Origin of the sequence: Pseudomonas sp. FSL W5-0299 (assembly GCF_005930655.1) — a bacterium.
GTDB lineage: Bacteria > Pseudomonadota > Gammaproteobacteria > Pseudomonadales > Pseudomonadaceae > Aquipseudomonas > Aquipseudomonas mandelii.
In genome coordinates this window covers 57,672-111,849 of sequence record NZ_RXHX01000017.1, presented here as the reverse complement: position 1 = coordinate 111,849, position 54,178 = coordinate 57,672, and the positions used below count along the sequence as shown (strand labels likewise).

At 60.9% G+C, this 54,178-nt stretch carries 59 protein-coding genes and 1 pseudogene (2 of these 60 only partly in view); 36 read left to right on the top strand and 24 right to left on the bottom strand.

All coding sequences use genetic code 11. The features are described 5' to 3' along the window. Window positions 1–420: the 5' portion of an AraC family transcriptional regulator gene (locus FHL16_RS20275; protein WP_077749113.1), read on the bottom strand. It extends 411 nt beyond the left edge of the window; 420 of the gene's 831 nt are visible here — the first part of the coding sequence; the start codon lies at window positions 418–420; the stop codon falls past the left edge of the window. A gap of 136 nt (window positions 421–556) precedes the next feature. Between FHL16_RS20275 and FHL16_RS20270 the strand changes: the two genes are divergently transcribed. From FHL16_RS20270 to FHL16_RS20260, 3 genes are all read left to right on the top strand, one after another. After that, window positions 557–1,075 (top strand): carboxymuconolactone decarboxylase family protein, encoded by a 519-nt coding sequence (locus FHL16_RS20270; protein WP_077749112.1) that lies wholly within the window; start codon window positions 557–559, stop codon window positions 1,073–1,075. 30 nt (window positions 1,076–1,105) lie between these two features. Continuing rightward, window positions 1,106–1,357, top strand: a complete 252-nt coding sequence (gene grxC, locus FHL16_RS20265) for a glutaredoxin 3 (protein ID WP_077749111.1) — start codon at window positions 1,106–1,108, stop codon at window positions 1,355–1,357. A gap of 146 nt (window positions 1,358–1,503) precedes the next feature. Beyond that, window positions 1,504–1,935 (top strand): nuclear transport factor 2 family protein, encoded by a 432-nt coding sequence (locus FHL16_RS20260; protein ID WP_077749110.1) that lies wholly within the window; start codon window positions 1,504–1,506, stop codon window positions 1,933–1,935. 72 nt (window positions 1,936–2,007) lie between these two features. On the opposite strand, the gene FHL16_RS20255 is transcribed toward FHL16_RS20260, so the two are convergent. Continuing rightward, a complete protein-coding gene (locus FHL16_RS20255; RefSeq protein ID WP_077749109.1) occupies window positions 2,008–3,213 on the bottom strand; it encodes an NAD(P)/FAD-dependent oxidoreductase in 1,206 nt (401 codons plus the stop codon). A gap of 256 nt (window positions 3,214–3,469) precedes the next feature. On the opposite strand from FHL16_RS20255, the gene FHL16_RS20250 reads away from it, so the two are divergent. From FHL16_RS20250 to FHL16_RS20225, 6 genes are all read left to right on the top strand, one after another. Beyond that, a complete protein-coding gene (locus FHL16_RS20250) occupies window positions 3,470–4,039 on the top strand; it encodes an RrF2 family transcriptional regulator (RefSeq protein ID WP_010455470.1) in 570 nt (189 codons plus the stop codon). Between the two features lie 33 nt (window positions 4,040–4,072). Then, on the top strand, window positions 4,073–4,474 hold the full coding sequence (locus FHL16_RS20245; protein ID WP_077749108.1) for a hypothetical protein: 402 nt from the start codon (window positions 4,073–4,075) through the stop codon (window positions 4,472–4,474). A gap of 11 nt (window positions 4,475–4,485) precedes the next feature. Further along, window positions 4,486–5,025 (top strand): HD domain-containing protein, encoded by a 540-nt coding sequence (locus tag FHL16_RS20240; protein WP_077749107.1) that lies wholly within the window; start codon window positions 4,486–4,488, stop codon window positions 5,023–5,025. A gap of 208 nt (window positions 5,026–5,233) precedes the next feature. Continuing rightward, entirely contained in the window at window positions 5,234–6,850 is a 1,617-nt protein-coding gene (locus FHL16_RS20235) for an arylsulfatase (protein WP_077749106.1), read from the top strand. 68 nt (window positions 6,851–6,918) lie between these two features. After that, window positions 6,919–8,187: an OmpP1/FadL family transporter gene (locus FHL16_RS20230; protein WP_077749105.1), complete on the top strand. Its 1,269-nt coding sequence runs from the start codon at window positions 6,919–6,921 to the stop codon at window positions 8,185–8,187. Window positions 8,188–8,236: 49 nt separating this feature from the next. Beyond that, a complete protein-coding gene (locus tag FHL16_RS20225) occupies window positions 8,237–8,911 on the top strand; it encodes a DUF3313 domain-containing protein (RefSeq protein ID WP_010455479.1) in 675 nt (224 codons plus the stop codon). 33 nt (window positions 8,912–8,944) lie between these two features. Here FHL16_RS20225 and ligD read toward each other — a convergent pair whose 3' ends face one another. Genes ligD through FHL16_RS20210 form a run of 3 tightly spaced genes read right to left on the bottom strand, consistent with a single transcriptional unit; the run spans window position 8,945 to window position 13,929 of the window. After that, window positions 8,945–11,545: a DNA ligase D gene (gene ligD, locus FHL16_RS20220; protein WP_077749104.1), complete on the bottom strand. Its 2,601-nt coding sequence runs from the start codon at window positions 11,543–11,545 to the stop codon at window positions 8,945–8,947. Beyond that, window positions 11,542–12,534 carry a methyltransferase gene (locus FHL16_RS20215; protein WP_077749103.1) on the bottom strand — a complete coding sequence of 331 codons (993 nt, stop codon included), beginning with the start codon at window positions 12,532–12,534 and terminating at the stop codon, window positions 11,542–11,544. The genes ligD and FHL16_RS20215 overlap by 4 nt, the downstream gene beginning before the upstream one ends. Window positions 12,535–12,543: 9 nt before the next feature. After that, window positions 12,544–13,929 (bottom strand): iron-containing redox enzyme family protein, encoded by a 1,386-nt coding sequence (locus FHL16_RS20210; RefSeq protein WP_077749102.1) that lies wholly within the window; start codon window positions 13,927–13,929, stop codon window positions 12,544–12,546. 192 nt (window positions 13,930–14,121) lie between these two features. Between FHL16_RS20210 and FHL16_RS20205 the strand changes: the two genes are divergently transcribed. After that, complete coding sequence (locus tag FHL16_RS20205; RefSeq protein ID WP_077749101.1) at window positions 14,122–14,562, top strand: cupin domain-containing protein; 441 nt, start codon at window positions 14,122–14,124, stop codon at window positions 14,560–14,562. A gap of 123 nt (window positions 14,563–14,685) precedes the next feature. On the opposite strand, the gene FHL16_RS20200 is transcribed toward FHL16_RS20205, so the two are convergent. Continuing rightward, window positions 14,686–15,408 carry a tellurite resistance TerB family protein gene (locus FHL16_RS20200; RefSeq protein ID WP_077749100.1) on the bottom strand — a complete coding sequence of 241 codons (723 nt, stop codon included), beginning with the start codon at window positions 15,406–15,408 and terminating at the stop codon, window positions 14,686–14,688. Between the two features lie 402 nt (window positions 15,409–15,810). Between FHL16_RS20200 and pcsA the strand changes: the two genes are divergently transcribed. From pcsA to FHL16_RS20180, 4 genes are all read left to right on the top strand, one after another. After that, window positions 15,811–16,533 (top strand): phosphatidylcholine synthase, encoded by a 723-nt coding sequence (pcsA, locus tag FHL16_RS20195; RefSeq protein ID WP_010455490.1) that lies wholly within the window; start codon window positions 15,811–15,813, stop codon window positions 16,531–16,533. Window positions 16,534–16,539: 6 nt separating this feature from the next. Further along, window positions 16,540–16,926 carry a DUF488 domain-containing protein gene (locus FHL16_RS20190; RefSeq protein WP_010455492.1) on the top strand — a complete coding sequence of 129 codons (387 nt, stop codon included), beginning with the start codon at window positions 16,540–16,542 and terminating at the stop codon, window positions 16,924–16,926. A gap of 130 nt (window positions 16,927–17,056) precedes the next feature. After that, window positions 17,057–17,515, top strand: coding sequence for a GNAT family N-acetyltransferase (locus tag FHL16_RS20185; RefSeq protein ID WP_077749099.1), 459 nt, complete (start codon window positions 17,057–17,059; stop codon window positions 17,513–17,515). A gap of 91 nt (window positions 17,516–17,606) precedes the next feature. Further along, the gene (locus FHL16_RS20180; protein WP_010455496.1) at window positions 17,607–18,533 is read left to right on the top strand and encodes a universal stress protein; all 927 of its coding nucleotides are present in this window, start codon (window positions 17,607–17,609) and stop codon (window positions 18,531–18,533) included. A gap of 136 nt (window positions 18,534–18,669) precedes the next feature. Here FHL16_RS20180 and FHL16_RS20175 read toward each other — a convergent pair whose 3' ends face one another. After that, entirely contained in the window at window positions 18,670–19,482 is an 813-nt protein-coding gene (locus tag FHL16_RS20175) for a class I SAM-dependent methyltransferase (RefSeq protein WP_077749098.1), read from the bottom strand. A gap of 37 nt (window positions 19,483–19,519) precedes the next feature. Then, window positions 19,520–19,789, bottom strand: a complete 270-nt coding sequence (locus FHL16_RS20170; protein ID WP_077749097.1) for a DUF4242 domain-containing protein — start codon at window positions 19,787–19,789, stop codon at window positions 19,520–19,522. Between the two features lie 183 nt (window positions 19,790–19,972). Here FHL16_RS20170 and FHL16_RS20165 point away from each other — a divergent pair, with 183 nt between their 5' ends. Further along, window positions 19,973–20,965, top strand: coding sequence for an AraC family transcriptional regulator (locus tag FHL16_RS20165; RefSeq protein ID WP_010455501.1), 993 nt, complete (start codon window positions 19,973–19,975; stop codon window positions 20,963–20,965). 9 nt (window positions 20,966–20,974) lie between these two features. On the opposite strand, the gene FHL16_RS20160 is transcribed toward FHL16_RS20165, so the two are convergent. The 3 genes from FHL16_RS20160 to FHL16_RS20150 form a co-directional block, all read right to left on the bottom strand. Further along, on the bottom strand, window positions 20,975–22,183 hold the full coding sequence (locus FHL16_RS20160) for a cytochrome c biogenesis protein DipZ (protein WP_077749096.1): 1,209 nt from the start codon (window positions 22,181–22,183) through the stop codon (window positions 20,975–20,977). Window positions 22,184–22,354: 171 nt separating this feature from the next. Then, entirely contained in the window at window positions 22,355–22,567 is a 213-nt protein-coding gene (locus FHL16_RS20155) for a hypothetical protein (RefSeq protein ID WP_010455503.1), read from the bottom strand. Between the two features lie 48 nt (window positions 22,568–22,615). Continuing rightward, a complete protein-coding gene (locus FHL16_RS20150) occupies window positions 22,616–22,882 on the bottom strand; it encodes a DUF2790 domain-containing protein (protein WP_077749095.1) in 267 nt (88 codons plus the stop codon). A gap of 307 nt (window positions 22,883–23,189) precedes the next feature. Between FHL16_RS20150 and FHL16_RS20145 the strand changes: the two genes are divergently transcribed. From FHL16_RS20145 to FHL16_RS20125, 5 genes are all read left to right on the top strand, one after another. Continuing rightward, a complete protein-coding gene (locus FHL16_RS20145; protein WP_010455506.1) occupies window positions 23,190–23,930 on the top strand; it encodes a response regulator in 741 nt (246 codons plus the stop codon). Beyond that, window positions 23,927–25,237, top strand: a complete 1,311-nt coding sequence (locus FHL16_RS20140) for a sensor histidine kinase (protein ID WP_077749094.1) — start codon at window positions 23,927–23,929, stop codon at window positions 25,235–25,237. The genes FHL16_RS20145 and FHL16_RS20140 overlap by 4 nt, the downstream gene beginning before the upstream one ends. Window positions 25,238–25,342: 105 nt before the next feature. After that, complete coding sequence (locus FHL16_RS20135) at window positions 25,343–25,975, top strand: CDP-alcohol phosphatidyltransferase family protein (RefSeq protein ID WP_077749093.1); 633 nt, start codon at window positions 25,343–25,345, stop codon at window positions 25,973–25,975. After that, complete coding sequence (locus tag FHL16_RS20130; protein ID WP_077749092.1) at window positions 25,962–26,561, top strand: lysophospholipid acyltransferase family protein; 600 nt, start codon at window positions 25,962–25,964, stop codon at window positions 26,559–26,561. The genes FHL16_RS20135 and FHL16_RS20130 overlap by 14 nt, the downstream gene beginning before the upstream one ends. Beyond that, the gene (locus FHL16_RS20125) at window positions 26,558–27,505 is read left to right on the top strand and encodes a phosphatidate cytidylyltransferase (RefSeq protein ID WP_010455511.1); all 948 of its coding nucleotides are present in this window, start codon (window positions 26,558–26,560) and stop codon (window positions 27,503–27,505) included. Before FHL16_RS20130 ends, FHL16_RS20125 begins: the two co-directional genes overlap by 4 nt. A gap of 128 nt (window positions 27,506–27,633) precedes the next feature. On the opposite strand, the gene FHL16_RS20120 is transcribed toward FHL16_RS20125, so the two are convergent. The 3 genes from FHL16_RS20120 to FHL16_RS20110 all read right to left on the bottom strand — a co-directional run bounded on the left by FHL16_RS20120 (window position 27,634) and on the right by FHL16_RS20110 (window position 30,700). Beyond that, a complete protein-coding gene (locus FHL16_RS20120) occupies window positions 27,634–28,389 on the bottom strand; it encodes an HvfC family RiPP maturation protein (protein WP_077749091.1) in 756 nt (251 codons plus the stop codon). Continuing rightward, the gene (locus tag FHL16_RS20115; RefSeq protein WP_077749090.1) at window positions 28,382–29,221 is read right to left on the bottom strand and encodes an HvfB family MNIO-type RiPP peptide maturase; all 840 of its coding nucleotides are present in this window, start codon (window positions 29,219–29,221) and stop codon (window positions 28,382–28,384) included. The genes FHL16_RS20120 and FHL16_RS20115 overlap by 8 nt, the downstream gene beginning before the upstream one ends. Window positions 29,222–29,365: 144 nt before the next feature. Then, complete coding sequence (locus FHL16_RS20110; RefSeq protein ID WP_077749089.1) at window positions 29,366–30,700, bottom strand: acetamidase/formamidase family protein; 1,335 nt, start codon at window positions 30,698–30,700, stop codon at window positions 29,366–29,368. Window positions 30,701–31,187: 487 nt separating this feature from the next. Here FHL16_RS20110 and FHL16_RS20105 point away from each other — a divergent pair, with 487 nt between their 5' ends. Continuing rightward, window positions 31,188–32,234 (top strand): class I SAM-dependent methyltransferase, encoded by a 1,047-nt coding sequence (locus FHL16_RS20105; protein ID WP_010455519.1) that lies wholly within the window; start codon window positions 31,188–31,190, stop codon window positions 32,232–32,234. A 79-nt stretch (window positions 32,235–32,313) separates the two neighbouring features. After that, complete coding sequence (locus FHL16_RS20100; protein WP_010455520.1) at window positions 32,314–33,165, top strand: NAD-dependent protein deacetylase; 852 nt, start codon at window positions 32,314–32,316, stop codon at window positions 33,163–33,165. A gap of 108 nt (window positions 33,166–33,273) precedes the next feature. Here FHL16_RS20100 and FHL16_RS20095 read toward each other — a convergent pair whose 3' ends face one another. Further along, window positions 33,274–34,176, bottom strand: coding sequence for a LysR family transcriptional regulator (locus FHL16_RS20095; RefSeq protein WP_077749088.1), 903 nt, complete (start codon window positions 34,174–34,176; stop codon window positions 33,274–33,276). Between the two features lie 151 nt (window positions 34,177–34,327). Here FHL16_RS20095 and FHL16_RS20090 point away from each other — a divergent pair, with 151 nt between their 5' ends. From FHL16_RS20090 to FHL16_RS20080, 3 genes are read left to right on the top strand one after another with little or no spacing between them, the layout of a single operon-like run. Further along, complete coding sequence (locus tag FHL16_RS20090) at window positions 34,328–35,026, top strand: CoA transferase subunit A (RefSeq protein ID WP_010455522.1); 699 nt, start codon at window positions 34,328–34,330, stop codon at window positions 35,024–35,026. A 33-nt stretch (window positions 35,027–35,059) separates the two neighbouring features. Next, window positions 35,060–35,725: a CoA transferase subunit B gene (locus tag FHL16_RS20085; protein ID WP_010455523.1), complete on the top strand. Its 666-nt coding sequence runs from the start codon at window positions 35,060–35,062 to the stop codon at window positions 35,723–35,725. Between the two features lie 11 nt (window positions 35,726–35,736). Next, window positions 35,737–36,918 carry an acetyl-CoA C-acetyltransferase gene (locus FHL16_RS20080; RefSeq protein ID WP_077749087.1) on the top strand — a complete coding sequence of 394 codons (1,182 nt, stop codon included), beginning with the start codon at window positions 35,737–35,739 and terminating at the stop codon, window positions 36,916–36,918. Between the two features lie 404 nt (window positions 36,919–37,322). Here FHL16_RS20080 and FHL16_RS20075 read toward each other — a convergent pair whose 3' ends face one another. The 3 genes from FHL16_RS20075 to FHL16_RS20065 form a co-directional block, all read right to left on the bottom strand. Further along, a complete protein-coding gene (locus tag FHL16_RS20075) occupies window positions 37,323–38,642 on the bottom strand; it encodes an Nramp family divalent metal transporter (RefSeq protein ID WP_077749086.1) in 1,320 nt (439 codons plus the stop codon). Window positions 38,643–38,719: 77 nt separating this feature from the next. Then, entirely contained in the window at window positions 38,720–39,244 is a 525-nt protein-coding gene (locus FHL16_RS20070) for a DUF3833 domain-containing protein (RefSeq protein WP_010455527.1), read from the bottom strand. A gap of 10 nt (window positions 39,245–39,254) precedes the next feature. Next, window positions 39,255–39,788 carry a chalcone isomerase family protein gene (locus FHL16_RS20065; protein WP_077749085.1) on the bottom strand — a complete coding sequence of 178 codons (534 nt, stop codon included), beginning with the start codon at window positions 39,786–39,788 and terminating at the stop codon, window positions 39,255–39,257. 164 nt (window positions 39,789–39,952) lie between these two features. On the opposite strand from FHL16_RS20065, the gene FHL16_RS20060 reads away from it, so the two are divergent. From FHL16_RS20060 to FHL16_RS20045, 4 genes and pseudogenes are all read left to right on the top strand, one after another. Further along, on the top strand, window positions 39,953–40,747 hold the full coding sequence (locus tag FHL16_RS20060; protein ID WP_010455532.1) for a hypothetical protein: 795 nt from the start codon (window positions 39,953–39,955) through the stop codon (window positions 40,745–40,747). 56 nt (window positions 40,748–40,803) lie between these two features. Beyond that, the gene (gene yddG / locus FHL16_RS20055) at window positions 40,804–41,727 is read left to right on the top strand and encodes an aromatic amino acid exporter YddG (RefSeq protein WP_077749084.1); all 924 of its coding nucleotides are present in this window, start codon (window positions 40,804–40,806) and stop codon (window positions 41,725–41,727) included. A gap of 36 nt (window positions 41,728–41,763) precedes the next feature. After that, window positions 41,764–41,952, top strand: a pseudogene (locus tag FHL16_RS20050) (glutathione S-transferase family protein); the annotation flags it as partial. 91 nt (window positions 41,953–42,043) lie between these two features. Then, window positions 42,044–42,631 (top strand): hypothetical protein, encoded by a 588-nt coding sequence (locus FHL16_RS20045; protein WP_010455538.1) that lies wholly within the window; start codon window positions 42,044–42,046, stop codon window positions 42,629–42,631. A 3-nt stretch (window positions 42,632–42,634) separates the two neighbouring features. On the opposite strand, the gene FHL16_RS20040 is transcribed toward FHL16_RS20045, so the two are convergent. From FHL16_RS20040 to FHL16_RS20030, 3 genes are all read right to left on the bottom strand, one after another. Continuing rightward, entirely contained in the window at window positions 42,635–43,351 is a 717-nt protein-coding gene (locus tag FHL16_RS20040; RefSeq protein ID WP_077749083.1) for an alpha/beta hydrolase, read from the bottom strand. 184 nt (window positions 43,352–43,535) lie between these two features. Continuing rightward, on the bottom strand, window positions 43,536–44,648 hold the full coding sequence (locus FHL16_RS20035) for a succinylglutamate desuccinylase/aspartoacylase family protein (protein ID WP_077749082.1): 1,113 nt from the start codon (window positions 44,646–44,648) through the stop codon (window positions 43,536–43,538). A 202-nt stretch (window positions 44,649–44,850) separates the two neighbouring features. Further along, window positions 44,851–45,630, bottom strand: a complete 780-nt coding sequence (locus FHL16_RS20030) for an ABC transporter substrate-binding protein (RefSeq protein WP_077749081.1) — start codon at window positions 45,628–45,630, stop codon at window positions 44,851–44,853. A 245-nt stretch (window positions 45,631–45,875) separates the two neighbouring features. Here FHL16_RS20030 and FHL16_RS20025 point away from each other — a divergent pair, with 245 nt between their 5' ends. After that, complete coding sequence (locus FHL16_RS20025; RefSeq protein ID WP_077749080.1) at window positions 45,876–46,520, top strand: type 1 glutamine amidotransferase; 645 nt, start codon at window positions 45,876–45,878, stop codon at window positions 46,518–46,520. A 191-nt stretch (window positions 46,521–46,711) separates the two neighbouring features. Here FHL16_RS20025 and FHL16_RS20020 read toward each other — a convergent pair whose 3' ends face one another. Beyond that, window positions 46,712–47,146: a rhodanese-like domain-containing protein gene (locus FHL16_RS20020; protein ID WP_077749079.1), complete on the bottom strand. Its 435-nt coding sequence runs from the start codon at window positions 47,144–47,146 to the stop codon at window positions 46,712–46,714. A gap of 102 nt (window positions 47,147–47,248) precedes the next feature. Between FHL16_RS20020 and ftrA the strand changes: the two genes are divergently transcribed. Beyond that, entirely contained in the window at window positions 47,249–48,223 is a 975-nt protein-coding gene (gene ftrA, locus FHL16_RS20015) for a transcriptional regulator FtrA (RefSeq protein WP_010455550.1), read from the top strand. 109 nt (window positions 48,224–48,332) lie between these two features. On the opposite strand, the gene cobF is transcribed toward ftrA, so the two are convergent. Continuing rightward, window positions 48,333–49,088: a precorrin-6A synthase (deacetylating) gene (cobF, locus tag FHL16_RS20010; protein ID WP_077749078.1), complete on the bottom strand. Its 756-nt coding sequence runs from the start codon at window positions 49,086–49,088 to the stop codon at window positions 48,333–48,335. Next, a complete protein-coding gene (locus FHL16_RS20005) occupies window positions 49,088–49,648 on the bottom strand; it encodes a histidine phosphatase family protein (RefSeq protein ID WP_077749077.1) in 561 nt (186 codons plus the stop codon). Before FHL16_RS20005 ends, cobF begins: the two co-directional genes overlap by 1 nt. Window positions 49,649–49,989: 341 nt before the next feature. Here FHL16_RS20005 and FHL16_RS20000 point away from each other — a divergent pair, with 341 nt between their 5' ends. The 5 genes in view from FHL16_RS20000 to FHL16_RS19980 are tightly spaced (at most 56 nt apart) and all read left to right on the top strand, a layout consistent with a single transcriptional unit that may run on beyond the window. Further along, window positions 49,990–50,844 (top strand): MurR/RpiR family transcriptional regulator, encoded by an 855-nt coding sequence (locus FHL16_RS20000; RefSeq protein ID WP_077749076.1) that lies wholly within the window; start codon window positions 49,990–49,992, stop codon window positions 50,842–50,844. Between the two features lie 2 nt (window positions 50,845–50,846). After that, window positions 50,847–51,491 (top strand): isochorismatase family cysteine hydrolase, encoded by a 645-nt coding sequence (locus tag FHL16_RS19995; RefSeq protein WP_077749075.1) that lies wholly within the window; start codon window positions 50,847–50,849, stop codon window positions 51,489–51,491. Continuing rightward, on the top strand, window positions 51,488–52,819 hold the full coding sequence (locus FHL16_RS19990) for a glutamine synthetase family protein (RefSeq protein WP_077749074.1): 1,332 nt from the start codon (window positions 51,488–51,490) through the stop codon (window positions 52,817–52,819). The genes FHL16_RS19995 and FHL16_RS19990 overlap by 4 nt, the downstream gene beginning before the upstream one ends. Beyond that, a complete protein-coding gene (locus FHL16_RS19985; protein WP_077749073.1) occupies window positions 52,803–53,555 on the top strand; it encodes an N-formylglutamate amidohydrolase in 753 nt (250 codons plus the stop codon). The genes FHL16_RS19990 and FHL16_RS19985 overlap by 17 nt, the downstream gene beginning before the upstream one ends. Before the next feature lie 56 nt (window positions 53,556–53,611). Further along, window positions 53,612–54,178, top strand: the start of a protein-coding gene (locus tag FHL16_RS19980) for an APC family permease (RefSeq protein WP_077749072.1). It continues 783 nt past the right edge of the window; the window shows 567 of its 1,350 coding nt (coding positions 1–567); its start codon is at window positions 53,612–53,614; its stop codon lies beyond the right edge, outside the window.

The window sequence follows — 54,178 nt, the reverse complement described above, 5'->3', positions numbered from 1 at the left end:
ATCCATCATCGCTTCGCGACCACAAATGCCGCCAAACGCCTCGCTGAACAGCCAGTCCAGCGTGCCAGCCAGGGTCGGGATGCTGTCGAGTTTGAGCACCAGGTATTCAGGCAGCGCGGCCGCCAGGGCGTTGCCCGCCCCACCGTCGAACTCCAGAGAGGCGCACACCAATTGAGTGCCTGACGCTTCGCTGGCGAACAAGCGGTGACGATAAGGTCGCGGAAAAAAAATCAGCGTCGGTTCATTGAGCTGCAGGACTCGCTCATCAGCCAGTTTGAGCGTCAGTTCGCCAGCCTGAAGCAAATGCAGGTGCCCGGTGGCCTGTTCGCCATCGAAGGACGTGACGCCGCAAAAATCGCCACTGTGGAAAGTGCCGGCACTGACACCGAAATGCGTGAGCAAGGTGGACAAGCGATCCATGGAACGACTCCCCGGGGAACATATCTGGACGATCTGTCGCATATCCTCGACGATTTGCACCCTCAACGCCAGCGCAGATCCATAGCATGGACCCCGTACCCAGCGCATACCGCGCTTGAATCGACGGAGTCTCAACATGAGCCGCATCGCCCCCCTGAACCTTGAACACGCCACCGACACCACTCGCCCGCTGCTGGAAGGCGTGCAGAAAAAAATCGGCTTCTTGCCCAACGTCTTCAAGACGCTGGCCCATGCCCCCGCCGTCCTGTCGGCCTATCTGCAACAGTCGGTGGCCCTGGGCAAAACATCCCTGAGCGCCCCTGAAAAAGAAGCCATCTTCCTGGCCACTTCGCAGGTCAACGGTTGCGACTACTGCCTGGCGGCGCACACCGTGTTTGCCGGCAAGGCCGGGCTGTCCGCGCAAGACATCGTCAGTGCTCGACACGGCCAACTCAACGCATTTGCCACGCTGGCCCGGCAAATTACCGAAAGTCGCGGCCACCTGAGTAACGAGCAGATTGAAGCGGCGCGTGCAGCCGGCATCACCGATGCCAAGATCATCGAGGTGGTCGCCCACATTGCCTCGCAGACGCTGACCAATTACCTCAACAACCTGGCCCTGACCGACATCGACTTCCCTGCCATCGATGCTTGAGGCGGATGTCTGACCCGAGGAGTACACCCCATGAGCACTGTGACGCTTTACACCACCGACACCTGCCCTTATTGCCGCAATGCCAAGGCGCTGCTGGCCAGCAAAGGCATCGCCAGCCGGGAGATCAATGTTCAATCGGACCCCGGAAAATTCCAGGAAATGCTCACCCGCAGCGGTCGTCGCAGCGTGCCGCAGATATTCATCGGTGACACCCATGTCGGAGGCTTCGACGACCTGGCCAAACTGGACCGTCAAGGTGCCCTGCTATCGATGCTGGCCTGAAGCTGCAATCCAAACCCCCTCCCTTTAACCGGCAAGACTTCTATCAGCCCGTAGAAGTCTTGCCACGTCGTTTTGCCACTATTCATTAAATTTCCGCCAGGTTGTACGATGACCGATGAGTCATTCATAACAACAAGGAACTACCCATGAAAAAAGTGAAAGTGCTGATTGGTTTTCTGTGCCTCTTCAGTGGCTACGTGATAGCAGCCCCTGCTCCGGGCGAGAAGGATGTGGCGCAGGCGGTGGACCATCTGACGCAAGCCATGCTCAACAAGAACATCCCCGAACTGAAAGCGCTTACTGCTGAGAACCTGACCTACGGCCACTCGAGCGGCAAGGTCCAGGACAAGAAAGACTTCATCGCCGATATCGAAACGGGCAAGAGCGCTTTCAAAACCCTGGAAATGCAGAACCAGACCATCACCGTCTCGGGTGATGTAGCGCTGGTTCGTCATCATTTTTCGGCACAGGCGATCAAGGGCACCGAGGTGGTCCCGACTGAAATCGAAAACTTCCAGATCTGGCAAAAGAAGGCTGGCAAATGGTTGCTGGTAGGCCGGCAAGCCTTCCGCATCTGAATAAAAAAATCCCGCCCAAGGTGACTTGAGCGGGATTTTTCATACAGGCAGCCTTATCGAGACAGGTGCTTATCAGGCCACAACCGGAATCATCGGGTCCGCAGCCGCCAGCGCAGTTGCGCGATCAGCGGCCGGCGGATAGATCCACACCGTATTGATCTGGGTCTTCAGCGATTTGCCTTCCTCCTTGACCAGTTTGACCTGGCGATCCCAACCCTCGGTGTACACCGCGCCCCACGCACCCAGATCCAGACAGGTAACGTACTTGGGCTGGCTGTACACCTTCGGCGCCACGCCCAGGATTTGCGCAGCGACGTTGTTGCCGGCATGACGCCCTAGCGAGATCGCGTGCTGGCAGGTCATCATGGCGTAGTTGCCGATGTCATCCGCGGCGGCATAAGCCACATCACCGGTGGCAAAGATGTCGTCCTGACCGATGACTTTCAGGTGGGCGTCAACGTGCAGGCGACCGAGGTGGTCGCGTTCGGCCGGGATCTGCTCGGTCAGCGAGCTTGCCCGCACCCCAGTGGTCCAGACCACAGTCTTGGCGTCGATGCGTTGGCCATCGGCCAGGGTCACACCGTTTTCATCGACAGCAACGACCGACGACTTCAAGCGCCATTTCACGCCCAGCTCAGTGCTGGCTTCGGCGATCGACTGGCTGATTTCGCTGCCCATGGACGCCCCGACTTTTTCACCGCGATCGACAATGATCACTTCAATGTCAGCGTCCTCGCCGAGGATGGCCCGCAGACGCGCCGGCATTTCAGTCGCCGTTTCAATCCCGGTAAAGCCGCCACCGGCCACAACCACGGTGTTTCGAGCTGTGCTTTGCGGCAGGTTGGCCAGGGATTTCAGATGGTTTTCCAGGCGTATCGCCTGTTCAATCTGGTCCACGTCAAAGGCGTGTTGGGCCACGCCCGGAGTGTTGGGTAACGCGAGACCGCTGCCGGTGGCCAGAACGAGTTTGTCGTAGCTGCACACCTGTTCGGCACCCGATGCATCGGTGTAGCCGACTTGTTTTTGCTGCACGTCGATGGATTGCGCTGCGCCCTTGATGAACTTCACACCGACGGCATCGAACAGGTCGCCAAGAGGTGCTGCCAGTTGATGAGCATTCGGCTCGTAGAAGCGTGGACGCACCCGCAGCTCGGCCTGAGGCGCCAGTACCGTGACGTCTACGTGGTTGTGATCATGGATGTCCAACAGGCGCGTGGCGCTCAATGCCGTCCACATGCCACCGAAACCTGCGCCGATGACCAGAATGTGCTGTTTCATTGTTTTAACTCCGAAGAAGACCAAAGACTGAACTCGTCGCCGAGCTGACAACGGCGACTATAGTGATCCGAGTTACAAGACGCAACGACCTTCTATCGATGGTTATCATCACACATTCAGATACCTCGACAATCCAGACACAAGCTTCTATCCATATGCAGCGCAGGGCAGACAGGCGATCTAGGCATACCGATGCTTCGTTGCACCCCTGACAATCGGCTGGTAATATTGGCGACTCATTCAGTCGGAGATAACCATGTCTCTCTACAGCGCGGGCGTTGAGTACGGCATTCACTGCCTGCTTTTTCTGGTAGGCGATTACGGCGACAGCCGTGAGGCGAGCGTGCGCGACCTCGCTGAGCTGCAAGGCGTGCCGCTGGACTACCTGGCGAAAATTTTCACCAAACTGGCCAAGGCCAAACTGGTGGTCGCGACCGAGGGCGTGCGCGGCGGGTTCAAACTGGCGCGGCCGGCGGACGAAATCAGCGTGCTGGACATCGTTAACGCCATTGATGGCCAGAAGCTCATCTTCGATTGCCGTGATATCCGTGGGCGTTGCGCGTTGTTTGAAGGCTCCCCGCCGACGTGGGCAGTGGAAGGTCATTGCTCGGTTCACGCCGTCATGATGACCGCGCAGCAACGCATGGAAGACGCCCTCGCCCAGCAGACCATTCTCGACCTTGCCCGCAGGGTCGGACGTAAAGCCCCGGCCGAGTTCGGCGCCCAGGTGGACAACTGGATCAATGATCGTCGGGAAAGGAAAACCGTGACCGGCACTCAGCCCGACGGCGAACAGATCATCCCGGTGACCGATATTTCCGACTGACGATTCGTCTGGGGCGCTCTATGATTAAGGCCCATGACGACCTCTGCTCCGATCCGCTCACCCTGCCCGCCCGGCGCCTGCATCTGCGGGCGAGACCCGTTGCTGGAAACACCGGGCGCGGACGTGCGCATCCTGTTTCTGACCCGACAGGAAGAAAAGCGTCTGCTCGATCGTCTGGAAAACCTGCAAAGCCTGGCTGACCTCGAACGCTTGCAAAACCGCATGTACGCACAACTGGGCATCCGCGTGGACATCGTTCCCAGCTTCAACGAAGTGCGTACCATGCGCGGCATCGGCATCACCCTCGGCGAGTTGCCGGGCTTGTGCCGCAAGACCCGCCAGTCGATCCCCGCCGCGATTCGCCGCAGCCTGGAGAAACGCCCGGAGATCGCCTTCGAGATCCTCAACGCCAATGACCTGTTGCGCGACGCGTGAGATCCGTACCGATGAACCCCCTTCTCGAATTCCCCGTGACCGACGAAATACTGACGTCCTACGCCCTGGCGATCGGTGCCGATTTGTTGGGTTATCGCAATCACATTTACCGAGTGCTGAACTTCTACCGCGCGATCAGCGGCATTGAAGGCCTGCCCTCCGAAGCCGTGCAGATCGCCGGGGCGTTTCACGACCTGGGCATCTGGACCGATCAAACCATTGATTACCTGGAACCCTCGGTGCGCCTGGCCACCGACTACCTCGCCAATCGGCAACTGTCGCACTTGAGCGGCGAAGTGACGGCACTGATCCTGGAACACCACAAAGTGCGGTCCTATGCTGCCGACCATGCGCTCAGCGTCGAGCCCTTCCGACGCGCCGATATCATTGACGTGTCGCTCGGCCTGCTGACGTTCGGCCTGCCGCGGGCCTACATCAAAACGGTGAAGTCGGTACTGCCCAATCATGGTTTTCACGGGATGCTGCTCCGGCAAACCGCACGGCAATTCCTGCGCTCCCCGCTCAAACCGCTGCCAATGTTTCGCTGGTGATGGGGTCGACGGGCAGGGATTGGTGCGAAAAGATCAGTTGAATCCGGCCATCGCCGACAACGCTGTAAAGCTCATGAGACAGCTGCCCATCACTGTCAATTACTACTGGATATTTCCCAGTTCATACCTACGCTCTTTCGGGGGATACCCCATTTAAAAAAGGTCGGGGGGCCTGACTTCGGTACTTACCAGTACGCAGGAGCTGCTCATGAACCAGACACAATTAACCCGGTTGTTTGCTGTTTCAATGTTGTTGTCTGCAATGGTTCTACCCGGCATCACCCAAGCGGCCGACAAACCCGCCCCCAACATCGTGGTCATCATGGGAGACGATATTGGCTGGTCCAATATCGGCGTCTACAACCAGGGCATGATGGCCGGCCGGACCCCCAATCTCGACCAGCTCGCTGCAGAAGGCATGCGCTTTACCGACTACTACGCCGAAGCCAGTTGCACCGCCGGGCGTGCCAATTTCATTACCGGTGAACTGCCGATCCGTACCGGCATGACCACGGTCGGCCAGGCCGGCTCACCTGTCGGTATTCCCGCTGAAGCGGTCACCATTGCCACCGCGCTCAAGGCCATGGGTTACTCCACTGGCCAGTTTGGCAAAAACCATCTGGGCGACTTGAACGAATTTCTGCCCACCGCGCACGGGTTCGACGAGTTCTTCGGTTACCTCTATCACCTCGACGCCATGGAAGACCCGGCACACCCCAATTATCCGCAAGAACTTCTGGCCACCGTTGGCCCGCGCAACATGGTCCACAGCTGGGCGACCACCACCGACGATACGACGGTGATGCCGCGCTGGGGCAAGGTCGGCAAACAGAAAATCGAAGACGCCGGTACGCTCTATCCCGAGCGGATGAAAACCGTCGACGACGAAATCCGCGACAAGGCTTTCACCTTCATCGACAAGGCCAAGACCGATAACAAACCGTTCTTCCTGTGGCTGAACCCGACCCGCATGCACATCGTCACGCACCTGTCCGACAAGTACGAAGCGATGCGCAATGCGCAGAATGGCTGGTCGGAGCAGGAAGCCGGCATGGCGCAGCTCGATGACATCGTCGGCGACGTCATGGCCAAGCTGAAAAAAGACGGCATGGATGACAACACCATCGTGATTTTCACCACCGACAACGGCGCGGAAAACTTCACCTGGCCGGATGGCGGCACTACACCGTTTGCCATGGGCAAAGGCACCGTGATGGAAGGTGGCTTCAGGGTTCCGGCGATCGTTCGCTGGCCTGGCAACGTACCGGCCAACACCGTGGCCAATGGCATCATGTCCGGCCTGGACTGGTTCCCGACCCTCGTTGCCGCCGCCGGCAACCCGAACATCGCCACCGAGCTGCTCAAGGGCAAGCAACTGGGCGACAGAACGTACAAGGTCCACCTCGATGGCTATGACCAGACACCGATGATCACCGGTAAAGGTCCGTCGAACCGGCATGAAGTTTTCTACTTCGGCGAAAGTACGCTGGGTGCGATCCGTATCGATGACTTCAAGTACCGCTTCATCGATCAGCCCGGTGGCTGGCTGGGGGCTAAGGTCACGCTGGACATGCCGGTCCTGACCAACCTGCGGCTCGACCCGTTCGAACGCGCCGGGTGGCCGGAAAACATGGCAGCCAGTGGCTCACTGGAGTACTTCGAGTGGTTCAAGTTCCAGTTCTGGCGCTTTGTGTTTGTACAGCAGCAGGTGGTCAAACTGGCTGAAACGGCGGTTGAGTTCCCACCCATGCAAAAAGGCGCGAGCTTCAACCTGGAAGCGGTCAAAGCCAGGATCGAAGCGGCCCGGGCAGCCATGGCCAAGTAGACAGGCGAATGCACGGGTGGCGGCTGCCAGCCACCCGCGTTCATGACGGACATCCGCTGAGGTGATCCATGCAATTAAAAACAGCCGTCCTACCCGCCTTCACCCTGTTTGCGCTGTGCTGCCAGCAGGCCCAGGCCGGCGGCATCATGCTCTATGAAATCGGCACCGATAACGTGGGGCTTGCCAACGCCGGTGCCGCCGCCCGTGCACAAGGCCCTTCCACCATCGCCAGCAACCCGGCGGGCATGAGCTATCTGCCAGGTACGCAGATTACCGGCGGATTGCAGCTGCTCTACGGCGACCTGAGCTTTGATCGCGACTCAAACACCAACGGCACGGGCAGCGGCAGTGGCAATGCCTTCGACCCGATTCCCGGCGGCAGCTTTTTCATCAGCCATCAATTCGATGACCACTGGAGCGTCGGATTCGGCAATTACGGCGACTTCGGGTTGGCGGCCAACTACGACAACGACTGGTCCGGGCGCTATTTTGCGCAGAACGTCAGCCTCGCCGGTTTGTCGTTTGTGCCCAGCGTGGCGTATCGCTTCGATGATCAATGGTCGGTGGGCGTCGGTGTGAAAGCCATGTACGGCATGCTGCAAGCGCAAACCGCGATCGATCGTTCACCCTTTGGCTTCACCGACCGCAGCGACGGCCAATTCAAGTACAAAGACAACGATTGGGGTTTTGGGGCGAATGTGGGAGTGATCTACGCCCCGCAACCCGGCACCCGTATTGGCCTGGCCTACACCAGCAAGGTCGATCTGGACTTCGAAGATCGGCTGGATGTGAAAGGCGACGGCCGTTTGCTGGAGCGCGTCAACAACACCAATACCCAACTCGACATGACCGTGCCGCAAACCGCGACCCTGAGCCTGTTCCAGCAACTCGACCCGCGATGGGCCTTGCTCGCCTCCGTCAACTGGCAGGACTGGTCCGAGTTCGGCGATATCGCGGTGCAAGTCGACACCACCGCAGTCGGTTCACAATCGACCACCGTCGACGCCCATTTCAAAGACACCTGGCAACTGGCCCTGGGCGCGCAGTACCAGGCCACCCCGCAGCTGTTGTGGAATTTCGGCGTGGCTTACGACAGCAGCGCCGTTTCCGACGGCAACCGCACATTTACCGTGCCCATGGACGAATCCTGGCGCGTTGCGGCTGGGGCCACCTATGCTCTGAACAAGGTCACCGACATTAACGTCAGCTGGGCCATGGTCTGGCTTGGCGACATGCCGGTGGACCAGACCAAGTCCACGTCGGGCACTCGAACTTCCGGTCAATTCGACAATGCCTGGATTCAAGCGGTGACCGGAAACATGACCTGGCGTTTTTGATGCCTGCAATCGAAAAAAAAAAGACAACCCCCATGGAGCACACACCACAATGAACCTGTCCCGGAAATTATTCATCGGCGTCGCATTGACCAGTCTGCTACTCGGGGGCTGCACCTCGAAAGTCACCGAAAAAGACCAGTACTCGGGCTTCCTTACCGACTACAACAACTTGCAGCAAGTCACCACCACCAGCGGCGAAACCGCGATGCGCTGGGTGAGCCCGTCCTGGAATCCAAACGCCTACGACACCGTGGTCTTCAACAAACTGGAGCTCTATCCGGCGCCCAAGCCGACCGAGCGGGTCAATCGGCAAACCCTGGATGAACTGCAGAACTACATGACCAGCAAGGTCAAAGGTGTGTTGGGGCAGAAATACCGCGTGGTATCGAGCGAACAATCAGCGCCGGGCGGTTCAAAAAAACTGATCATGCGCGCGGCGATCACCGGGGTGAATGCCGAAAACGAAGGCATGAGATGGTATGAAGTGGTGCCTGTCGCGGCCGTTGTCGGTGGTGTTTCCGCTGCCAGCGGGCATCGAGATCAGGACTCCACGTTGTTCATCGAGGCCGAGTTTAAAGACGCCAGCACCAACCAGACCGTGGCCAAAGTCGTGCGCAAAGTCTTCGGCAGCACGCTGTCCAATGCCAGCCAGGAAATCACCGCCAAAGACTTCAAAGTGGCGATCGACAAACTGGCCAGCGATTTGCAGGCGTTTGTCCGGTAGCGGCAGCTGCAAAGAGCGCGACTAACCAAGACGCTATTTTTTCATTCCGACCCGCCGACGCATGTCGGCGGTGATGGTTTGCCGGGTTTTCTTCAAGTCCGCCCAAGGTTCATCACCCACTTCAGCCAGTCGTTCCTGCACGTTGTGGATATTCCACTGATTACCGCCCTTGAGCTCTGCCACCTCTTCCCGAAAAATCGGCACTGACACCGGCAACCCTTCGCGGGTGCGGGCGGCATAGGCGCAGATGGTAGTGGCACCCAGTCCATTGCGCAGGTAATCGATGAAGATCCGCCCGACGCGATTCTTCGGCCCTGACACCGCCGAAAAGCGCTCCGGCAGCAACTTCGCCATGTGGCTGACAATTGCGTGGCTGAAGTCCTTCACCTCGTCCCAACCGTGCTTGCGGGTCAGCGGCACCACCAGGTGAATCCCCTTGCCGCCGCTGGTCTTGAGGAAGGCCTTGAGCCCCAGTTCATCCAGCACCGACAGCGTCAGCTGAGTCGCCTCGACCATGCTTTTCCACGGCAGCGCCGGGTCCGGGTCGAGGTCGAGAACGAAGCGGTCAGGTTTGTCGAGATTCTCCGTGGTAGCGTTCCAGGTGTGCAGTTCCACAGTACTCATCTGCACGGCGCCAATCAGCGCTTCGGCGTTGTTGATGATCATCACCGGTTGGCCGGTGACGTCCTTGTCCAGCGTGGTGATGCCCGGAATGGCCAGGCGCTCGGCGTTTTTCTGAAAGAACAGCTCGCCCGCAATGCCATCCGGGGCGCGCACCAGCGCCACCGGCCGATCCTTGAGTTCGGGCAGAATCCATTCGGCGACGCTGGCGTAATACTCCGCCAGCTGCACTTTGGTGGTGCCGCTGCTCGCATCGATCACCCGGTCCGGGTGGGTGATGCGCACTTTGCCGTCGCCGAGGCCGACTTGTGAGGGCGCGGGCGCTGCCTTGGCCGGTTTCTTTTTCGTCGCGGTGGCCGGTTTGTCAGCGGCGGATTTCCTGCTGGTCTGGGCTTTCACGGCTTTCGCACGCTCCTCGGTGATGTCTTCGGCGGGCTTGTCATCGCGCAAGCCATGGAATACGGCATGGCGCACCGACCCGTCCTTGGTCATCTCGGCGAACGCGACTTCGGCGAGCAACACCGGTTTGAGCCAATGCACACCCTTGGCGTCGAAACCGGTCGGCGGATTGACCACCGCCGGTTTTTTCACCTGCAACGGTTTGAGCTGTTCATAAATGTGCTTGAGCGTGGTCTCGTTGAAACCGGTGCCGACCTTGCCAGCGTAGCGCAACTCGCCACTGTCCCGATCATGCAATCCCAACAGCAACGCGCCGAAGGCATTGCGCGCACCTTGGGGATCGGTGAACCCGACCACGACGAATTCCTGCCGATGTTTGCACTTGAGCTTGATCCAGTCACTGCTGCGCCGTGACACATAAGGCGACCCCAGGCGCTTGCCGATCAGCCCTTCCATCTGCATTTGGCAGGCACTGTTGAGCAAGGCTTCCGGCTCCTCGCCGAACGCGTCGGAGAAGCGCAGCAAAGGATCTTTATTGGGTTTGAGCACCGTTGCCAGCGCGACCCGCCGCTCCTCGACCGGCACCTCGCGCAGGTCCACGCCATTGAGGTAAGGCATGTCGAACAGGTAATAAAGGATGTTGCCGCTGCGATTGGATTCAAAGGCATTTTGCAGCGCCTGAAAGTCCGGCACACCCTGCTCGTTAGCCACCACCATCTCACCGTCGAGCCAGGCGGACTCCAGGCCCAGAGCGGCCAGCGCCTCGGCCTGTTTCGGCAATTTGTGGGTCCAGTCGTGGCCGTTGCGGGTGAAGAGTTTCACCTCGTCGTGGTCGATGCGCGCCATGATCCGGTAGCCGTCGAACTTGATCTCATAGCTCCACTCGCCCGGCGGGGCTTTTTCCACCAGCGTCGCCAATTCCGGTTTGAGCTGGTCGGGCAGCTTGGCCTTGTGAGCCCCGGTGAGTTGCGCCGACCGCTGTTTAGCCGCGACCTTGCGCGCCGGCTTCTTCACCGGTTTGGGCTTGGCGGCGGTCTTGGCCTTTTTAGGGACAATGGTGCGGTCACTGAGCACGCTGTCGGGCTCGGCGGCGACCACGTCGTAATCACTCTCGGGTTTCGCCGCGCTGTCCTGATGCTTGATCAGAAACCACTGCTCCTGCTTGCCCGGCATGTGCGTGCGGACCAGGTTCCACAAGCCGCCGAGTTTCTCGCCTTGCAGCTCGAACTTGAGCTTGCCTTTGGCATAGGCCTTGGCCGGATCTTCCTGGGGGATCCACACGCCCCGGTCCCAGACAATCACATCGCCGGCACCGTAATGCCCTTCCGGAATACTTCCCTCGAACGTGGCGTAATCGATCGGATGGTCTTCAACGTGGACTGCCAGGCGCTTGACCTTGGGGTCCAGCGAAGGGCCTTTCGGCACGGCCCAGCTTTTCAGTGCGCCATCGAGTTCCAGGCGAAAGTCATAGTGCAACCGCGAGGCATCGTGCTTCTGGATACAGAACTGCAAGGCATGGTCTTTCGCAGCTTTCTTGCCTGAACGTTTCGCGGCGGGCTCAGAGGTCGCCGAAAAATCGCGCATGCGGTTGTAATCATCCAGATTCTTGTTCATGGCGCACCTGTTGGCTCGACGCGTCCCCCAATGCCGGGGCCGATGCGCGTGACGATCAAGGCCACGACCGCAATCCGCTCCACCCGTTGATAGCCGGGCGTCAGCAACTCTTCACCGAACACATCGGGATCGAGTTCGCGATAGGTCCAGCCGAACATCGGCGATTCAAGGCGCGGGGTCAGTGCCTCAAGAAACGGATCCTGGCCATCGATCATTGCCACCCCGGTGTACAGCACCAAAGAGCCACCGGGCGCCAGTCGAAGCAATGCCTGCTCGACAATGCGCAACGATAACTGCGCACCGAGAGCGCCGCCACCATGCCGGTAAGCGCGCTCGGTGGGGTCGGCCATGTAGGGCGGATTGGCGACGATCAGGTCGAACTGGCCGTCGACGTCCTGCAGCACATCGCTGGCCTCGACCGTGACGTTAGCGACTTCCGCCAGGGCCGCGTTGACCGCCGTCAAACGCAGCGCCGCGGGATTGATATCGACGGCCAGCACCTCGGCTTCACGGCGTGCGCGGGCAATCACAATCGCCCCGACACCCGCGCCGCAACCAATGTCGACGGCGCGCCGGATCGGCGCGAAGGATTGTTGAAGATGAGCGTGGATCAGCTGCGCAAACCGGTAGCTGTCCGGTCCGAAAAACACCGCGTCCGCCGCGTCGGTGGGAAACCCCGAGTGCACGAACAACAAATCATCGAGGCTGGACCAGCGCACACGGCTTTTCAGTCGGCCGTTGCTTTCTTGCAGCACGCCCGCCTCCTGCAACTGCCGCTGTTCATCGGTCGACAGCAGGCCCGGTTCGAATGAGCGCGACCAGCCGAACACGTCGCGCAAGGTCCGGGCGTTTTGCCCAAAGGCACGGTCGTTGACCCGCTGGTGCGTGAGCGGCGTCGGGGTGATAAACCGGTAACCATCGGCCTGCAAACGGCGCCCCAGCTGCACCAGCGCCAGATCGGCAGCGCTCAGTTGTTCTTCCTGATTCATGCCGTGCTCCTATCGCAGGCTGGATTTGAGTTCGATGAACCGTCGCGTGGCCATCAGGCCGGCTGGATGGGAATGCCGATGGGCCGACAGCCACGGGATCAGCACCGGCATCTGCTCGTGTGCGGCAAGCCCCTCCAGCGAGGTTTGCAGGCTCTGGATATCCGGGTCGTTGTCGGGCACTGGCGGTTCTGTCGCGACACTCGTGCCCCGGCGAACTGCTGTGGCTGAGCGCTCAGGCGTCCAGTTGCCGGCAATCCAGTCATGCAGCAGCTGTTTTTCATAGGGGCTGAATACTCCGAACATGGCGGCACCATCCCCCTCGATCAACTGCCAGAAGCGACTGGCCTGAGGATCCTGTCCGCGCTTGATCCAGCCCTTTTTTTCCATGGCGGCAAGGAACCCTGGCAACTGCTCCGGCGCGGACAGCCATTGGTTGACGGTCTTGCCTTCAAAACGGCAGTAGTCGGAATGCATGTGCTGGCCGAACGGACGCTTGCGCTCAAGCATGTTGAGCAGCTCGGCGTCGAGGTCGAACGACTCGATGATCGCGCGACTGCCCTGCCCCAGATCATTGAGTCGATAACCCAGCGCGACCCGGCGCAGAAAGTCTTCGCGATCGCCTTCCACCGGCAGCAGTTGCAGCACCGACTGCACGGCTTTTTGCGCGTGGCCGGTGCTGGCGTTGTCGATGGTCACGTGCAGGGTGAAGTAATACGGATCGATGCCCAATTCGCTGAGTTCATAGGCGCTGACCAGCAGGTGCAACGGCAGCTGTTCGTAGCCCAGGTTGTAGCCGATCACCTCCGGCAAAAACTCATCGGCGGATTCGCCCAGCGCCAGTTGTATCGCGCCCTGCAGGTAATGCTCGTCGGCGATCACCCCAGGGTCTTGCAGACCATGCTCGGCGAGCAGCTTGCGGTAGATCACCACATGATTCTGCGCCGGGTTGCCGTCGCCGAGCTCTTCCAGATAGGTGCAGATCAGCCCTTCGAAACGCGGGTCGCGCCACTGACGCAACAGGCCGTACAACCAGGCGCCGTCGACCAGTTTGGTCGGGGCCACGGCTTGCAGGAAAAACAGCGCGTGGGCCTTGTTAGTGAAAAACTGCCGGGGCCCGCCTTCTTTGCGTTGTTGCAGGTAGTCGGCGTATTGGCGGGCAACGTCGACGCTGTGGTGTTCGACGAACGATTGCAGGGCCGACAGGTCCGTTGGCATTTCTTGAGGCAAGTGGGTGGCGTGTTCCAGCTGCACTTCGAGAAAGCTCCGCGCCAGAGCGCGCCGTTGCTCGGGGTCGACGCCCAGCAGCAGGTGTTCATAGGCTTGTTTAAGGCTCCCGGCGGCCGGTATCGGGTGTTCGTGGGCGGGCCGCGATTCAAGTCGTGTCAGGGCAGTCATGGGCGCATCTCTCGGTCTAAGGCCAGTGGCAGGACGTTGAATCAACACGTCTCTACATCAGCAGAGCGATTTGCCCGGAGAAAAATTCAATCGACGTTGAAATCGCCCTGACGGACGGACCTGTGCAGCACCGCCCGCCCGGTGCACGCGGCCTATAATCAGCGGGTGCGGGGTCATCTTCGGAGAGCAATCATGCGAACGGTGCACGTCATCGAGCAATCGCCGGCACCCGTAAATGTCGTGGGCGAGGCGATCACCATCCTCGCGGGCGGCGACCTCAGCAAGCCCTTTGAGATGCATATTCAGGAAGGCGTGCAAGGTGGAGGGCCGCCGCTGCACTTTCATCCGTGGGACGAGGCGTTCTATGTGGTCGACGGCCAGGTCGAAGTGACCGTGGCGGGCAAGTCCACCACCGTCTCGGCCGGGGGGTATGTGCATATCCCCGGGGGTTCGATCCATGCCTACAAGAACATCAGCCCTACCGCGAAGATGATCGGCGTGGTGTCGGATCCGCGGGGCGGGCAGTTTTTTGCGGCGGTGGATCAATTAAGGGTACCGGAGGATTTACCGCGGATACTGGAGATTGCCGAAGCGTACGGGGTTATTTTCCTGGTGCCCAAACCGGCAGTTTGACCGCGTTATCGTTCTTCGCTAGCAGGCTAGCGCCCACAGGGACCTTGCGCACACCGCAAATCCACTGTGGGAGCTGGCCTGCTAACGAAGGCGGCCTGAAAGACAACCCGGTTTAACGGGCCCCTAAACCGCACCACCCTTGGCCTGCTGCTCCAGATGCACTTGCAGCTCAGGGTCAATCTTCAGCGCCGCCGCCAGCTCATCCAGATAGTTGCGCTCGGCATCCTGCTGATCGTCCACCAGCATCACGCTGGCCAGGTACATCTCTGACGCCATGCCAGGATCCGTCGCCGACTGCGCCACATCGGCGGCATCCAGCGGCCGGGCCACTTCGTCATCCAGCCATTGCTGCAATTGCGGGTCGTCGGTGTGGCGGCCCAGTTCGGTACTGATCATCTGTTTCTCGGCGTCGTCGATCCGGCCATCGGCCTTCGCTGCAGCAATCAACGCCCGCAGCACAGCATGGCTGTGCTCCTCGACTTCCGGGCCGGACAAAAGGTCTACGGTGCGCGGTGCCTGTTGCGGCGCAGCCGCCTGACTGCGTTGCCATGCCTGATACGCCTGGAAGGCCATCATCCCGAGCGACGCCAGGGCCGCATAGTTGGTGCCGCCACTTGAGCGGGTCCGGGTCGAGCCGCCCAGCGGTGAGCCGCCGCCGAGCAGGCCACCGAGCAAACCACCCAATCCGCCCCCGCCCATGGCTGAACCACCGCCACCGCCCAACAAGCCGCCAAGCAACCCGCCCAGACCGCCGTCGATGCCGCCCTGGGCAGATGCGCCACCCTGTCGCTCCCTGGAGCCCTGGCCGGCCCGCAGGAGTTGTTCGAGCAAATCGCTGGTGTTCATGACGACGTCCTCATCGATGGGAGTGACCCGGTCAGGCAACAATAGTCCTCGCCGGCAAATGCGCCATTACCGTTTGGCCTGTGGCGAGGGAGCTTGCTCCCACTTGAGTGCATAGCACTCACAAAAACCGGCATTGCTGCCACATTTTTTTTTGGGGGCCGCTACGCAGCCCGGCGGGAGCAAGCTCCCTCGCCACAAAAACGGGTAAGCCTGTGTGCCAGTGTTCAGTGAACAGCACTGCAGATTAATCCAAAGTATTTTTTGCCGGCCCAGCTAAGATTTACTGGCGGTGAACCTTATTCCCGGATTTCCGGTCGATACCTGCAACCGAACCGGTTTGCCGCCGCCCTTGATAATGAGGGTGATGACTGGCTTGCTTCATCTTTCTGGAGAACGCCCCCCGTGATATCCACCCTACACATCGCCAGACTCAAAGCATGGGGCGCCCATGGTTTTACCGCCACCGGCGTGGTCACAGCCTTCCTCGCCACCCTCGCCTTGCTGGAAAATCAGGCCACCAACTGCCTGCTGTGGCTGGGCGTAGCCCTGATCGTCGATGGGCTGGACGGTGCCCTGGCACGCAAGGTCAATGTGCAGTCGGTGTTGCCGAGTTTCGATGGATCGATTCTCGATCTGGTGATCGACTACCTGACGTATGTGTTCATCCCCGCGCTGTTCATCTATCGCTACATCCCCTTGCCGGACTACACGCTGCTGCTGACCGTGTCGCTGATTCTGGTTTCGTCGCTGTTTTGCTTCTGCAACGTCAACATGAAAAGCAAAGACAATTACTTCCAGGGCTTCCCCGCCGCCTGGAACGTCGTGGCCCTGTGCCTGTACATCATTGCCCCGTCGCCGTGGATTACCTTCCTGACGATCATTGGCCTGGCCTTGCTGACCGTGACCCGCATGAAGTTCCTGCACCCGTTCCGCGTGCGCAAGTTCATGCCGATCAACATCGCCGTGACCGCCATCTGGCTGCTGTGCAGCTTGTCGCTGGTGGTCAATCACCCGGTCATCAACCCGATGGTCATGGGGCTTTGGCTGCTGATGTCGGCTTACTTCCTGGGGATCTGCATCTGGCGCACCGCTATGGAGTGGTTCGACGGATCGCGCCAAAAGTAACGCAGCATGGCCATCCATATCGTTCGACTCGGCTCGCCGCGCCTGCCTGATGAAGGGTTGCGGATCGGCACGGTACGCCGCCCCCCTCGTGGTGTACCGAAGGCCGAGTTCGCCCGTCGGGACTTTTATGATGTGTGGCAGCCACTGCTGTCGCCGAGTGCGGAACTGGTGGCCGAAGCCAAAGCGGCCACCGATGACAAAGCCTGGGAAGCCTTTCGGCGCAAGTTCAAGGCGGAAATGAACCACCCGGCGCCCAGTCAACTGCTGGATCTGCTGGCCGCCCTCTCCCATCAAACCGCGCTGGCGGTTGGGTGTTATTGCGAGGATGAAGCGCATTGCCATCGTTCTGTGTTGCGGGAGTTGCTGGCAGCACGCGGCGCACAGATTGCCTAGATCCCTGTGGGAGCTAGCCTGCTAGCGATGACTGCTTTCCAGCCGATGTAGATGTCGACTGACACTCAGCCATCGCGAGCAGGCTCGCCCCCACAGGGGAATTGGATGTTCAAAGGACTGAGGTAGCACCATGAAACCGCAAATACGGCCCGCCACCGCAGCTGACGCGTCCGCCATCAGCCAGGTCATCATCCAGTCGCTGCGCCAGTCCAATGCCCTGGACTACCCACCCGACATCATCGAGCAGGTGGAAAAGAGCTTTTCCACCGAGTCCATTCGCACGCTGCTGACCCAACGCCAGGTCTTCGTCGCAATGATCGACAGTCATATCGTGGCCACGGCCAGCCTTGATCGCGATGTGGTGCGCAGCGTCTTTGTCGACCCTACTCAACAAGGACGCGGCCTCGGGAGGCAATTGATGGCCACGATCGAGTCCATCGCCGCCGAAGCCAAAATCGAGGTCTTGCGCGTCCCCTCCTCCATCACCGCAGAAGCCTTCTACTTCAAGCTGGGCTTTCGAAAAGTCCGCGACGAATTCCACGAAGCCGAGCGCACGGTCATCATGGAACGGCGACTGACCTCCCTCTGACTGCCACGCCCACCCAACCTGCGCCGGTCTGACGGACGGGAGGTCGATCATGGTCAATACTTAGGGGATTGAACGACGCGGGAGGTTCGACATGTCTGGTCAATCACGCTTCATGCTGGTCGCCTCGCCACTGATGGAACACAGCCCCGCCTTCGACAGAGCCGCGGCGCTGGCCAAGGCTGAAGATGCGGCGTTGCACATCGTGGCGTTCGATTACCTGGAAGGCTTGGCCACCGCCAGCCTGGTCAACGAAAAGGCCTTGGAACAAATGCGTCTGGGCTACGTCGATCGACACCGCCAGTGGCTCGAAGAACAGGCCCGTCCCCTGCGTAAGATCGGCGTCCACGTCACCACCGAGGTGGCGTGGGTCGAACGCCCGCTGGAAGAAATCCTGATTCACCTCAAAGAGCAGCCGATGGACGTGCTGATCAAGGCGCTGGAGCACGAATCACTGCTGTCGCGGTTGTTGTTTACCCCGCTCGACGTGCATTTGCTGCGTGAATGCCCGGTGCCGCTGCATTTTGTCAGCCATGCCGTTCACGCCCTGCCACGCAAGGTTGTCGCGGCGGTCGATCCTTTTCATCGCGATGATCACTACAAAACGTTCAATGACCGGATCCTGCACGAAGCGTCGAAACTGGCGAGTGCCTGTAACGCCGAGCTGGACGTGGTCTACGCCTATGACCTTTCCTCGATCAGCGCAGACGAGTTCGGCTTTGACAACGGCTCGGCGTTTTTCAATTCCGGCAAGGCCAAGACCCTGTTCGACTACCAGGAGGACGCCTTCAATGAATTGGCCGAGCGCAACGGCATCGCGCCCGAGCAGCGGCACATGATCATGGGAAACCCGGCCAAGGTCCTGACCCGCTATGTCGACGCCTACGACGTCGACGTGATCGTCATGGGCCGGGTCGGCCATCGCGGTCTGGGCCGGTTGATCGGCAGCACAGTGGAACACCTGCTGTACAAAATGCCCTGCAGCGTGTGGGTGGTGTACACCGAGCGGGTGGATGAGTAACGCCCTCTACAAAACACCGCATCCCCTGTAGGAGCGAGGCTTGCCCGCGAAGACGGAGTATCAGTCGACAACGATGTTGCCTGACGCTCCGTCTTCGCGGGCAAGCCTCGCTCCTACAGGGGTTTGTGTTGTCTGGTTAACGTCGGGTGATGACGACCTCCAGGTATTCACTCGGCACCACCACCGATTTCTCTCCCGCTCTGTTCATCCGGTTGATCAGCTCAGTCAGGTCGCTTTCAAAGGCTTGGGCTCCCTCGGGAGACAGCGCCGCGAAGGCCTTGTGGACCGGGCCGTACCAGGTGCGAAACGTGTCGATGAAGTGCGCCGCCGAGCGATAACGGAAGTTGAAGGTGCGGCGCGTCACCTGGACCTGAAAGTCACGCTCATCGAAGTGCGAGTGCAACCAGGCTTCGGTTCCCCAGTTTGAAGGCGGTTGTGCGCCTGGCGGTGGCGGCAGGTGTTTGCCCAGGGTCTTGAACATCTGGCCGACAAAACCTTCAGGCGTCCAGTTGGCCAGGCCGATGCGACCGCCAGGACGGCAGACCCGCGCCAGTTCTGAAGCCGCTTTGGCCTGATCCGGCGTGAACATCACGCCGAAGGTCGAGAGCACCGCATCGAAGCTGGCGTCTTCGAACGGCAGCGCCTCGGCGTCGGCGACCTGGAAGGTCACCTCCAGGCGCTCGGCCCGGGCCCGGTCTTCGCCGCGCTCCAGCAGCGCCGCCACGTAGTCGGTCGAGGTGACGTTGCAGCCTCGGCGTGCGGCGGCGAGCGTCGCATTACCGTTGCCGGCGGCCACGTCCAGCACGCGTTCGTCGCAGAGCAAGTCACAGGCTTCAGCCAGTTGCTCGCCGACAATTTGCAGGGTGGTGCCGATCACGGCGTAGTCGCCGCTGGCCCAGGAGGCCATCTGGCGGTTTTTCAGGGCAGTGAGATCAAGGGGGGTACTCATTAAATCTGCTCCGTAAGGATTGGAACGCGGGCCCGGCTTACTCCGCCGTGGTCGGATCGATGATGTGAGTGACCTGGGAAATGCGGTTGGCCGGGAAACCGCTCTGCCTCGCGTGCTCCTGGATCAGCGCTTCGCTCGGCGAGATGTATACGCAGTACAACTTGTCACCCGTGACATAACTCTGAAGCCACTGCACCTGCGGCAAGTCGCGCAATGCCCGGCAGGACTTTTGCGAAGCGGCTTTCAAATCCCTTTCTGACAGTGTTCCAGCACCTGGAATCTCGCGTTCTATGACGAACTTTGGCATGGCAACCTCTCAGTCTTGTTATTGATGACAGGGTCGGCAGTGGCCCTGTAGGCAAACTATCGCTCCGGCGCGGGCCGGCGTCCTGCCCGATCGTCGGGCAACACTGCCCGATCGTCCGGAGAATTCACGTTACCCGGCAACGCGCTCACAATCAGAAAGCCCTTAGTCGCATGGGAAGTCACCATGGACGCCCTGTCCCAAACCCTGCGCGTCGTCCGCCTGGTCGGCGCGATTTTCATCAATGCCAGGTTCACGGCACCCTGGTGCTACCAGTCGCCCAGTGCCGACACGGCGGCCCCCTTTCTGGAGCCCGGTGCCGAGCGGGTGGTGATATTCCACCTGATCACCGAAGGCGAGTGCTATGTCGAGATGGGAAACGCTGCGCCGCTGCGCCTGACCGCCGGCGATGTGGTGGTGTTCCCTCAGGGCGATGCCCATCGCATGAGCTCGCAACCGGGGCTGACGCCGGTCACCGGCAAGCGGCTGGACGTGGTGCTGGCGCGCCGTCCCCGGCAACTGAGTTACGGCGGAGGCGGCGCGGTCACGCGGCTGGTGTGCGGTTATCTGGCCTGCGATACGCGGTTGGCGGGCATGTTGCTGACGGGATTGCCGGCGGTGGTCCGGGTCAATGTGCGCGGCTCCAATGCCGGAATCTGGCTGGAATCATCGGTGCGTTATGCGTTGGCCGAAGCACGCTCGCCCAGGCCCGGGGGCGAAGGTGTGTTGGCGAAACTGGCCGAGGTGTTGTTCATCGAGGTGTTGCGCCTGTACATGAACGAACGCGGTGAAGGCCGGACCGGCTGGCTGGCCGGTGTGGGTGACCGGATCGTCGGTGCCGCCCTGAATGCGCTGCACAAAAAACCCTGTCACGCCTGGACCCTGGATGAACTGGCGCGAACCGCCGGCACCTCAAGGTCGGTGTTGGCGGAACGCTTTGCGCAGTTGGTGGGGAGTTCGCCGATGCAGTACCTGACGCAGTGGCGGATGTTGCTGGCGGCGAACCTGTTACGCAGCAGTAACAGTTCGTTGATGCGGATTGCCGAAGAGGTGGGCTACCAGACCGACACGGCCTTCAGCCGTGCCTTTCGTCGAGAGTACGGTGCGCCACCCGCGGCGTGGCGGCGCAATCAGGAGAAAAAACCAATGGCCCGCGGCACGCAGCCTGTGAGCCATTGATGGCGAGGGTTACGCCGAAGGTGCCTTGGCCTCTTCCAGCAGTTGCTGAATCATCTTTTCCTGGGTTTCGTAGGCGCCTTCACCGAAGTGGGTGTAACGCACCTGACCCTTGGCGTCGATCAGGTAGTGAGCGGGCCAGTACTGGTTGTCGAAGGCGCGCCAGATCGCGTAGTTGTTGTCGATGGCCACCGGGTAGGTGATGCCGAGCTTTTTCACCTGGTCCTTGACGTTGTCGATGATGCGCTCGTAACCGTATTCAGGGGTGTGGACGCCGACGACCACCAGGCCATCCTTCTCGTATTTTTTCGCCCAGTCCTTCACATACGGCAGGGTGTGCTGGCAGTTGATGCAGTCGTAGGTCCAGAAGTCCACCAGCACCACTTTGCCTTTGAGCGAATCATTGCTCAGCGCTGGCGAGTTCAGCCACTGGACGGCACCGGACAGCGACGGCATGGCACCCTGGGCGTTGTCCATGGAGTCGGCCCTGACCTTGCTGACGAAGTAGTCGACGACTTTCGGCACGGTTTCCATCACGCCCTTCTCGAGGCTGCTGACGCCTTCGGACGAGGTGCCGGCCAACAGTGTCCGGTCGGCACCGGTGGAAATCACCGCCACGGTCGCCAGCACGGCAACACCGGCACCACGACGCAACCAACCAGTGACCGGGATCGACACTTTCAAGCGATTGACCAAACCGCGACCGGCGAAGATCAAGGTCCCCAGGGACAGTGCGCTGCCCAGGCCGTAGGCCAGCAGCAACAGGCTGGTCTGTGCGTTCGCACCCTGGAGCATGGCGCCGGTGAGAATCACCCCGAGGATCGGTCCGGCACACGGAGCCCAGAGCAGCCCTGTCGCCACACCGATCATGACCGAACCCAGCGGGCCGGACATTTTGCGGGTGTCGGGATCAAGGCGATTGCCCAGCGCCACGAACGGACGGGCCATCCAGTCACCGACACGGGCGGAAATCAGCGACAGAGCAAACAATCCCATCACGAAGAGCGCGACGTGACGACCGGTGTTGTTGGCTTGCACCACCCATTCGCTGCTGACCACGGCCAGGCTGGCGATCAGGGCAAAGGTCAGGACCATGCCGCCGAGGGTCAGCAGAATGGATGAACGGGTGCGTTTGACACCGGCGAACAGGAACGGCACCACCGGGAGGATACAGGGGCTGAGGACGGTCAATATGCCGCCCAGAAAAGCGATGAGAAACATGGTAATCACCTTGAAATAGAGAAGAACGACACACCACCTACCCCCTGTAGGAGTGAGCCTGCTCGCGATGGCGGTGTGTCAGATAACACTGATGTCGATTGACACTCCGCCATCGCGAGCAGGCTCGCTCCTACACTGGAATTGTGGTGTTCACAAAACAGGGTTCGGGCATCAGGCCTTCTGGTTTTCCTGTAGCTGACCTTGAGGCGTGCGGCTCGAGCCGTCCTGTGCAAGGAAGGCATGAGCGCCCTGCTCGGCCACCGGCGTCAGCTGGAAGCAGGTCGCACTGCCACAGCTTTTCTGTTCAACAGCGGCATTGGCATGGGCAGCCGCGCCGGCTGCGGAGAAAGCAACAGCGGTCAAAAAGCGGGTGACGTTGTTCATGGTGTTCTTCCTGTTTCAAAGGGGGTTGGCAATCGGTCCGCGAAGGACTCAGTTGTCCGCGTTGCAGCCGTCAGCAAATTTGCGGTAATCCAGCACCTGGGTTTTGTGCTGGGAATCGAGGTAGGTCAGCTGGGCATTCACAACCCCGCAGGAAGGCGCGGCGTCTTCTTTCAGCGACAGCACTTTCTTGATGTCAAGGTGGGTGCCGTAGGTGTAGGTTTTGGCGCTGACATCGGCGGCTTCGGCGCGGGCCGACAAGGTGCAGATGTTCAGGGCGGCAAACAGGCAAGCGGCGTAGATGGCTTTGGTGTTCATGGCGGTTTCCTCAAGGCTTCAATGGGTAGGTCGTTCGATTGAGCAGAGGCGGTGTGGGTTGCCTCGATGGAACCCATTAGAAGCTCGCGAGGTATCTCGTCTGTGTCGAAAACAGCCGTGTGTAAATCGGTACGTATCAAAGCCGGCCCCTGATACAGAGCGATACAAAACCCCTGGAAAACCGCATTTTTGCCTTTGCATGTATCCGTCGCTACGCCAGATACACTGCAATACAAAGGGCTGCGGGCGAGCGGGCCAAGGCCCGATAGACTGCGCAACATCCCCCATTGATAGAGGCTTGGCCCCCATGGAACACGTCGATCACATTCTCATCGTGGACGATGACCGCGAGATCCGGGAACTGGTAGGCAACTACCTCAAGAAGAACGGCCTGCGCACCACGGTCGTCGCCGATGGACGCCAGATGCGCAGCTTCCTTGAGTCCACGCCGGTGGACCTGATCGTGCTCGACATCATGATGCCGGGCGACGACGGCCTGATGCTCTGCCGCGAGTTGCGCGCCGGCAAACACAAGGCCACGCCGGTGCTGATGCTCACTGCCCGCAACGACGAAACCGACCGCATCATCGGCCTGGAAATGGGCGCCGACGATTACCTGGTCAAGCCGTTCGCCGCCCGTGAACTGCTCGCGCGAATCAACGCCGTACTGCGCCGCACGCGGATGCTGCCGCCAAACCTGGTGGTCACCGAAAGCGGTCGCCTGCTGGCGTTCGGGCGCTGGCGCCTGGACACCTCGGCCCGGCACTTGCTGGACGAAGACGGCACCATGGTCGCGCTCAGCGGTGCGGAATACCGATTGCTGCGGGTGTTCCTCGATCACCCGCAGCGGGTGCTCAATCGCGACCAGTTGCTCAATCTGACCCAGGGCCGCGACGCCGATCTGTTTGACCGTTCCATCGATTTGCTGGTCAGCCGCTTGCGCCAGCGCTTGCTGGACGATGCCCGCGAACCGGCCTACATCAAAACCGTGCGCAGTGAGGGCTATGTGTTTTCGCTGCCGGTGGAAGTGCTCGGTGCGCCGTCATGAACCTCACCCTTCGTTGGCCCCGCACCCTGGCCTCGCGCCTCTCGCTGATCTTTCTGATTGGCCTGATCCTGGCGCAGGCGCTGTCCTTTGGCGCGCAGTATTACGAGCGTTACGAAAGCGCAAAAAACACCATGCTTGGCAATCTGGAAACCGACGTCTCGACCTCCATCGCCATTCTTGACCGCTTGCCAGCCGAAGAACGCATGGGTTGGCTGCAACAACTGAACCGCCGCAACTACCGTTATTTGCTCGACGAAGGTTCGCCGGGCGTGGCCATGAGCGACACGCCCATCGCGATGACATCGATCAAGGACGCCATCGGCAAGGATTACCCGATGACCGTGACGGACATTCCCGGCGAACAGAAACACTTTCAGGTGCACCTGAAACTCGCGGACGGCAGCCCGGTGACCATCGACGTCAGGCCATCGATGGTGCCGTTGTCGCCGTGGTTGCCCATCGTTCTGCTGGGCCAGTTGGCGCTGATGATCCTCTGCACCTGGCTGGCGGTGAGAATCGCCATCCGCCCCCTCACCCGCCTTGCCGAGGCCGTGGACAACCTTGATCCCAACACCCACGCGGTGCACCTGGACGAAAAAGGCCCGACCGAAGTCGCCCATGCCGCCATCGCCTTCAATTCGATGCAGGCACGCATCGCCGCGTACTTGAAAGAGCGCATGCAACTGCTGGCGGCGATTTCCCACGACCTGCAAACCCCGATCACCCGCATGAAACTGCGCGCCGAATTCATGGACGACTGCAGCGAAAAAGACAAACTGTGGAGCGATCTCAGTGAGATGGAGCACCTGGTGCGCGAAGGCGTGGCCTATGCCCGCAGCGTTCACGGCGCCACCGAAGAAAGCCGCCGCACCGACCTCGATTCATTCCTCGACAGCCTGGTGTTCGACTACCAGGACGTGGGCAAAGACGTGACATTGGGTGGCAAAAGTGGCGCGGTGATCGACACCCGGCCCCATGCCTTGCGGCGGGTACTGGTAAACCTGACGGATAACGCTCTGAAGTTCGCCGGCGCCGCCGAGCTGTGGGTGGAAGCAAAAAACGGCGGCCTCTCGGTGAAGATCATGGATCGCGGACCGGGCATTGCCGAAGAGGAACTGACCCACGTGATGGAACCGTTTTATCGGGTTGAGAATTCGCGCAATCGCAGCACCGGCGGCACAGGGTTGGGGCTGGCGATCGCGCAGCAATTGGCGTTGGCGCTCGGGGGATCGTTGACGTTGAGCAATCGTGAGGGCGGCGGGTTGTGTGCGGAGTTGAAGTTACCGCTTCGACCTGGCAGTCAGTAAACAGACACAAAGGCCAAGGAAAGCCTTTATATTGTCGGACACCGTCGTGCAGCAGCCGACGGCGATGCCCTGATAGCAACCGACACCTATATGGATATTGGCAAAATGGATGACAACCGAAGGCCCATCAAGACGCGCTCTGCGGGCTGGGCGAAATACATCACCGACCTTCTGGTGAAACGAGACATCTCCCCCAATCAGATCTCCGTCGCCAGCATCGCCTTCGCGCTCGCCGGGGCGGTGGCATTGAATATTGATAACGGGCTCATCGGCTCGATCCTCTGCGCCGTCGGCATTCAATTGCGCCTGCTGTGCAACCTCTTCGACGGCATGGTGGCGATCGAGGGCGGCAAGAAATCCGACATCGGCAGCCTCTACAACGAATTCCCCGACCGCATTGCCGACAGCCTGCTGATCGTCGCGCTGGGGTATGCCATCGGCTACGCCGATCTCGGCTGGTTTGCGGCGCTGGCTGCGGCACTGACGGCGTATGTCAGGGTGTTTGGCGGCTCGATTGGCCTGAAGCAGAGTTTCATCGGCCCGATGGCCAAGCAGCATCGAATGGCCGTGATGACTGTGGCCCTTCTGTTGAATGCCGTCGAAGCCAGCGTTTATGGCACTCACTACGTGCTGTTGATCGCGCTGGTCGTCATCGCTGTCGGTTCAGCCGCGACCTGCGTCACGCGCACGCTGGCCATCTCGCGCCAGCTCAAGGGGAATGCTCATGTGGATCAGTAACGCGCTGATTTCTGTTCTTCGCTTCCTGATCGGCGTCACCGCCCGATGGGAAAGCCCGCCGGACCTGACACGCCAGCGCATCTATTTCGCCAATCACTCCAGCCACATGGACACCCTGGCAATCATCGCGGCGCTGCCCCCGGAAGCCCGGGTGAACGTGAAACCGGTCGCCGCTGCGGATTACTGGGGAAAGAACAAATTTCTGTCGTACATCTCGCAAAAAGGCCTGAACGCAGTGCTGATCGAGCGAAATCCGGCGCCCGGCGTTAACGTGCTGGAGCCGATTTTCGACGTGGTGCGGGCCGGCCATTCGATCATCATCTTTCCGGAAGGCACCCGAGGCAGCGAGGCGTTGCCCGGTCCTTTCAAATCAGGGCTGTACCGTTTGGCCGAGACATTCCCCGAGGTGGATCTGGTGCCCATCTACCTGGAAAACCTGCATCGCTCCATGCCGAAAGGCAAACACGTCCCGCTGCCCATCATCTGCACGATCCGTATTGGCGACCCGCTGCCACGGATCAGTGGCGAGGAAAAACAGGTGTTTCTGGATCGGGCGCGTGAAGCGATTGTGAGGTTGTCGGAATGAATCTTGACGAAAAGTTCTTGTGGTTCTTCGGCGCCATTGCCGTCCTGCTGGCAATCGCTTCGGTCATCGGCCGGATTCTGGCGAAGCGCGCCAAAACAGAAAGCTCGATGTCGACCATCGAGAACCTCAACCAGCGGGTGAATGCCTGGTGGGGCATGGTCATCATCTTCTTCGTGTCCTACCTGCTGGGCGGGAACGCGACGGTTATTCTGTTCGGCTTCATTTCGCTGTTCGCGCTCCGGGAGTTCATTACCCTGACGCCGACCCGGCTGGGCGACCATAACGCGCTGTTTTCGGCGTTCTTCATTCTGATCCCGCTGCAATACGTGCTGATCGGCACGCACTGGTATTCGCTGTTCACCCTGTTGATTCCGGTGTACGCGTTCCTGCTGTTGCCGGCGATTGCGGTGCTGAGCCAGGACACCGACGCTTTTCTGGAACGGGCGGCCAAGATTCAGTGGGGGGTGATGATTTGCGTCTACTGCATCAGCCACGCGCCGGCCCTGTTGCTGCTGGACCTGGAAGGTTTCAAGGGGCAGAACGCGCTGCTGCTGTTCTATCTCGTGTTCGTCGTGCAACTGAGTGACGTGTTGCAGTACGTGTTCGGCAAACTATTGGGCAAGCACAAAGTTGCGCCGCTGGTGAGTCCGTCGAAAACGGTGGAAGGCTTGGTCGGTGGCGGTCTGTCGGCCACGTTGATTGGCGGGTGCATGTTCTGGATGACCCCGTTCAGTTTCTGGCAGTCGCTGCTGATGTCGCTGGTGATCGTGGTGATGGGTTTTCTGGGTGGGCTGGTCATGTCCGCCATCAAGCGCAGCCTGAGCGCGAAGGATTGGGGAACCATGATCAAAGGGCATGGCGGCATGCTGGATCGGATGGATTCGATCTGCTTCGCGGCGCCGATTTTCTTTCACCTGACGCGGTATTTCTTTTCCGCCCCATAAAATAGACACCACCCCCTGTCAGTGATCGTTCCCACGCTCTGCGTGGGAATGCAGCCCGGGACGCCCCGCGTCCCTGAAGCGGACGCGGAGCGACCGGTGAGGCATTCCCACGCAGAGCATGGGAACGATCATGCAAACCCAATCACCCCTTCGCCATGCATCTGCCGCAACAATGCCGTGCCACTCGCCATAAACTCCGGCGATCCAACGGCCCCCGCCTCCACTGCCAGCCCTTCCAACTGCGCCTGCCCGTCCAGCTCGGGAAATTCCTCGATCCGCTGCAACAACCGCCACGCCAGCGGGCTCAGCTCGGAAAATTTCACACTCCAGTCTTCAGCCCGACGCACCAGCAGCAAAGTCGGTTGAACCGGTGGCGCTTCCGGTTGATGATCCGGCCCCACCAACTGCACCGGCCAGGCATAAGCCAACGGCCACGCCAGCGGTGAAACTTGCAACGGTCGCTCCAGAATCAACGCCACATCACTCGGCGGCAACGGCTCCGCTTCGGACTGTTGCAACGCCATTTCGACCCACTCGTAATGCGCCAACTCCACCATGAACGGGGGCCACACACCTTCGCTCAATGCACTCGGTTCCGAGGCCAGGAACTCGACAAACTCCTGGGCGATTTCGCCGAATTTCGGGGTACGCGCACGACAGTCCCGCAGGAAGATCCGTACCAGCGAACGCCAGCGCTCATCACCGAGAATCTTGATCAGCACCGGAAAGGTCCCGCTAAGCAACAACGACAGGTTGGAAAAAATCAGGTCGCGGTAAACCCGTGCCCGCGCCACATCCATCCCGGCTGGCGGCGCGCAATGGTCCGGGTCACGCAGGTACAGACCCAATGTGTTTTGCTGGTCAAACAGGCCTGGCTTATCCAAGGTTCACCCCCTCGGCCTGCAAGCGACGAATAGTCTGCAATTCAGTCACCAGTTCAGAGAACGCGGGGAAGTTGAAATCCCGCTCCAGCAATGTCGGCTGTGCGCCAAACCGGGCGTAGGCCTGGGCCAGCAACGACCAGACCACCGGTTTCACCGACGCGCCATGGGTGTCGATTTTCAACGTGTCGGACTCATCGAAGTGCCCGGCCACGTGCATCGCCACCACCCGGCCCGAATCGATGCCGGCCAGAAAGGTCTGCGGATCGAAGCCATGGTTGATCGAGTTGACGTAGACATTGTTGACGTCCAGCAACAGGTCGCAATCGGCTTCACGCAACACCGCGTTGGTGAACGTCACTTCGTCCATATCCTGCTGCGGCGCGGCGTAGTAGGAGACGTTTTCCACCGCCAGGCGCCGGCCGAGAATGTCCTGGGCCTGGCGAATTCGCGCGGACACGTGGTGCACCGCTTCTTCGGTAAACGGCAACGGCAACAGGTCGTAAAGGTGACCGTCATCGCTGCAATAACTCAAGTGCTCGCTGTACAGCGGCACGTTGTAGTGATCGAGGAACACCCGCACTTCCTGCAAAAACCCGACGTCCAGCGGTGCCGGCCCACCCAGCGACAGCGACAAGCCGTGGCAAGACAACCGAAAACGCTCGGCCAGGGCCCGCAGCGCATGGCCATGGGCGCCGCCGATGCCGATCCAGTTTTCCGGCGCGACTTCCAGGAAATCGAAATCGCCGGTACGGGCGGCCTGGAGGTCCTTCATTAATCCGCGACGCAAGCCAAGCCCGACGGTCGCTTTCGCTGAGGTGATGGGGGTCTGCATGGTGTCGATCTCAAGGGTTGCCAGTACGGAGTCACAGTTAACCGAAGCGATGTATCGGGGCTGTGTTCCGGTCCGGCAGAACATCGTGGCGGTTGTATCGCCGACGGGCCTGTACACACTCCGGTACAGCCCCTTCGGCAGGCGTTACGCCAGGTCGTATTTCTCGCGTACCAGATGGCCGATGCCGATGCGATCGAGCACGTTCATCGGGCACAGGAAGGTCACGCGCACGGTGCCCGGCAGGCGGCTGATATCGATCGAGCCGGTGATGGTCGCGCGGTTGAGCACTTCGTCATACGGCAAACCGGTGACCGAAGCGGCACGTTTCAAGCCGTTCTCGACGGCGACGTTGAGGTTCTCGCCGCTGCCGATAAAGGTGATCGGCCCGCTCTGCTCGATTTCATGCTGACCCCAGCGCTCGCCCAGTTCGCGGACTTTCTGCCGTTGTCGGGCATTCATGGGCCGGGCCATCGGCGGCAGATCGTCGAGGTTTTGCAGGAGGATCGGCCCGTCCAGGGTCAGGTTCTTCACCACTTGCACCACCACTTCGGTTTCCCCGGAGCAGTCGGTGGCGTGCCCTGCGATCTCGCCGTTGCCTTGCTGGGCATGCATGTCGCCCATGTACACACCGGCCCCCGGCACTTTCACCGGGCAGATCAACACGCAGCCTTCGCGGATCGAGTTGGTGTCCATGTGGCCGTCGGTCTTGGCCGCGTGCAGCTCTTCGCGGGTCATGCCGAAACGGTGTGGGGCGTTGATCAGGTATTGGCCGAAATCGGCGCAGTTGTGCGAATCGGGCAAGTCACGGGACGGCGTGGTGCCGATGTTGCCGAGGAACGGGCGCATGTGCGCGGCAACCCCGGGGATGTCGGCACGGGCCAGAGACAGGATCGAATGCTGGGCGGCGAATTCCGGCAGCGCCGACATTTCAGAGGCATTGCCGGCCAGTCGGTTGGCGACGTCCTGGTTGACGGTCAGGCTGACCTGATTCTGTGCATCGAACACGATCACGTAGCCATGGCTGAAGCGAAACGCACTGACCTCGGCGCCGCAGTTGTTACAGCGAATCGACTCCTCGCCAATGCCTTCGACATGACTGGCCGGGTGGTCGGTGCCGCACTTGGAGCAAAATTTGGCGACAAACGGGTCGCCGTTGTAGCGCCCCTCAACGAAGCTCATGACCCCGGACGACGTCGCCAGCGAGGTGACGCGCATGCTCTTGATCTTGATCGCCACGGCGTCGCCGATTTCCGCGCCAGCGATGGCTACCGGTTGCGTCACTTCGTGGCCGCCCTCGAAGGCGGGCGTGATCATCGGGCCCCAGCAACCCGGCGGTGTGCCGGTGATCAGGGTGCCGCCGTCGGCGAGTGGGCCGAGCATCGGCTGGCTGGGGCCAATGAGGCCGTTGGTGTACTGATCGACGCGCAGATGGTTGACGGGAGCGGATTTCAGGTCGGTTTCAGGCACGAGCGTGGTCATTATTGTTCCCTTCACGGAGTCACGAGCAAAGACGGCCGTCTGTTGCGACGACCCTGAAAAGTGCCTCGACAGCCCCGGATTTCGGGTGTTGGGCAGCCTTTACAGTTCATCGCAGGTTTGTATCTGGTCTGTGTTCGGTGGGAGCCGCGAATGAAGTGGAATGTATCGGGACGGCGGCTGGATACAGTGCGATACACATCGCAAATCCTTGTAGGAGCGAGGCTTGCCCGCGAAGACGGAGTGTCAGGCAATACTTTTGTCGACTGACACTCCGACTTCGCGGGCAAGCCTCGCTCCTACAGGGATTTGTGTCGGCCTGGGGAATGGCGCTTTCGTCGCTTCAGGCCGCCGCGCACGGGGCTCGGACTAAACTTACTGCACGCGGGACGTGCACAGCGTCCTGTTCATTCCCACGACCACCGCCCAGAGGTGTACGCCTCGATAAACAAGGCCTCTGGACCGTGATCCTGCTGAAGGAGCACATGTGATGGACGAGGCCAGACTCAATGACTTCATGGGCAAACTGGTGAACGACATGGGCGGCGCGGCGATGCTTGCCAACGTCATCCTCGGCGAAGAGCTCGGCCTGTACCGGGCCATGGCCGACAGTCAGCCGATCACCCCTGAAGCACTCGCCGACAAGACCGGCTGCAACCCCCGCCTGCTGCGCGAATGGCTCAGCGCCCACGCCGCGTCCGGTTACATGGAACACGAGGGCGGCCAGTTCCGCCTGCCCGAAGAGCAAGCCCTGGCGCTGGCGATCGAAGATTCGCCGGTCTATATCGCCGGCGGTATCGGGGTGGTCGCGTCGTTTTTCCATGACAAGGACAAACTGGTCAACGCCATGCGCGGCAACGGCGCCCTGGCCTGGGGCGATCACCATCCGTGCATGTTCAGCGGCACGGAGCGGTTCTTCCGCCCAGGGTACAAAGCGCACCTGATCGCCGAGTGGCTGCCGGCCCTGGAAGGCGTGGTCGCCAAATTACAGGCGGGCGCCAAAGTCGCCGACATCGGCTGCGGACACGGCGCCTCCACGGTGATCATGGCCCAGGCGTTCCCGGACTCGCGGTTCGTCGGCTTCGACTACCACGCACCGTCCGTCACCGTCGCGACCCAGCGCGCCGAAGAAGGCGGCGTGTCCGGGCGTGCGCGGTTCTTTCAGGGCACGGCGAAAAGCTTCCCCGGCGACGACTATGACCTGATCTGCTATTTCGACTGCCTGCACGACATGGGCGACCCGGTGGGCGCGGCGAAACACGCCTATGACGCTCTGAAACCGGACGGCACGGTGCTGCTGGTGGAACCGTTCGCCAACGATTCGCTCGACGACAACGTCACCCCGGTTGGCCGGCTGTTCTACGCCGCCTCGACCTTCATTTGCACGCCGAACTCGCTGTCCCAGGAAGTCGGCCTTGGGCTCGGCGCTCAGGCGGGTGAAGCGCGGTTGCGCAAGGTCTTCACCGAAGCGGGGTTCAAGACTTTCCGGCGGGCCACGGAAACGCCGTTCAACCTGATTCTGGAGGCGCGAAAATAACCACGCCGCTCACGGGCTCGCATTCGGCAGGTTGGCAAGTGCTACGCTGCAAACACTCAAGAGACCCGGAGTGTTGAACATGCTTGACCGCCGCATCCGCGAACAACTCGACCGGCTCCAGCAGCTGATGGCCGAGCAGCCGTTCATGGTCCTGACCGGCGCCGGCATCAGCACCCCGTCGGGCATTCCAGACTACCGCGACAACGAGGGCGTTCGGCGTGGCCGGCAACCGATGATGTATCAGGAGTTCCTGTCGGCCCCGGAATCACGGCGCCGCTATTGGGCGCGGGCAATGCTCGGCTGGCCGCGCGTGCGCCAGGCTCAACCGAACGTGGCCCACGAAGCCCTGGCCAGTCTGCAAAGCAGCCGGCAGATCAGCGGGCTGATCACTCAGAACGTCGACACCTTGCACGATCAGGCCGGCAGCCATGATGTGATCGAACTTCACGGCAGCTTGCACCGGGTGCTGTGCCTGGACTGCGGACAGCGCAGCGAGCGGGATTCGATCCAGCACCTGATGGAGGCGCAGAATCCCTATCTGACCGGGGTCGATGCGGTGCAGGCGCCGGATGGCGACACGTTGCTGGATCCGGCGTTCGAGGCGCGGTTCCAGGTGCCGCACTGCCCGCATTGCGCGGGTGAGCGGATGAAGCCGGACGTGGTGTTTTTTGGCGAGAACGTCGCGCAGGTGACGGCGGCCAAGGCCATGGCGGCGGTGGAACAGGCGGCGGGATTGTTGGTGGTGGGCTCTTCGTTGATGGCGTATTCGGCGTTTCGCTTGTGCCGGGTGGTGGTGGATCAGGGCAAGCCGTTGATGGCGATCAATCTGGGCAAGACCCGGGCAGATGACCTCCTGGATATGAAGATTGAGGCCTCGTGCGAACAGCTGTTGCCCTTGCTGGCACAGCACCTCTCCCCCTCATCACCCTAAACCTCTGTAGGAGCGAAGCTTGCTCGCGAAGGCGTCGTGTCAGTCGACTTCAATGTTGAAGGCGCCGGCCTTTTCGCGGGCAATCCTCGCGCCTACAGGGGATTGTGATCAGGGCATGGACACTCGCTCGCCCAGATTCTCGGCTTTGAGGATATCGAACAACGCCTGCGCCGCCGCCGACAGTTCCACTCCTGGCTTGGTCAGCACCCCGATCGCCCGCTCCACCACCGGGTCGCGCAAGGTAATGCACCGTGCGCCCAACTCGCGCATCTGCCCGGCGCACAGGGCTGGCACGGCGCTGACGCCCAATCCGCTGGCCACCATCCTTCCCACTGTCGCCAACTGATGGCTTTCAAACTCCACCGGCAATTTCATCCCCCGGGCCTGCAAGTGTTCTTCCAGCATCACCCGTACCGTCGACGGACGCTGCAAGGTAATGAACGGTTCCTTGAGCAACGTCTGCCAATCAATGTCATGCCGTTGCGCCAAGGGAGAGTCGTCCGGCACCACCGCAACGAAACGGTCCATATACAACGGCGTGAATGCCAGCGATGAACTCTGCGACGGCTCAAACGCCACCCCCAGCTCCACCTGCCGGTCGCGCACCATTTCCAGCACTTGCTCGTTGATCACGTCGTTCACCGTGACGTTGACCTTGGGATAACGGGCGCGAAAAGTCTTGAGGATCGGCGGCAGCAGATTGCCGGCAAACGACGGCATTGCCGCCAGGGTCACGCGCCCGCGCTGGAGGGTGAAACGCTGGCGCAGTTCATCCTCGGCGTTGTCCCAATCCGCAATCAACCGGCGAGCCAGGGGCACCAGGGATTCGCCTTCCGCCGTCAACGCCACATTACGTGTGTTGCGGGTGAATAGCCGGCCGCCCAGCCCCTCCTCCAGCGCTTTGATGGTCAGGCTCAAGGCCGATTGCGACAGGTGCAACCGCTCGCAGGCCACGGCGAAACTCAGGCTCTGGGCCACGGCCAGGAATGCGCGGATCTGCTTGACTGTCATGGGCGCGGGCTCCAACGTATTAAAGATAAGTGATTGGTGAGTTTTATCTATCAATCAACCTTAAAAATCAACTTAACAAATAAATCATCCAGCGAGACACTCCTACCCCATACGGCTAGCCAGCCGCCCACAAAGAATAAAAGAGGTGCATATGGCAGGTTTCGACAAGCGCGTGAGTTCCTATGAGGAAGCTCTGGCAGGTCTTGAAGACGGCATGACTGTGATCGCCGGCGGCTTCGGCCTGTGCGGGATCCCGGAAAACCTGATCGCCGAGATCAAGCGCAAGGGCACCCGTGACCTCACCGTGGTTTCCAACAATTGCGGCGTCGATGGTTTCGGCCTCGGCGTGTTGCTGGAAGACCGGCAGATTCGAAAAGTGGTGGCCTCCTACGTCGGTGAGAACAAACTGTTCGAAGACCAACTGCTCAAAGGCGAAATCGAAGTCGTCCTGACCCCGCAAGGCACCCTCGCCGAAAAAATGCGCGCTGGCGGTGCCGGCATCCCCGCTTTCTTCACCGCCACCGGCGTTGGCACTCCGGTTGCCGATGGCAAGGAAGTGCGCGAATTCCATGGCCGCAAGTACCTGATGGAAGAATCCATCACCGGTGACTTCGCCATCGTCAAAGGCTGGAAAGCCGACCACTTCGGCAACGTGATCTATCGCCACACCGCCCAGAACTTCAACCCGCTGGCCGCCACTGCCGGCAAGATCACCGTGGTCGAAGTCGAAGAAATCGTCGAACCCGGCGAGCTGGAACCGTCGCAGATCCATACCCCTGGCATCTACGTCGACCGAGTCATTTGCGGCACGTTCGAGAAGCGCATCGAACAGCGCACCGTGCGTAAGTGATCCCCAGCCCCCGGACCTGAAGGAAAAATAACAATGGCACTTTCCCGCGAACAAATGGCTCAACGCGTCGCCCGCGAAATGCAGGACGGCTTTTACGTGAACCTGGGCATCGGCATTCCGACCCTCGTTGCCAACTACATCCCTGAAGGCATGGAAGTCATGCTGCAGTCGGAAAACGGCCTGCTCGGCATGGGCCCCTTTCCTACTGAAGAAACCATCGATGCCGACATGATCAACGCCGGCAAACAAACGGTGACCGCGCGTATCGGCGCGTCGATCTTCTCATCGGCCGAGTCCTTCGCGATGATTCGCGGGGGTCATGTCGACCTGACCGTGCTGGGCGCCTTTGAAGTCGACGTGCAAGGCAACATCGCCTCGTGGATGATCCCCGGCAAACTGGTCAAGGGCATGGGCGGCGCCATGGACCTGGTGGCCGGCGCGGACAACATCATCGTCATCATGACCCACGCGTCCAAGGACGGTGAGTCCAAGCTTCTGTCCAAATGCAGCCTGCCGCTGACCGGCGCCGGGTGCATCAAGCGTGTGCTGACCGACCTGGCTTACCTTGAAATCGAAAATGGCGCGTTCATTCTCAAAGAACGTGCGCCGGGCGTCAGCGTCGAAGAGATTGTCGCCAAGACCGCCGGTAAACTGATCGTGCCGGATCACGTTCCGGAAATGCAGTTCGCTGCCCAGTGAGGAATTCTTCCATGCAAGACGTCGTTATTGTTGCCGCCACCCGAACCGCCATCGGCAGTTTCCAGGGCTCGCTGGCCAATGTGTCCGCCGTTGACCTCGGTGCCGCGGTGATCCGTCAGCTGCTGGCGCAAACCGGCCTGGACGTTGCTGAAGTCGATGAAGTGATCATGGGCCAGGTGTTGACCGCCGGTGCCGGGCAGAACCCGGCGCGCCAGTCCGCGATCAAGGCCGGCCTGCCGTTTACCGTGCCGGCGATGACCCTGAACAAGGTCTGCGGCTCGGGTTTGAAAGCCTTGCACTTGGCCACTCAAGCGATCCGCTGCGGCGACGCCGAGGTGATCATTGCCGGCGGCCAGGAAAACATGAGCCTGTCCAACTACGTCATGCCCGGAGCCCGCACTGGCCTGCGCATGGGTCACGCGCAAATCGTCGACACCATGATCAGCGACGGCCTGTGGGATGCGTTCAACGATTACCACATGGGCATCACCGCCGAGAACCTGGCGGACAAGTACAACCTGACCCGCGAGCAACAGGACGCCTTCGCCGCGGCCTCGCAGCAGAAAGCCACGGCTGCCATCGAAGCCGGGCGTTTTGTCGATGAGATCACACCGATCCTGATCCCGCAGCGCAAGGGCGATCCGCTGTCCTTTGCCACCGATGAGCAACCGCGTGCCGGCACCACCGCTGAAGCGCTGGGCAAACTGAAACCGGCCTTCAAGAAGGACGGTTCGGTGACTGCCGGTAACGCCTCGTCCCTGAACGACGGTGCTGCCGCCGTGATCCTGATGAGCGCCGACAAAGCCAAGGCCTTGGGTCTTCCAGTGCTGGCGAAAATTGCCGCTTACGCCAACGCGGGCGTCGACCCGGCAATCATGGGCATCGGCCCGGTCTCGGCCACGCGCCGTTGCCTGAGCAAGGCTGGCTGGTCCATCGACCAATTGGACCTGATCGAGGCCAACGAAGCCTTCGCCGCGCAATCCCTGGCGGTAGCCAAGGACCTGGAATGGGACTTGAACAAGGTCAACGTCAACGGCGGCGCCATCGCCCTCGGTCACCCGATCGGTGCGTCGGGCTGCCGGGTGCTGGTGACCCTGCTGCACGAAATGATCAAGCGCGACGCCAAGAAAGGCCTCGCCACCTTGTGCATTGGTGGTGGTCAGGGCGTGGCTTTGGCGATCGAACGGGCGTAAAGCGTTCAACAGACTGCGCGGGGACCCACGAAGAACCGCGCGGTCTGGTAACACCCCCGGTGTTCCTGCGTTGCAGGCTTTTGTGGCGCGGGAGCTTGCTCCCGCTGGGTTGCGAAACAGCCCCAAAATCCCGGCAATTGTCGAAGATTTTGCGAACGCTTCGCGCTCGAGCGGGAGCAAGCTCCCTCGCCACAGTCAGTATCTATATGGGCTGACAGTCATCAGAAGCACCGGGTTCTTTTTTGCCCCTGCCTTCAGGCAAATTTCACCAGGTTCAGCGTGGGCAACGGGCCGCCCGGAAAACCGAGTTATCGTTCATCGCGAGCAGACTCGCTCCCACAGGGTTTTGTGTTCACCTCAGATCCACTGTGGGAGCGAGCCTGCTCGCGATGAGGCCAGCCCAGTCACCCCAAAAATTGCAAGATCAACCAGCTATTCGCCCCACTGATCACCCCAAACAACCCCCACGCCAACACCCGCGTCGGCCAGCGATTCACAAACGGTCCCATCAATTTGTGATCGTTGGTCATGCGAATCAGCGGGTACAACGCAAACGGCAACTGCAGACTCAACACCACCTGACTCAACACCAGCAACTTGCCGATCGCATTGTCACCCATCAGCCAGACGCCGATGAACGCCGGGATCAACGCCAGCCCCCGGGTAATCAGCCGTCGTTGCCAGCACGGGATCCGCAGGTTCAGATAACCCTCCATGATCACCTGCCCCGCGATGGTCCCGGTAAACGTCGAACTCTGCCCGGACGCCAGCAAGGCCACCCCGAACAACACACTGGCCAAGGCGCCGCCCACCAGCGGGTCGAGCAAGTGATAGGCGTCCTGGATGTCCACCACATCGGTATGCCCGCTCTGATGAAAGGCCGCCGCGGCGAGGATCAGGATCGCCGCATTGACCAGCAGCGCCAACGCCAGAGAGCCAATGGTATCGATCCGCGCCAGTTTGACCGCGTCCCGCTTGCTGGCCAGGTCCTTGCCGATCATTCGGGTCTGTACGATCGAGGTGTGCAGGTACAAGTTATGCGGCATCACCGTGGCCCCGAGGATGCCAATGGCCAGGTACAGCGGCGCGGCATCGCCAATGGCTGAAAGGGACGGCGTAAACCCACGGGCGACGTCCGGCCAGTACGGCTTGATCAGCAGCAACTCGACGAAGAAGCACACGCCGATGGTGCTCACCAGCACCAGCATGATCGCTTCCAGGCGGCGGAAACCACGGTTTTGCAGGGCCAGTACCAGCAGCGTGTCAAACGCGGTGAGCGCGATGCCGACAGTCAGCGAACAGCCCAGCAGCAAGTGAAAGGCCAGCGCGCAACCGAGCACTTCCGCCAGATCGGTGGCGATGATCGAGATTTCCGCCAGCACCCATTGAGTCCGCGCGGTCCGTGTGCTGTAGCGCTCCCGGGACAGCTGCGCCAGATCGCGGCCGGTGGCGATGCCCAGGCGCGAACACAGACACTGCACCACCATCCCTGCCAGACTCGCCAGCAGCACCACGAACAACAGGCTGTAACCAAAACGCGAACCGGCCTCGATGGCGGTCGCCCAGTTGCCCGGGTCCATGTAGCCGATGGACACCAGCAAGCCAGGACCGGCAAAGCGCAGCATGCGTTTGAAAAATGAAGCGTTGGGATCAACTGCAACGCTGCCCGCCACTTCCGGCGGGCAAAATGGCGCAGTGCCAACCTTGGGCAAACTGAATTTCACGGACACATCCGTCGACAGTTGGAAAAGCGCAGCTTAGACGTTTCAGCCCCTGCGCCCAAGGGGCAAATGCCCGGGTATCAGGCGCCGTGGCGGCGGAAGAACAAGGTCACCTGGCCCAATTCAACACCGAACTTGGTCATGGCGGAGCGATTGGCCATGGTGTTTTCGTCCAGCAAGTACATCCAGTCGTCGAAATGCACCTGGTAGACCTTGTCGTCCACCGGCAGGCTCAGTTCATAGCGCCAGTGCAGCGCGTTGCCGGCGACCTCACCGCGAGACTCGCCGACCACATCACCGGCCGTACCGCGCCAACGGCCAGGGCCGTCCGGGTACAACGTCCAGACACGGGTCTGCTTCGTGCCGTCGCTGTAGGTAAAGGCTTCATGCATGATCAGGTTCTGACCGTCCATTCGGCTGTTGATCAGCACATGAAAGCGTTTGACCACCTCGCCCGAGCGCTTCTGGAACATTCCCCAGCCATCCACTCGGCCGACGAAGAACCCGGGTAGATCGAGCTTGGGGTTTTGCTCGCTGTAATGCTGCACGTCGACGCTGCAACCCGCCAGGCAGACGCACAACACAAGCAGCAGATTTTTCAACATGTCATGCACCTCAAGGCTTGGCGCTGCCCAGCAACTGCTGGCGCAACTCCGGATTACGTGTACGTGGGTCGAGCCAGATATCGAAAAAGGCCCGGGCGAATTGCGGGTCTTTCACTTCGTGTTGCGGCTGCTGGCCGACAAAGAACCGCGCGCCCTGCCCCGGCAAATAAACGCCGGTAATGCGCATGCCGGCTTTTACGTCGACGAACGACTGTTCCATCTGCACCTTCCAGCGCTCGAGTTGCTCGGTGCTGACCGAGGCGCCGGACAATCGCTTGATTTCATCGACACTGGCCTGCACCAAATCATCGCGGGAAATGCTGCGCTGATAGATCAGCTCCAGGGCAAACGGCTGGTCTGGCGCCAAAGGCCGGGCCGCACTCCAGAGCCGAGCGTTGTAGACATCGAATCCGAACACCCGAAACTCGCCGGCGCCGATGATCTGCGCGCTGGGCAATGCCTCCTGCCAATTGGCCAAGGCCTGGGTGCATGACAATCCCAGCAACAACACACCGTGATACAGGCGCAACCGGAGTCTGTTCATCGCGTTTTTCTCACCATGGGCATCTGTTAAAAACTTATACGCAAAGCTACGTTTTGTACAATTATTTGAGTTGCAAGTTTTGTATACAAAACCCCCTCATTCCTAGAGCAATCCTGCGTCCGCAGTGCTAACGTTGGCGCCTCACTCAGGTCGGAGACGTGTGCGTGCTGATGCTCAAGCTGCTGGTGATTCCAGGCTTCCTCTTGTTGATTTCCCTGGCTGGCAAACGCTGGGGCCCCAGCGTGGCCGGTTGGCTGTCGGGATTGCCGGTGGTGGTCGGGCCGATTCTGTTCTTCCTTGCCATCGAACAAGGCCAGGTGTTCGCCGCTCAATCAGCGACGGCGGCGTTGTCGGCGATGTCCGCGATGATTGCCTTCTGCGTGACCTACGCCCAGGTCGCTCAACGGGCAGGATGGCCATGGGCGTTGACCATTTCACTGCTGGTATGGGCCGCCGTGGCCGTGGTGCTCTCGCTGATACCCCCCTCGCTGATGTTCTCGGTGATCGCGGCCGCCACCGCGCTGCTGGCGGCGCCGTACCTGTTTCCCAGTGTGCAACCCATCGTTACAGGCCCGGCGCCGAAGTCCGACAGACTGCTGCTGCGCATGATGGCCGGCGCCCTGCTCACCCTCGCCGTGACCTTACTCGCCAGCACCGTCGGCGAAGGCTGGAGCGGTTTGCTCGCGGTGTTCCCGGTACTCGGCAGCGTGATGGCGGTGTTTTCCCAGCAAACCCGCGGCCCGGCGTTTACGGCAGCATTGCTGCGGGCGACGGCGACCGGCATGTATTCGTTCGCGGCGTTTTGCCTGGTGTTGGCGCTGGCGTTGCCCGACATGGGCATGAGCGCCTTTGCCCTCGGTGTTGCGGTGTCCGTGGGGATGTTGGGCATAACCAGGCGCTTGCTGGCGCGACCGATCAACTCGACGACCGAGACTGGACGATCAGCGATCAAACGCTAAGCTCCTTCACATCCAGAGGGCCAGGATGTCGCCCGCTACGTGCTGAAGGAACAGACATGAGTCTCGCATCGTCCCTCGTCCGTCCCCCCCACTCAGCCACCGCCGTTGGCGTGATCGCGATAGTTCTCTGGTCCTGCCTCGCGCTGTTGACCACCCTCACCGAAGGCATTCCGCCCTTTGAACTGCTGACACTGAGCTTCGGCATAGCGTTTGTGGCGAGCCTGGTGATTCTGGGTCGGCGCGGGCTCGCCGGCTTCAGTAGCTGGCGACAGCCCTGGGCGGTATGGGTGACCGGGTTCGTGGGCATTTTCGTTTATCACGCGCTGTATTTTTTCGCGCTCAAAGTAGCCCCGGCGGCCGAAGCCAGTCTGATCAACTACCTGTGGCCGCTGTTGCTGGTGCTGCTCTCGGCGTTCTCGGCCGGGGAAAAGCTGCACAAACGGCAAATGCTCGGCGCGCTGCTGGGGCTGGCCGGCACCGCGTTCATCATGCAACAACACGGCCCGGAGGCTGGCGCATCGATGCCCATCGCCGGTTATCTCGCGGCCTTCGGCTGTGCGGTGATCTGGGCCGGTTACTCGGTGATCAACCGACGGTTCAACAACGTGCCCAGCAGCATCATCGGCGGGATCTGCGGTATGTCGGCCGTGTCCGGTCTGATTTGCCATCTGGCCTTCGAAACCACGGTACTGCCTGATCCCGGCCAATGGACCGCGATTGTGGTGCTTGGCCTCGGGCCGGTCGGGCTGGCATTTCTTGCCTGGGACCACGCCACCAAACACGGCAGTCTGGCGACGCTGGGGGCGCTTTCCTATCTGGCACCGTTGATATCGACGTTATTGCTGCTTGCCGTGGGACGCAGCCAGGCCGGTCCGATCCTGATCGTGCCTGCCGTGTTGATCATCGCGGGGGCGGTGATCGCCACGTCGAGCGCAAGCGATAGAGCGCCCGCAACACGTTCAATTGTTCCGAACGAGTAAAGCTGCCTAACCCGATGAACGTTGCCCTGCTACTCGTCTGGCTACGCGCATTACATCCTCGGGGAGAACGGCCTGGCGGCCGACCCGAACGTCAAGCGTCTGTTCGATGAAATCAGCGCCCGCCCGGGCGCCCAGCGTGCGCAGGGTCTCAGGGAGAAATGGGTGCTCAAGGCCGAGTTCAACGAAGAAACCCGTCATAACCTGTTAGCGCAAAATCAGGCCTGAGACTGTGGTGAGGATGGTTTTCGGCAGCTGCTACAAATCGTGTTCCATGGGATGATTGCGGCGAATGCGCGATCATCCCTGGAGTTTCCGAATGTCATTGTTGAGTAAAAAAGCCGTTGTCCTGTTACTGACGGCGGCCGCCAGCCTGGGGGCGTTGAATGCCTCTGCCGCCAAGGCCACCGCCAGCGATAAAGCGCCCGCGCAAGTGGTCTCGATGCTCGGCGGCAAGTTCAAGTTCACCCTGCCCAAGGGCTTCATCGCCAACCCGCTCCCGGCCGGCGACGCGGCTACCGGTACAGCCGGGGCAACGGGCACCATGTACACCAACCAGACCACCAAAACCGTCGTAATCGCCGCTGAAAACACCATCCCCGGTGGCGCCAACGTCAAGGATAACGACGGTCCGTTCCTCGACTCCGCAGCGGCCGACTTCGCCTCAGAACAAGCCAAGGCGCTGCCGGACTTCACCAAACTCAGCGAAAAAAGCCTGACGCAGAAAGGCACCGGTCTGGGCTTGCGGCAGATCGACAGCACCGCCACCCAGGGCGGCGGCAAAACCCTCGACACCACAGTGATGGCCGCGTCCAACACGCGCATGGCGATCGTTCAGGTGATTTCCCGCCTCAGCGACAACGGCGGCCACGAGACGCTGGTCAAGCAGATCGTCAGCGGCAAATAAGCTTCAGGGGTTGAGGCGCTGCAACCAGGCGCTCAAATCCTGCATTTCGGTGGCACTGATGCTGTGACCGACACCGGGGTAGGCATGAAACTCAGGCTTGAGAGACAGGCTCTGTAACAGGTTGTTGGCCTCGGTGCCGTCGATGTACGGCAAGCGTTTGTCTGCCGTGCCATGACCGATGAAGATCGCCAGCTTCTGGCGTTTTTCATCCGGTTTGAGTTCGGATTTCAGCACCGGCAGAATCCGCCCGCTCAGCGCCGCAATCCCGCCGACGGCTTCGGGATGACGCAGCGCCACCTCGTAGGACATGATCGCGCCCTGGCTGAAACCCACAAGGAATACCTTGTCGGGTTCGGTGTGATACTTCTTCGCCGCCTGTGCAATGAAGTCCAGCAGCACCTGGCCGCTGGCCTTCAGATCATCGGTCTCACCGTTGTAGGCAGCGTTGCCCTTCTCGCGAAACCACTTGTAACTGCCCTCCTCCATCACCATCGGTGCCCGCACTGACAGGAAGGTGTATTGCGCAGGCAATTGATCCTTGATATCGAACAGGTCCTGCTCGTTACTGCCGTAACCGTGGAGGAAAATCACCAGGGGCTGGTGGCGGGACTCGGGATGCGCCTGCTCAAGATATTTGAGCGGCAGATCAGTGTGCAGCGGGGGTTCAGCGTGGACGGTGGCCGAGGCCAGCAGCGTCAGCAGAGCGAGAAACTTCAACATAAACCTTCCTTCACAAGTGCAGGATTCGGGGGGAGCCTAACACTGTGCGCACAGCAAGGGGATTTGTGGCGCTGTTGATGCCGTCTTCGCGAGCAGGCTCGCTCCCACAGTGGATGTGTGTCGCACATCAAACCTGTGGGAGCGAGCCTGCTCGCGAAGAGGCCTTTGGCAATGGCGACAACCCTCAGTCGTTAACCAGTTTCCCCACCCGAATCACCTCACGCCCCGCCACCTTCGCCTGCCACGTCCCCGGCTGCGTATACCGCCCGCGATCAATCGCAAACAACACACCGCTGGTCCCGGCGCGCACGGTTGTCACGCGGTCGCTCAGCGGATCAACCACCTCAAACAGCGCATCGCCCTTCTCCACCCACTCACCCGAATCACGCAGAAAACTGACGACACCGTGATGCGGTGCAAACAGGTATTCGGTGCCCTCGAACGGCATGCCTTCACAGCACTCGCTGGGTGCCGCAGGCCAGGTGCCCGTGATGAAACCCTGCTCGGCGAGGAACCCCAGAATCGCCTCGCAATTGGCCTGGGCTTGATCGACTCGCGTATCGCCCATGCTGCCCAGTTCCAGCGTCGTCGCCAGGTTGGCCGAGGGAATCGCCGCCTCGGGGAAGGCCCGCGCCAGGCGCAGCCACGGCGACGAACAGGACTCATCGAATGAACTGCCGCCGGAGTCTTCACAGAGCAACGCCACCCCGGCCTTCAGACGCGCGGCCAGGGATTGCCACTGCGGCCAGTGTTGCGGCAACGCATACAAATGAATGGCCGCATCGAAATCGCAATGCAGGTCCAGCGTGATGTCAGCCTCGCAGGCGTGCCGCAGCAGCAGGCGGTGCATGGCTTCCAGCTGCGAAGCCGGTGCCGGCAAGTCGTCGAGGACTTGGCCCATGGTCCGGCGAATCAGCGCGATGTTGGCCTGCGCATCTTGACCCAGCTGGTCGCCAATCAATGCGGCCACCGGGGTACTGAGTTCAACGAAGGCGCGGTTGAAGTTCTTGCCGCTGCCCAGCTCGAAGCGCCCCATATGGCTGCCTTGCAGGTGCTGGTCAAGACCGATCGGATTGGCCACCGGCACCAGCTCGATCACGCCCTGCAACTGGCCCCGGGTTTCGAGTTCCGCCAGGCGTTTCTTCAGCTCCCAGGCTGTGCGCATGCCGGGCAACTCGTCAGCGTGCAGGCTGGCCTGGATGTAAACCTTGCGAGGACCCGCGCCGTAACGAAACACGCTGAGGGTGCGTTCGGTGCCCAGGTGGCTCCAGGGCAGAGGATGGTCGATGCGTTGCATGGTCACTCCTGAATGGCTGAACGGCGAAAATCACCTGTGGGAGCGAGCCTGCTCGCGAAAGCGGTGTGTCAGTCAACATAAATGCAGCTGACCTACCGATTTCGCGAGCAGGCTCGCTCCCACAAGGGATTTCATTTCAACACAGAGAGGGCATAAAAAATGGCAACCGCGTCAACGGTTGCCACTTTTTTGAACGGCGTGATTACTGGCCGTAAACGTCAAAGTCGAAGTACTTGTCTTGCACTTGCTTGTACTTGCCGTTGGCGCGGATTTCGGTGATGGCGGTGTTGAATTTGTCGGCCAGCGCAGTATCGCCCTTGCGCACAGCGATACCGGCGCCGCCGCCGAAGTACTTGGCGTCTTCGTAGGTCGGGCCGACGAAAGCGAAGCCTTTACCGGCGTCGGTTTTCAGGAAACCGTCGTCCAGGTTGACCGAGTCGGCCAGCAGCGCGTCTACGCGACCGGACACCATGTCCAGGTTGGCTTCCTGCTGGGAGCCGTAGCGAACCAGGTTGATACCGGCCGGAACCAGTACTTCGGTGGCGAAGCGGTCGTGGGTACTGGCGCGCAGCACACCGACTTTCTTGCCCTTGAGTTCGGTCAGCGGGTCCTTGATGTCGGTGCCGGCCTTCATCACGAAACGGGCCGGGGTGTGGTAGTACTTGATGGTGAAATCGACGTTCTTCTTACGATCGTCAGTGATGGTCATGGACGACAGGATCGCGTCGATTTTCTTCACTTTCAGTGCCGGGATCAGGCCATCGAATTCTTGCTCGACCCAGGTGCACTTCACTTTCATCTGCTCGCACAGCGCGTCGCCGATATCGACGTCGAAACCGGTGAGTTTACCGTCAGGGGTTTTCATCGAGAATGGCGGGTAACCGGCTTCGATACCGATGCGGATCGGCTTGGCGTCATCGGCCACGGCGGTCAGGGACAACATCGACAGTGCCAAGGCACCAAACATCACTAGCTTTTTCATTTATAACTCCTGTGTGCGGAGGCTTTTATTGGCAGCTTTCGAATGACTTTCGGTCGGTGAAGATCGAAGTGGCCGGCAGTCTAGAATGGCTTCTAATGGGCAAATTGTTTTTAAGCGACAAATACTTATAGAAACGTGGCCGCTCCATTCAAAGCCCTTGAAGCGTGCGCCAAGGCGGTGCAAGGACTGTAGGACAAGCCCTTTTTTCAGACAAAACCTACACGCAAAAACTACAGAGAGTACCGATGCCCACCTTGAATCTGATCCAGCACCACCCCGCCGAAGGTCCAGGCGCCATTGCCAATTGGGCAGCGTCCAGAGGGGTGACGCTGAACATCTTTCGCGCCGACCTCGGCCAGTTACCGCCGGTTAGCGCGGCGCCCGTGATCGTGCTGGGCGGACCTTATGAATCCAACGCCGGGCCGGCGTGGCTGGAAGCAGAACGGCAGTGGCTGGCGGCCAGCCTGGATCAGGGCGCGGCGGTGTTTGCGATTTGTCTGGGGGCGCAGTTGCTGGCGCTGAGCCTGGGTGGAAACGTGCGGCGGATGGATCGATCCGAAACCGGCTGGACCACCGTGACGTTCGTCGATGGCCGGACGCTGAAGGTGCTGGAGTGGCACGAAGACGCAATCGACTTGCCGCCTGATGCGCAAGTGCTGGCCAGCAGCGATCAATGTGAACAGCAGATGTATCGCGTGGGGCCGACGCGGGTGGGCTTGCAGTTTCATCCAGAGTGGAATGCGGAGTCGGTGGCGATGCTCAATGCGCACTTTGGAGAGGAGTCGCCGTTGCCTCGGGGGCAACAGGACAGCGCCGCCCATGCAGCCGTGTTCGAGTGGTTGCAGGCAACGCTGGATGGGTGGTGGGCAGCGTGCTCAAGCAGTCGCTGAACTTAAGGATTGACGGGCTCCTGTGGCCAGTGAGCTTTTGTGGCAACGGAGCTTTTGTGGCGAGGGAGCTTGCTCCTGCTGGAGTGCGAAGCGCTCCCAAAAATCTTCGACAATTGCCAAGATTGCGGGGCTGCTGCGCCACCCAGCGGGGGCAAGCTCCCTCGCCACGATGGTTCAGCGGTGTCTGAATATCAGCATTCGCAACCGATAGCGGTGGTGGCAGGCCGCTGCACCGCAACACTCAGTTCCAACCCCTCATCCAGCCACCCGGTCACGCCGCCGATCATCTCCTTGACCGGGTAACCCAGCGCCGCCAGCTTCACCGCCGCCTTGTGCACACCGTTACAGTGCGGCCCGGCGCAATAGACCACAAACAAGGTGGACGTCGGGTAACCCGCCAGGCTCTCGGCGGTGAGCAGGCGTCCCGGAATGTTGATCGCGCCGGGCACATGCCCGCGTTCGAACGCCAACGGTCCGCGAACGTCCACCAGGACAAAATCCACATCGCCGGCCTTTTGGCTGCCGTACACGTCGGAACAATCGGTTTCAAAGGTCAGACGGTTGCTGAAGTGCATCAGGGCAATGGCCGAAGGGGCTGCGGGAATGGCGCGGACCTGGCTGGTCATGGGCTGTACTCCAAAGTCTTGAGTGGGTATGAGAAGACTTTATCCGCCCGACGCTTGCGGCTACAGTGGCGCACAAGACACTTACCGGGAACTTTCCGCCAAATGCAACCGAACCCTGGATTGGTCGCGATTCTGGTCTACGACGGCCTCTGTACGTTCGAATTCGGCATCGCCGTGGAGATCTTCGGCCTGGCGCGGCCGGAGTTCGACTTCCCTTGGTATGAGCATCGTATCGTCGCCGTGGATCAGGGCCCGATGCGCGCCATGGGCGGGATTCAGGTGCTGGCCGATGGCGGCATGGAACTGCTCGAAGAGGCCCGCACGATCATCATTCCCGGCTGGCGCGATCGCAACGCGCCGGTACCGGAACACGTGCTCGCCGCCCTGCGCCAGGCGCATGCGCGGGGAGCGCGGTTGCTGTCGATCTGCTCCGGTGTGTTTGTGCTGGCGGCGACCGGCCTGCTGGACGGGCACGGCGCCACCACCCATTGGCGCTATGCCGCTGAGTTGGCCGAACGTTTTCCGAACATTCGGGTGGACCCGGATGTGCTCTATGTCGATTCCGGCCAATTGATCACCTCGGCGGGCAGCGCGGCGGGGATCGATGCGTGCCTGCACCTGGTGACGCGGGACTTAGGCACGCAGGTGGCCAACTCAGTGGCGCGGCGCCTGGTGATGTCGCCGCAACGCACCGGCGGTCAGGCGCAGTTTATTCCTACGCCCGTCAGCCCGACGCCGCGCAGCGATTTATCCCGCGTCATGCAGTGGGCCCGGGAACGCTTGCACGAACCGCTGGAGGTTCGCGAACTGGCGAGCGAGGCGGCCATGAGTGAACGCACGTTCCTGCGTCGGTTTACCGAGGCCACCGGCATGCCGCCCAAGGCGTGGTTGCAGCATGAGCGGCTGGCGCGGGCGAAGGAGTTGCTGGAGAGCACCGGGCAAAACACCGATCAGATTGCCGCGCAGTGTGGGTATCGCTCGGTGGAAAGCTTTCGCGTGGCGTTTCGTGGGGTGGTGGGCGTGCCGCCGTCAGTGTATCGGGAGCGGTTTGGGCGTGGGGTCAAAGCCATTATTTGAGGTGCGGTTGAGGGCCTCTTCGCGGGCAAGCCTCGCTCCTACAGGTATTGCGTCGCCTTTGTAGGAGCGAGGCTTGCCCGCGAAGACATCAGCTCAGGCACCGTTTACCTCAAGGCTTGCGCAACAGGTAAGTATCCATAATCCACCCATTCGCCACCTGCGCCGCCTTGCGCACCCGCTCAATCTCCGGCGCCACGTCCTTGAGCTTGCCGCTGATCAGGATTTCATCCGGCGTCCCCAGATACGCGCCCCAGTAAATCTCCGTCTCCTGATCCGCCACTTGATGGTAGGAATCCTCGGCATCGAGCATCACCACGAGGCTGTCGGCATCGCTCACTTGCCCCGCTGCCAGCCGTCGGCCGGTGGTGATTTCAATTGAGCGGCCGATGCGATTCAGCGGTACCTTGTGCTGCGCCGCCAGCGCCTGAACGCTGGTGATTCCGGGGATCACGTCATACTCGAACGCACAACGGCCCGAGGCCAGGATCGCCTGCAAAATCCGCAGGGTGCTGTCGTACAACGCCGGATCGCCCCACACCAGAAAACCGCCGCACTGGCCGTCGGACAGTTCCTCATTGATCAGCCGCTCGAAGGTCTGCTGCTTGGCAAGGTTCAGATCGTCGACACTGGTCTTGTAGTCCACCTCCCCGCGCTCGCGTTCCGGGCTATGGGCTTGGACGAAGCGGTAGTCGTGACCGGTGATGTAGCGCTCGCAGATCTCACGGCGCAGGTCGATCAATTTGTCCTTGCTCTGGCCCTTGTCCATCAGGAAAAACACGTCGACGAGGTTCAGCGCCTTCACGGCCTGCATTGTGATGTAGTCAGGGTTGCCGGCGCCGATGCCGATGACCAGCAGCTTCTTCATCAAATTTCTCCTCCAAGCAAGCGCAGGCGCCAGCGGCCGGTGAACCGCAACTCGACGGCCGACAACGGTTCGACGTCGATCAGGTTGAATGCCTTGGCCTGCAACACCTGCGTCAGTGCTGCGCGAATGACAAAGGGATGGGTGATGGCAAGGACATGCCCCGGTGTTGCCACAAGGGCCTGGAGCCACTGCGCCACGCGTTCACAGAGTTGCGCGACCGACTCACCGCCATGGGGCGCCGAGGTCGGATCATCTAGCCAGGTTTGCAGTGCCTCGGGTTCGGACTTTTGCAGGTCATTGATCCGCACCCCGCTCCACCGTCCGAAGTCACAATCCCTCAGGGCCGAAACGATTTCAACGTTATTGCCAAACAACTCGGCGGTCTGCTGCGTGCGCAACTCCGGCCCACAGAGCACCCGTGGCGCCCCCTCGAACTGACTGCTGCGCGAACCCTTTGCCAATTGGCCATAAAATTCCAACGGCTCATTCGTAGGAAAACTCGCCAATTTTTGTGCGACTGTTCGCGCGTGGCACATCAGGGTCAAACGGGTTGCCTGCACGGTTTATCACCCTGTCGATGAAATGGAAAACGGCTCGATGCCGCCGATAATCACGCAATTGTGCCGCAAGACGCTTGATCCAGGGCGTTTCGTTTGCATCAGCACCGACGGGACGCGAGCTTGTTTAACCCATTAAGTTAGGCAATCTCTGACACCCGTGTGGGCGATGGACTACAAAGCCAGTCGACTTCCGTGTAGCCCTCAGCGCACGGGCTTTTCGCCCCATTTTGGGGCCTTAAAAAACCACGGAAAAATTCGCTAGACATGTAGCATGCGCTACATAAATACTGTTTTAGCGATTTATGAAACAAAACCGACATACCCATCCAGCAGGAGCCCGGATGCCCTCTCTCAGAGACCTGATCACCGATCCCGCCCTGGACCTTACGCCGGCGGAACGCAAAGTCATCCGTGCCTTGCTGGACCAATACCCGCGTAACGGGCTGGGACCGATGTCACGCTTGGCCGAACATGCCGGTGTCAGCGACCCCACCATTGTACGGCTGGTGAAAAAACTGGGTTTCAGCGGTTACGCCGATTTCCAGGATGCCTTGCTCAGTGACATGGACCACCGCCTCCGGTCCCCCAGCGCCCTGTTGCAGCTTCGTTCTCATGTTCAGAAAGACGACGCCTGGAGCCATTACCTGGCGGAGACCCATCGGGCGCTGGTGGATACCCATGCGCTGACCCAACCCGAAGATGTGCGGATTCTGGTGCAGTGGCTGCTCGATACCCGTCATCAGGTTCACTGCTTTGGCGGGCGCTTCAGCAGTTTCCTCGCCAATTATTTGCTCAACCATTTGCGCTTGCTGCGCCCGGGCTGTTTCGCCCTGGAAGACAACGCACAACTGCCGGACCGGCTGTTCGACGTGCAGCGTCAGGACGTGGTGCTGGTGTTCGACTATCGACGCTACCAGTCACAGGCCCTGCGCGTAGCCAATGCGGCGAAAAGCCGATACGCCCGGGTGGTGTTGTTCACGGACATCTATGCCTCACCGCTGCGGGAAATGGCCGACCTGATTATCAGTGCGCCGGTGGAATCGGTGTCGGCCTTCGACACCATGGTCCCGGCGCTGGCCCAGATCGAGGCGCTGATTGCCTGCCTGACCCTGCGCAGCCCGGAGCTGGCCGATCGCCTGGAAGGCATCGATGCCCTGCGAACCGATTTCGCCACCCACCTGCTGGAGGATAAATAAGGATGTTCACGCTCCCCCACCAATCGCCCCGGGACTTGCCGTTCACTGCCGATCACACCGCGCTGTTGCTGGTGGACATGCAGCGTGCCTGGCTCGAACCGCAGTTCGACCCGCACCTCAACGGACCGGATGGCGAGTACTTCCTGACCCGCACCCACATGCAGGTGGTGCCCAACCAACGCCGGTTGCTCAGTGCCTTTCGCAGCGCGCAGCAAAATGTGCTGCACACGATCATCGAAAGCCTGACCGCCGACGGCCGCGACCGCTCGCTGGACCACAAGCTCTCGGACATGCACTTGGCCAAGGGCAGCCCCCAGGCGCGGATCATCGACGACCTGACGCCGACAGAAAACGAAATCGTCTTGCCCAAGACTTCTTCCGGGGTCTTCAACTCCACCAACATCGACTACGTGTTGCGCAACCTTGAAACGCGGCACCTGATCATCGCCGGCATCGTCACCGACCAGTGCGTGGACATGGCGGTGCGTGACGCCGCCGACCGTGGCTACCTGGTGACGCTAGTGGAGGATGCCTGTGCGACCTACACGCCGGAGCGTCATCAAGCCTGCCTGAACGCGATCAAGGGTTACTGCTGGATCACCGACACCCAGACCGTGCTCGGCCGGTTGCAGGAGATGCAAGCATGAGCGAACGCCTGTCGCCGCTGCCCATGACCACCCTTGTCACCACCGACTTGATCGGCGTGACCCGTGGCCGTTCGTTTCCCACGGACGAACTTGAACATTACCTGGCGACGGGCTGCGGCTGGGTGCCGGCCAACAGCGCCCTGACCCCGCAAGACATCATCGCCTCCACCAACCCTTGGGGCGCTTATGGCGATTTACGCCTGATTCCCGACCTGAGCAGCCGGGTGACAGTCAGTAACGGCCCGGATGCCGCGGCCCCGGCGCTGGACTTCATCCACAGCGACATTCACGAAACCGATGGCCGCCCGTGGGGCGCCTGCCCACGCACGTTGTTGCGCAATGAAGTGCAGCGGTATCGCGCCGAATTGGGCTTGCAGGTCAACGCCGCGTTCGAACATGAATTCAACCTGAGCAGCGGCGCGGCCGATCAGCTGGCGTTCTCCCTTGAGGCCCAGCGTCAGGGCGCCGAGTTCGGTGGCTGGCTGCTCAGCGCCCTGCGCGCCGGTGGCGTCGAACCGGAAATGTTCCTGCCCGAATACGGCAAGCATCAATACGAAATCACCTGCCGCCCCGCCCTCGGCGTGGCCGCTGCGGACCGTGCGGTGAACGTGCGCGAGATCACCCGCGAGATCGCCCGGCAGATGGCCCTGGACGTGAGCTTCGCGCCGAAGACGTCCGAGCATGCCGTGTGCAACGGCGTCCATCTGCATGTCAGCCTGTTGGATCTGGACGGCCAACCGCTGATGTACGACGCCGGCACGATCAATGGCCTGTCGACCCTCGGCCAGCACTGGGCCGCCGGCATCCTGCATTACTTGCCAGCGCTGTGCGCGTTTACCGCACCGACACCGGTGTCCTACGAGCGCTTGCAGCCGCATCACTGGAGCGCCTCCTACGCCTGCCTCGGCCAGCGCAACCGCGAAGCGGCGCTGCGGATCTGCCCGACCGTGAGCCTGGGCGGCAAATCGGTGGCGGCGCAATACAACCTGGAATTTCGCGCCATGGACGCCACGGCGTCGCCGCACCTGGCGATGGCCGCGCTGCTGATCGCCGGTCGCCTGGGCATCGAGCAACGCCTGGCCTTGAACGCGATCACCGATGAAATCCCCGATTCCCTGAACGAAGAACAACGCCAGGCCCACGGCATCGTCGCCCTGCCCGCCTCCCTTGCCGAGGCGCTCGAGTGCCTGCGCAACAGCGAGGCGCTGATCGAAGCCCTGCCGAGCGCGTTGATGGACACCTGGTTCGCCCTTAAAACCGAGGAACTGACGCTGACGGAACAGCTGTCCCCCGCCGAACGCTGTGAGCACTATGCACGCCTGTACTGAATCCGCTGAACTTGGCCTGTACACCGAGCCCGCGTACACCCTGAGCCGCGAAGACTCGGCGCACCCGTTGATTCTGGTGTGTGAACACGCCAGCCGTTTTATTCCACCCGGGTTGAATGACCTGGGCCTGAGTCACGACGCGGCCCGCGAGCATATCGCCTGGGACATTGGTGCGCTGGCGCTTGCTGAAGGTTTGTCCCAGGCACTGGGGGCGACGTTGCTGGCGGCCAATTACTCACGGCTCTTGATTGACCTCAACCGCCCGCGCCATGCCCCGGACAGCATCCCGCTGCAGAGCGAGATTTATCCGATACCGGGTAATCGGGATCTGGACGAAGTCACGCGCGAGTACCGCCGCGAATGCCTGTTCAAGCCGTTTCATGCCCGGCTGCAAACCTTGATCGACCAACGAATCGCCCAAGGGCAGCCGGTCCGGGTGGTCGGCATTCACAGTTTCACCCCGGTTTTCCACGGCCAACCGCGCGCGCTGGAAGTCGGCGTGCTGTTTGGCGAAGCCAGGGACTACGCCCAACGATTGATTGACGGGTTGAGCCAGCACCCCTTGAAGGTTGCCAGTAATGAGCCGTACAAAATCAACCCGCTGGGCGACATGACCGTGCCGGTCCACGGCGATGCACGGGGACTGGAATCGGTGTTGATCGAGGTGCGCAACGATCTGCTGCGCACCGCTGAAAACGTCAGTCGCTGGGCAGGTTATCTGGCTCCGCTGTTGTAAAAAATCGCGTCAAACCCGCAGCATGCAGCTGCTTTCATCCCAAGGAGTAGGGCTTCATGGAATTAGAAGAATTCGGCTACAAGCAAGAGTTGCAACGTAGCCTGTCGCTGACTGACCTGGTGGTGTACGGGATGATCTTCATGATCCCCATCGCCCCGTTCGGTGTGTACGGTTACGTCAACGCCGAAGCACCCGGCATGGTGCCGCTGGCCTACATCATCGGCATGGTGGCGATGCTGTTCACCGCCCTGAGTTACGGCAGCATGGCGCGGGCCTTTCCGATTGCCGGCTCGGTGTATTCCTACGCGCAACGCGGCCTCAACCCCCATGTCGGGTTTATCGCCGGCTGGCTGATGCTGCTCGATTACCTGCTGATTCCACCGCTGCTCTACGTGTACGCGGCCATGGCGCTGAATCACCTTTACCCCGACATTCCCAAGGTCGGTTTCATTCTGGCGTTTCTGGTCAGCGCGACCTTCGTCAACCTGCGGGGGATTACATTCACTGCCCGCATGAACATTGTCTTTCTGCTGGCGCAACTGGTGGTGCTGGGGATCTTCCTGTTCTACGCCTGGAATGCGCTGCACAGCGGCGGCGGTAACGGTCAACTGACCCTGGCGCCG

What these genes read in the sequence shown, in the direction of transcription:
- FHL16_RS20270 (WP_077749112.1), top strand. Translation starts at nt 557, where the DNA reads ATGAGCCGCATCGCCCCCCTGAACCTTGAACACGCCACCGACACCACT.
- grxC (WP_077749111.1), top strand. Translation starts at nt 1,106, where the DNA reads ATGAGCACTGTGACGCTTTACACCACCGACACCTGCCCTTATTGCCGC.
- FHL16_RS20260 (WP_077749110.1), top strand. Translation starts at nt 1,504, where the DNA reads ATGAAAAAAGTGAAAGTGCTGATTGGTTTTCTGTGCCTCTTCAGTGGC.
- FHL16_RS20255 (WP_077749109.1), bottom strand. Translation starts at nt 3,213, where the DNA reads ATGAAACAGCACATTCTGGTCATCGGCGCAGGTTTCGGTGGCATGTGG.
- FHL16_RS20250 (WP_010455470.1), top strand. Translation starts at nt 3,470, where the DNA reads ATGTCTCTCTACAGCGCGGGCGTTGAGTACGGCATTCACTGCCTGCTT.
- FHL16_RS20245 (WP_077749108.1), top strand. Translation starts at nt 4,073, where the DNA reads ATGACGACCTCTGCTCCGATCCGCTCACCCTGCCCGCCCGGCGCCTGC.
- FHL16_RS20240 (WP_077749107.1), top strand. Translation starts at nt 4,486, where the DNA reads ATGAACCCCCTTCTCGAATTCCCCGTGACCGACGAAATACTGACGTCC.
- FHL16_RS20235 (WP_077749106.1), top strand. Translation starts at nt 5,234, where the DNA reads ATGAACCAGACACAATTAACCCGGTTGTTTGCTGTTTCAATGTTGTTG.
- FHL16_RS20230 (WP_077749105.1), top strand. Translation starts at nt 6,919, where the DNA reads ATGCAATTAAAAACAGCCGTCCTACCCGCCTTCACCCTGTTTGCGCTG.
- FHL16_RS20225 (WP_010455479.1), top strand. Translation starts at nt 8,237, where the DNA reads ATGAACCTGTCCCGGAAATTATTCATCGGCGTCGCATTGACCAGTCTG.
- ligD (WP_077749104.1), bottom strand. Translation starts at nt 11,545, where the DNA reads ATGAACAAGAATCTGGATGATTACAACCGCATGCGCGATTTTTCGGCG.
- FHL16_RS20215 (WP_077749103.1), bottom strand. Translation starts at nt 12,534, where the DNA reads ATGAATCAGGAAGAACAACTGAGCGCTGCCGATCTGGCGCTGGTGCAG.
- FHL16_RS20210 (WP_077749102.1), bottom strand. Translation starts at nt 13,929, where the DNA reads ATGACTGCCCTGACACGACTTGAATCGCGGCCCGCCCACGAACACCCG.
- FHL16_RS20205 (WP_077749101.1), top strand. Translation starts at nt 14,122, where the DNA reads ATGCGAACGGTGCACGTCATCGAGCAATCGCCGGCACCCGTAAATGTC.
- FHL16_RS20200 (WP_077749100.1), bottom strand. Translation starts at nt 15,408, where the DNA reads ATGAACACCAGCGATTTGCTCGAACAACTCCTGCGGGCCGGCCAGGGC.
- FHL16_RS20190 (WP_010455492.1), top strand. Translation starts at nt 16,540, where the DNA reads ATGGCCATCCATATCGTTCGACTCGGCTCGCCGCGCCTGCCTGATGAA.
- FHL16_RS20185 (WP_077749099.1), top strand. Translation starts at nt 17,057, where the DNA reads ATGAAACCGCAAATACGGCCCGCCACCGCAGCTGACGCGTCCGCCATC.
- FHL16_RS20180 (WP_010455496.1), top strand. Translation starts at nt 17,607, where the DNA reads ATGTCTGGTCAATCACGCTTCATGCTGGTCGCCTCGCCACTGATGGAA.
- FHL16_RS20175 (WP_077749098.1), bottom strand. Translation starts at nt 19,482, where the DNA reads ATGAGTACCCCCCTTGATCTCACTGCCCTGAAAAACCGCCAGATGGCC.
- FHL16_RS20170 (WP_077749097.1), bottom strand. Translation starts at nt 19,789, where the DNA reads ATGCCAAAGTTCGTCATAGAACGCGAGATTCCAGGTGCTGGAACACTG.
- FHL16_RS20165 (WP_010455501.1), top strand. Translation starts at nt 19,973, where the DNA reads ATGGACGCCCTGTCCCAAACCCTGCGCGTCGTCCGCCTGGTCGGCGCG.
- FHL16_RS20160 (WP_077749096.1), bottom strand. Translation starts at nt 22,183, where the DNA reads ATGTTTCTCATCGCTTTTCTGGGCGGCATATTGACCGTCCTCAGCCCC.
- FHL16_RS20155 (WP_010455503.1), bottom strand. Translation starts at nt 22,567, where the DNA reads ATGAACAACGTCACCCGCTTTTTGACCGCTGTTGCTTTCTCCGCAGCC.
- FHL16_RS20150 (WP_077749095.1), bottom strand. Translation starts at nt 22,882, where the DNA reads ATGAACACCAAAGCCATCTACGCCGCTTGCCTGTTTGCCGCCCTGAAC.
- FHL16_RS20145 (WP_010455506.1), top strand. Translation starts at nt 23,190, where the DNA reads ATGGAACACGTCGATCACATTCTCATCGTGGACGATGACCGCGAGATC.
- FHL16_RS20140 (WP_077749094.1), top strand. Translation starts at nt 23,927, where the DNA reads ATGAACCTCACCCTTCGTTGGCCCCGCACCCTGGCCTCGCGCCTCTCG.
- FHL16_RS20135 (WP_077749093.1), top strand. Translation starts at nt 25,343, where the DNA reads ATGGATGACAACCGAAGGCCCATCAAGACGCGCTCTGCGGGCTGGGCG.
- FHL16_RS20130 (WP_077749092.1), top strand. Translation starts at nt 25,962, where the DNA reads ATGTGGATCAGTAACGCGCTGATTTCTGTTCTTCGCTTCCTGATCGGC.
- FHL16_RS20125 (WP_010455511.1), top strand. Translation starts at nt 26,558, where the DNA reads ATGAATCTTGACGAAAAGTTCTTGTGGTTCTTCGGCGCCATTGCCGTC.
- FHL16_RS20115 (WP_077749090.1), bottom strand. Translation starts at nt 29,221, where the DNA reads ATGCAGACCCCCATCACCTCAGCGAAAGCGACCGTCGGGCTTGGCTTG.
- FHL16_RS20110 (WP_077749089.1), bottom strand. Translation starts at nt 30,700, where the DNA reads ATGACCACGCTCGTGCCTGAAACCGACCTGAAATCCGCTCCCGTCAAC.
- FHL16_RS20105 (WP_010455519.1), top strand. Translation starts at nt 31,188, where the DNA reads ATGGACGAGGCCAGACTCAATGACTTCATGGGCAAACTGGTGAACGAC.
- FHL16_RS20100 (WP_010455520.1), top strand. Translation starts at nt 32,314, where the DNA reads ATGCTTGACCGCCGCATCCGCGAACAACTCGACCGGCTCCAGCAGCTG.
- FHL16_RS20095 (WP_077749088.1), bottom strand. Translation starts at nt 34,176, where the DNA reads ATGACAGTCAAGCAGATCCGCGCATTCCTGGCCGTGGCCCAGAGCCTG.
- FHL16_RS20090 (WP_010455522.1), top strand. Translation starts at nt 34,328, where the DNA reads ATGGCAGGTTTCGACAAGCGCGTGAGTTCCTATGAGGAAGCTCTGGCA.
- FHL16_RS20085 (WP_010455523.1), top strand. Translation starts at nt 35,060, where the DNA reads ATGGCACTTTCCCGCGAACAAATGGCTCAACGCGTCGCCCGCGAAATG.
- FHL16_RS20080 (WP_077749087.1), top strand. Translation starts at nt 35,737, where the DNA reads ATGCAAGACGTCGTTATTGTTGCCGCCACCCGAACCGCCATCGGCAGT.
- FHL16_RS20070 (WP_010455527.1), bottom strand. Translation starts at nt 39,244, where the DNA reads ATGTTGAAAAATCTGCTGCTTGTGTTGTGCGTCTGCCTGGCGGGTTGC.
- FHL16_RS20065 (WP_077749085.1), bottom strand. Translation starts at nt 39,788, where the DNA reads ATGAACAGACTCCGGTTGCGCCTGTATCACGGTGTGTTGTTGCTGGGA.
- yddG (WP_077749084.1), top strand. Translation starts at nt 40,804, where the DNA reads ATGAGTCTCGCATCGTCCCTCGTCCGTCCCCCCCACTCAGCCACCGCC.
- FHL16_RS20045 (WP_010455538.1), top strand. Translation starts at nt 42,044, where the DNA reads ATGTCATTGTTGAGTAAAAAAGCCGTTGTCCTGTTACTGACGGCGGCC.
- FHL16_RS20040 (WP_077749083.1), bottom strand. Translation starts at nt 43,351, where the DNA reads ATGTTGAAGTTTCTCGCTCTGCTGACGCTGCTGGCCTCGGCCACCGTC.
- FHL16_RS20035 (WP_077749082.1), bottom strand. Translation starts at nt 44,648, where the DNA reads ATGCAACGCATCGACCATCCTCTGCCCTGGAGCCACCTGGGCACCGAA.
- FHL16_RS20030 (WP_077749081.1), bottom strand. Translation starts at nt 45,630, where the DNA reads ATGAAAAAGCTAGTGATGTTTGGTGCCTTGGCACTGTCGATGTTGTCC.
- FHL16_RS20025 (WP_077749080.1), top strand. Translation starts at nt 45,876, where the DNA reads ATGCCCACCTTGAATCTGATCCAGCACCACCCCGCCGAAGGTCCAGGC.
- FHL16_RS20020 (WP_077749079.1), bottom strand. Translation starts at nt 47,146, where the DNA reads ATGACCAGCCAGGTCCGCGCCATTCCCGCAGCCCCTTCGGCCATTGCC.
- ftrA (WP_010455550.1), top strand. Translation starts at nt 47,249, where the DNA reads ATGCAACCGAACCCTGGATTGGTCGCGATTCTGGTCTACGACGGCCTC.
- cobF (WP_077749078.1), bottom strand. Translation starts at nt 49,088, where the DNA reads ATGAAGAAGCTGCTGGTCATCGGCATCGGCGCCGGCAACCCTGACTAC.
- FHL16_RS20000 (WP_077749076.1), top strand. Translation starts at nt 49,990, where the DNA reads ATGCCCTCTCTCAGAGACCTGATCACCGATCCCGCCCTGGACCTTACG.
- FHL16_RS19995 (WP_077749075.1), top strand. Translation starts at nt 50,847, where the DNA reads ATGTTCACGCTCCCCCACCAATCGCCCCGGGACTTGCCGTTCACTGCC.
- FHL16_RS19990 (WP_077749074.1), top strand. Translation starts at nt 51,488, where the DNA reads ATGAGCGAACGCCTGTCGCCGCTGCCCATGACCACCCTTGTCACCACC.
- FHL16_RS19985 (WP_077749073.1), top strand. Translation starts at nt 52,803, where the DNA reads ATGCACGCCTGTACTGAATCCGCTGAACTTGGCCTGTACACCGAGCCC.